This is a genomic window from Mucilaginibacter sp. (genome assembly GCF_041660805.1).
Taxonomy (GTDB): Bacteria; Bacteroidota; Bacteroidia; order Sphingobacteriales; family Sphingobacteriaceae; genus Mucilaginibacter.
Map to the genome: position 1 here is coordinate 1 of NZ_JBAZVP010000030.1, position 56,699 is coordinate 56,699.

Annotated in this window: 41 protein-coding genes and 1 pseudogene; 30 read left to right on the plus strand and 12 right to left on the minus strand. The window is 41.7% G+C overall.

Going from position 1 to position 56,699, the window contains the following annotated elements; genetic code table 11:
- From WC743_RS23420 to WC743_RS23430, 3 genes are all read left to right on the plus strand, one after another.
- A partial coding sequence (locus WC743_RS23420) for an aromatic amino acid hydroxylase (RefSeq protein WP_373015986.1) occupies positions 1-1,629 on the plus strand: 1,629 nt, incomplete at its 5' end.
- A gap of 67 nt (positions 1,630-1,696) precedes the next feature.
- Positions 1,697-2,401: an SDR family NAD(P)-dependent oxidoreductase gene (locus WC743_RS23425; protein ID WP_373015987.1), complete on the plus strand. Its 705-nt coding sequence runs from the start codon at positions 1,697-1,699 to the stop codon at positions 2,399-2,401.
- A 201-nt stretch (positions 2,402-2,602) separates the two neighbouring features.
- On the plus strand, positions 2,603-3,667 hold the full coding sequence (locus WC743_RS23430; RefSeq protein ID WP_373015988.1) for a hypothetical protein: 1,065 nt from the start codon (positions 2,603-2,605) through the stop codon (positions 3,665-3,667).
- An 83-nt stretch (positions 3,668-3,750) separates the two neighbouring features.
- Here the strand turns inward: WC743_RS23430 and WC743_RS23435 are convergent, their stop codons facing one another.
- On the minus strand, positions 3,751-4,944 hold the full coding sequence (locus WC743_RS23435) for a sodium:proton antiporter (RefSeq protein WP_373015989.1): 1,194 nt from the start codon (positions 4,942-4,944) through the stop codon (positions 3,751-3,753).
- A 279-nt stretch (positions 4,945-5,223) separates the two neighbouring features.
- On the opposite strand from WC743_RS23435, the gene WC743_RS23440 reads away from it, so the two are divergent.
- The 5 genes from WC743_RS23440 (at position 5,224) to WC743_RS23460 (ending at position 10,249) form a co-directional block, all read left to right on the plus strand.
- A complete protein-coding gene (locus WC743_RS23440) occupies positions 5,224-6,291 on the plus strand; it encodes an NADH:flavin oxidoreductase/NADH oxidase (protein WP_373015990.1) in 1,068 nt (355 codons plus the stop codon).
- A 68-nt stretch (positions 6,292-6,359) separates the two neighbouring features.
- A complete protein-coding gene (locus WC743_RS23445) occupies positions 6,360-6,779 on the plus strand; it encodes an OsmC family protein (protein WP_373015991.1) in 420 nt (139 codons plus the stop codon).
- 84 nt (positions 6,780-6,863) lie between these two features.
- Positions 6,864-7,454 carry a DUF4230 domain-containing protein gene (locus WC743_RS23450; protein WP_373015992.1) on the plus strand — a complete coding sequence of 197 codons (591 nt, stop codon included), beginning with the start codon at positions 6,864-6,866 and terminating at the stop codon, positions 7,452-7,454.
- 67 nt (positions 7,455-7,521) lie between these two features.
- A complete protein-coding gene (locus WC743_RS23455; protein ID WP_373015993.1) occupies positions 7,522-8,904 on the plus strand; it encodes a M16 family metallopeptidase in 1,383 nt (460 codons plus the stop codon).
- 10 nt (positions 8,905-8,914) lie between these two features.
- Complete coding sequence (locus WC743_RS23460) at positions 8,915-10,249, plus strand: M16 family metallopeptidase (protein WP_373015994.1); 1,335 nt, start codon at positions 8,915-8,917, stop codon at positions 10,247-10,249.
- Positions 10,250-10,786: 537 nt separating this feature from the next.
- Here the strand turns inward: WC743_RS23460 and WC743_RS23465 are convergent.
- Together WC743_RS23465 and WC743_RS23470 are read right to left on the minus strand one after the other, a co-directional pair.
- On the minus strand, positions 10,787-11,902 hold the full coding sequence (locus WC743_RS23465) for an AI-2E family transporter (protein WP_373015995.1): 1,116 nt from the start codon (positions 11,900-11,902) through the stop codon (positions 10,787-10,789).
- Positions 11,903-12,124: 222 nt separating this feature from the next.
- A complete protein-coding gene (locus WC743_RS23470; protein ID WP_373015996.1) occupies positions 12,125-13,720 on the minus strand; it encodes a glycine--tRNA ligase in 1,596 nt (531 codons plus the stop codon).
- Positions 13,721-13,941: 221 nt separating this feature from the next.
- Between WC743_RS23470 and WC743_RS23475 the strand changes: the two genes are divergently transcribed.
- From WC743_RS23475 to WC743_RS23505, 7 genes are all read left to right on the plus strand, one after another.
- Positions 13,942-14,649: an ATP-binding cassette domain-containing protein gene (locus WC743_RS23475; RefSeq protein ID WP_373015997.1), complete on the plus strand. Its 708-nt coding sequence runs from the start codon at positions 13,942-13,944 to the stop codon at positions 14,647-14,649.
- Between the two features lie 84 nt (positions 14,650-14,733).
- The gene (locus tag WC743_RS23480) at positions 14,734-15,237 is read left to right on the plus strand and encodes a hypothetical protein (protein WP_373015998.1); all 504 of its coding nucleotides are present in this window, start codon (positions 14,734-14,736) and stop codon (positions 15,235-15,237) included.
- Positions 15,238-15,506: 269 nt separating this feature from the next.
- A complete protein-coding gene (gldG, locus tag WC743_RS23485; RefSeq protein ID WP_373015999.1) occupies positions 15,507-17,906 on the plus strand; it encodes a gliding motility-associated ABC transporter substrate-binding protein GldG in 2,400 nt (799 codons plus the stop codon).
- Positions 17,907-17,942: 36 nt separating this feature from the next.
- On the plus strand, positions 17,943-19,067 hold the full coding sequence (gene dnaN, locus WC743_RS23490) for a DNA polymerase III subunit beta (RefSeq protein ID WP_373016000.1): 1,125 nt from the start codon (positions 17,943-17,945) through the stop codon (positions 19,065-19,067).
- Positions 19,068-19,236: 169 nt separating this feature from the next.
- A complete protein-coding gene (locus WC743_RS23495) occupies positions 19,237-19,905 on the plus strand; it encodes a DUF4397 domain-containing protein (RefSeq protein ID WP_373016001.1) in 669 nt (222 codons plus the stop codon).
- A gap of 9 nt (positions 19,906-19,914) precedes the next feature.
- Positions 19,915-20,670, plus strand: a complete 756-nt coding sequence (locus WC743_RS23500) for a DUF4397 domain-containing protein (RefSeq protein ID WP_373016002.1) — start codon at positions 19,915-19,917, stop codon at positions 20,668-20,670.
- A gap of 45 nt (positions 20,671-20,715) precedes the next feature.
- A complete protein-coding gene (locus WC743_RS23505) occupies positions 20,716-21,384 on the plus strand; it encodes a DedA family protein (RefSeq protein ID WP_373016003.1) in 669 nt (222 codons plus the stop codon).
- Positions 21,385-21,390: 6 nt separating this feature from the next.
- Here the strand turns inward: WC743_RS23505 and WC743_RS23510 are convergent, their stop codons facing one another.
- On the minus strand, positions 21,391-22,362 hold the full coding sequence (locus WC743_RS23510) for a zinc dependent phospholipase C family protein (protein ID WP_373016004.1): 972 nt from the start codon (positions 22,360-22,362) through the stop codon (positions 21,391-21,393).
- Positions 22,363-22,572: 210 nt separating this feature from the next.
- The gene (locus WC743_RS23515) at positions 22,573-23,334 is read right to left on the minus strand and encodes a class I SAM-dependent methyltransferase (protein WP_373016005.1); all 762 of its coding nucleotides are present in this window, start codon (positions 23,332-23,334) and stop codon (positions 22,573-22,575) included.
- A 290-nt stretch (positions 23,335-23,624) separates the two neighbouring features.
- On the opposite strand from WC743_RS23515, the gene WC743_RS23520 reads away from it, so the two are divergent.
- From WC743_RS23520 to WC743_RS23540, 5 genes and pseudogenes are all read left to right on the plus strand, one after another.
- A complete protein-coding gene (locus WC743_RS23520; protein WP_373016006.1) occupies positions 23,625-24,971 on the plus strand; it encodes a Gfo/Idh/MocA family protein in 1,347 nt (448 codons plus the stop codon).
- A gap of 171 nt (positions 24,972-25,142) precedes the next feature.
- A complete protein-coding gene (gene rpsT / locus WC743_RS23525; RefSeq protein ID WP_373016007.1) occupies positions 25,143-25,397 on the plus strand; it encodes a 30S ribosomal protein S20 in 255 nt (84 codons plus the stop codon).
- 106 nt (positions 25,398-25,503) lie between these two features.
- Complete coding sequence (locus WC743_RS23530; RefSeq protein WP_373016008.1) at positions 25,504-25,815, plus strand: UPF0758 domain-containing protein; 312 nt, start codon at positions 25,504-25,506, stop codon at positions 25,813-25,815.
- A gap of 33 nt (positions 25,816-25,848) precedes the next feature.
- Positions 25,849-26,202: pseudogene (locus WC743_RS23535) on the plus strand (RadC family protein); the annotation flags it as partial.
- A gap of 189 nt (positions 26,203-26,391) precedes the next feature.
- On the plus strand, positions 26,392-26,625 hold the full coding sequence (locus WC743_RS23540) for a hypothetical protein (RefSeq protein ID WP_373016009.1): 234 nt from the start codon (positions 26,392-26,394) through the stop codon (positions 26,623-26,625).
- 156 nt (positions 26,626-26,781) lie between these two features.
- Here the strand turns inward: WC743_RS23540 and WC743_RS23545 are convergent, their stop codons facing one another.
- From WC743_RS23545 to WC743_RS23570, 6 genes are all read right to left on the minus strand, one after another.
- The gene (locus tag WC743_RS23545) at positions 26,782-27,312 is read right to left on the minus strand and encodes a DUF962 domain-containing protein (protein ID WP_373016010.1); all 531 of its coding nucleotides are present in this window, start codon (positions 27,310-27,312) and stop codon (positions 26,782-26,784) included.
- A 45-nt stretch (positions 27,313-27,357) separates the two neighbouring features.
- Entirely contained in the window at positions 27,358-28,923 is a 1,566-nt protein-coding gene (gene rny, locus WC743_RS23550) for a ribonuclease Y (RefSeq protein WP_373016011.1), read from the minus strand.
- A 225-nt stretch (positions 28,924-29,148) separates the two neighbouring features.
- Positions 29,149-29,442 carry a cell division protein ZapA gene (locus WC743_RS23555; RefSeq protein ID WP_121246295.1) on the minus strand — a complete coding sequence of 98 codons (294 nt, stop codon included), beginning with the start codon at positions 29,440-29,442 and terminating at the stop codon, positions 29,149-29,151.
- Positions 29,443-29,463: 21 nt separating this feature from the next.
- Positions 29,464-29,754 carry a hypothetical protein gene (locus WC743_RS23560; RefSeq protein WP_373016012.1) on the minus strand — a complete coding sequence of 97 codons (291 nt, stop codon included), beginning with the start codon at positions 29,752-29,754 and terminating at the stop codon, positions 29,464-29,466.
- A 96-nt stretch (positions 29,755-29,850) separates the two neighbouring features.
- Positions 29,851-32,250, minus strand: coding sequence for a phenylalanine--tRNA ligase subunit beta (gene pheT / locus WC743_RS23565; RefSeq protein WP_373016013.1), 2,400 nt, complete (start codon positions 32,248-32,250; stop codon positions 29,851-29,853).
- A 174-nt stretch (positions 32,251-32,424) separates the two neighbouring features.
- Complete coding sequence (locus WC743_RS23570; RefSeq protein WP_373016014.1) at positions 32,425-34,182, minus strand: lysophospholipid acyltransferase family protein; 1,758 nt, start codon at positions 34,180-34,182, stop codon at positions 32,425-32,427.
- Between the two features lie 63 nt (positions 34,183-34,245).
- On the opposite strand from WC743_RS23570, the gene WC743_RS23575 reads away from it, so the two are divergent.
- The 8 genes from WC743_RS23575 (at position 34,246) to WC743_RS23610 (ending at position 51,972) form a co-directional block, all read left to right on the plus strand.
- Complete coding sequence (locus tag WC743_RS23575) at positions 34,246-35,103, plus strand: ComEA family DNA-binding protein (RefSeq protein WP_373016015.1); 858 nt, start codon at positions 34,246-34,248, stop codon at positions 35,101-35,103.
- Positions 35,104-35,631, plus strand: coding sequence for an adenine phosphoribosyltransferase (locus WC743_RS23580; RefSeq protein WP_373016016.1), 528 nt, complete (start codon positions 35,104-35,106; stop codon positions 35,629-35,631).
- Between the two features lie 252 nt (positions 35,632-35,883).
- Positions 35,884-38,343 carry a glycoside hydrolase family 31 protein gene (locus WC743_RS23585; protein WP_373016017.1) on the plus strand — a complete coding sequence of 820 codons (2,460 nt, stop codon included), beginning with the start codon at positions 35,884-35,886 and terminating at the stop codon, positions 38,341-38,343.
- Between the two features lie 265 nt (positions 38,344-38,608).
- Positions 38,609-40,225, plus strand: coding sequence for a DUF6377 domain-containing protein (locus tag WC743_RS23590; RefSeq protein WP_373016018.1), 1,617 nt, complete (start codon positions 38,609-38,611; stop codon positions 40,223-40,225).
- A gap of 460 nt (positions 40,226-40,685) precedes the next feature.
- Positions 40,686-43,697: a SusC/RagA family TonB-linked outer membrane protein gene (locus WC743_RS23595; RefSeq protein WP_373016019.1), complete on the plus strand. Its 3,012-nt coding sequence runs from the start codon at positions 40,686-40,688 to the stop codon at positions 43,695-43,697.
- Between the two features lie 13 nt (positions 43,698-43,710).
- A complete protein-coding gene (locus WC743_RS23600) occupies positions 43,711-45,249 on the plus strand; it encodes a RagB/SusD family nutrient uptake outer membrane protein (protein WP_373016020.1) in 1,539 nt (512 codons plus the stop codon).
- An 86-nt stretch (positions 45,250-45,335) separates the two neighbouring features.
- Positions 45,336-48,632, plus strand: coding sequence for an FG-GAP-like repeat-containing protein (locus WC743_RS23605; protein WP_373016021.1), 3,297 nt, complete (start codon positions 45,336-45,338; stop codon positions 48,630-48,632).
- Positions 48,598-51,972 carry an FG-GAP repeat domain-containing protein gene (locus WC743_RS23610; protein WP_373016022.1) on the plus strand — a complete coding sequence of 1,125 codons (3,375 nt, stop codon included), beginning with the start codon at positions 48,598-48,600 and terminating at the stop codon, positions 51,970-51,972. The genes WC743_RS23605 and WC743_RS23610 overlap by 35 nt, the downstream gene beginning before the upstream one ends.
- Before the next feature lie 7 nt (positions 51,973-51,979).
- Here the strand turns inward: WC743_RS23610 and WC743_RS23615 are convergent, their stop codons facing one another.
- Positions 51,980-52,918 (minus strand): hypothetical protein, encoded by a 939-nt coding sequence (locus WC743_RS23615; protein WP_373016023.1) that lies wholly within the window; start codon positions 52,916-52,918, stop codon positions 51,980-51,982.
- A gap of 205 nt (positions 52,919-53,123) precedes the next feature.
- On the opposite strand from WC743_RS23615, the gene WC743_RS23620 reads away from it, so the two are divergent.
- On the plus strand, positions 53,124-54,452 hold the full coding sequence (locus WC743_RS23620; RefSeq protein WP_373016024.1) for a vanadium-dependent haloperoxidase: 1,329 nt from the start codon (positions 53,124-53,126) through the stop codon (positions 54,450-54,452).
- Positions 54,453-54,463: 11 nt separating this feature from the next.
- Positions 54,464-56,503 (plus strand): glycoside hydrolase family 65 protein, encoded by a 2,040-nt coding sequence (locus WC743_RS23625; protein ID WP_373016025.1) that lies wholly within the window; start codon positions 54,464-54,466, stop codon positions 56,501-56,503.
- The last annotated feature ends 196 nt before the right edge of the window (positions 56,504-56,699 follow it).

The window sequence follows — 56,699 nt, forward strand, 5'->3', positions numbered from 1 at the left end:
AAAGATATTGCCTACTACCCGTATATCCCCGGACTAAAAAAAGCAGGGCTCACCATTGAGAAGATCCCCGATCTGCAGGACATGAACAATGCACTGGCAAAAATTGGCTGGGGCGCTGTTACAGTTGATGGTTTTATACCACCCGCCGCTTTTATGGAATACCAGGCTTACCGGGTGCTGGTTATTGCAGCGGATATCCGCCAGTTAAAACATATTGAATATACACCCGCACCAGATATTATACATGAATCTGCCGGGCATGCGCCTATTATTGCTGATAAGGATTATCACGAGTACCTGAGTTATTTTGGATCAATAGGGGCTAAAGCAATGTTCAGCGCGCGCGATTTTGAATTGTACGAGGCCATAAGGGCATTGTCGATATTAAAAGAAATGCCCGATGCGGATGAAGCTGAAATAAAAAAAGCCGATGATCTGGTTGCCTGGTATCAGGACAATATGGGCGAACCATCTGAAATGGCCCTGTTAAGCCGCCTGCACTGGTGGACGGTAGAATACGGATTGATAGGTACGCTCGAAGACCCAAAGATCTACGGTGCAGGGCTGCTCTCATCAATTGGTGAAAGCGCCAGCTGCATGCAGGAGCAGGTTAAGAAACTGCCCTATACTATTGACGCGATAAAATACAGTTACGATATCACCAAAACACAGCCGCAGTTATTTGTTACCCCAACTTTTCAAAACCTGATAGATGTGCTGGAGGAATTTGCCAATACTATGTCGTTTCGCCGTGGCGGCGCTTATGGGCTGCAGAAAGGCATCGACAGTAAAAATACCTGTACCGCGGTTTATAGTTCGGGGCTGCAGGTGTCTGGTACGTTTACAGCCTTTACTGCAAATGAGCAAGGCGAACCCGTATTTATCAAAACAACAGGCCCAACCGCTTTAGCCGTTAACAATAAACAATTGAAAGGCCAAGACAAGGATTATCATAAGGATGGTTTCAGCTCCCCGGTAGGGAAACTAAAAGGGCAGGATAAACCGCTGGAAGATCTTTCTGCGGATGAACTGATATTAGCCGCTATTGAAGTTGGTAAAGAAGCTGTGCTGGCATTTGAGATCGGGATAACCGTATCAGGCAAAGTGAAAAATATTCACACGGAAAACAATAAAACACAATTGATCACCTTTACTGATTGTACGGCAAAAGATAAGGACGGCAACATTTTATTCGACCCTGCATGGGGCATATATGATATGGCCGTTGGAGAAAAAATAACCTCTGTTTTTTGCGGCGCGGCCGATAAGGATTCGTTTTTGGAGGTAGTCCATAAGTCAAATACTGGTACCCATCACCCGCAATATGATACTAAAACCATAGAGCTGCATAAATTATATCAGCAGGTAAGGAACCGCCGGCATAACCGGGGCGATTATGGCTTTTTAGGGAATGTTTGGCTGATGCTTCAAAAGTATCACCATGACGATTGGCTGTGCGCGTTAGAAATATTGGAACTGTTGGAACATGAAGAAGCAGAACCGGCATTGGCTGCAGAGATAAAGCAATTTCTTGAGCAAAAAGCAGCGAATGAACCGGAGAACAAAAAACTGATAAATGACGGGTTATATTTGATCAAGCACCCGGTAGAGGAGAAGTTGATTGTTTAGTTTCTAATACTAAATTTGCAACTATTACATTAATAATTCCACCTTTAGGAGGATGGGGGTTTGATCTATGAACATTATTATAACAGGCGCAAGCAGCGGCGTGGGCTTTGAAGCCGTATTAGAACTTGTATTATCTGGTAAGCATAAAGTAATGGCTTTGGCGCGTTCGCAAGACAAGTTGGAACGGTTGCTGGAAATTGCAAAAGGCTTAAACCCCGAATGCGAAATTTTTGCCATAGCATTTGATATTGTACATGATGATTATGCTGGGTTACAGCAATTTATAAACACAAATTTTGATGGGCGGGTTGATGTGCTGGTAAACAACGCCGGTATACTCATAAACAAACCTTTTACCGAACTTTTAGAAACCGACTTTGTAGAAATGCTGCAAAGTAACTACATAGGCCATGTGCGTATAATACAAAGCTTGCTAAAATTTATGCCGGAGGGATCACATATCCTGAATATTGGCAGTATGGGCGCTTTCCAGGGCAGTGCTAAATTTAACGGACTATCGGCCTACTCGGCAAGTAAAGCCGCCCTGCACACACTAACTGAATGCCTGGCGCAGGAGCTGGTTGAGCAGGGTATAAAAGTAAATTGCCTGGCCTTAGGTTCGGCGCAAACAGAAATGCTGGAGCAGGCTTTCCCGGGTTATGAATCGCCGGTAATGGCGTTTGAAATGGGTAAATACATTGCCGATTTCGCGGTAACCGGCCACCGTTTCTTTAATGGCAAAGTGTTGCCTGTAGCGGTGTCAACGCCGTAGATATAGGTGACTAAAGCCAATATAAATTAATATATAAATCTCGCCGGTTTAAGTGTCCATACTTGAACCTTCAAATGACTTGCGGTAGCCAGGGTACTTTATTACAGCTTTTTGTACCATTTTTTGTGTAGCAACCATACAGATTTGGATGATAAATTTGAGTAGTTGGCGATCCCGAGCCAGCATTCAATTATTACAACCATGAAAAAGCTTTACCAGTTACTTCTGTTCAGTCCTTTGTTGTTGACTGTGGCCTGTAAAAAAAATGAACCACAGCCATTAGCGAATGATAACCAATTAGCTTTAGCCTCAACAGCCGACACTAAGCCCCTGCCTTTATCGGTAATTACCATTGCAGGGCAGTACAATACCCAAGGTAATAAGGATGGTACCGGGCTGGAAGCAATGTTTAATTATCCGCACGGTATTGATATTGCCGATGACGGTACCTTGTATGTAGCTGATCTGTTTAACAACTCGGTACGTAAAGTTTCTCCCACAGGCGTAGTTACAACATTAAATTTACCTGCCGCCAAAGACGGGCAGAAATTACTCTATCCTGAACAGGTCTTAATTTCAAATGACGGGACTATTACTACCCTGGCGAATTATGATCTGACACCCGTTCAACAACATAAGTTTTGGATCTTAAAGCCTTCTGGTGAACTAATCACCCCGGCAAGCCAGGTTAATTATTACACATACAGATACTATAGTATAGCAAAAGACCCTTTCAGCAATTACTTGCAAATCTCAGGGGAACGCTTTGTCACCACAGCTGTAAATCACAGGCAGGGATTCATCGAGAGTGCAGAAATTGCAAATGGTATAATAGGTAAACATCCCTATACTCCGCCATTAGATTCATTAAATACGGCGAGTAGGGAATATTCGGCCATAACCCAGATGTTTTGCGGTTATAATGGTGTAAAGTATATAGTTGTTCGTGGCAAGTACATCTATAAACTTACACAAAGCGGTGTGTTTACACGAATCTTCCGTGATATCAATTTTCATGAGATCCGCGATCTTGTTGCCAATAAAGACAGCAGGACGATTTATATGATAGATCAGGGTTCTATCATCAGCATCTCTAATAACAAGTTAACTCACCTTGTTGGCCCGGCCAGTGTATCAACGATATCACATCCTGACGGTGTGGGAGACAAAGCCTATGTTTTTGCTGATTATATGGTGCTATCCAAAGACGAAAACACAATATTTTTTACTGATAACAACACTGTAAGAAAGCTTATTTTAAAGTAAAAGGACATATGCGTTTAAAGATGAACTTTATATTCTCTAATTAAGCCCATTACTTCATTGCCGTTGGCTTCATTCCACCCTCCCTAAACATCCTCAAACTCCTGTGTAGATTGCCTTTTGGTACCCAGCAGGCCAAGGCTCATAATAATGCTGGTGCCCAATATCACTACAAATAAAAGCCCGGTGCCAAGGGCCGGTATTTTTAAATCGGCAGGTATGTTATAAAAAAGCAGCACGCTTATTAATCCGCGGGGAATAATGACCAGCTCGGGCATTAACTCCGTTTTTAATACCAGTTTCAAATACAGGAACCGCACAAGGTATATCAGCAATAATACCAGGCCACCATTAATAATTACCGACCAGTTTTGCAGGTGGTAAACATCCATTGTATAACCAAAGATGATGAAAAAGAAGGTCCGCATTAAAAAAGCGCTTTCTGCCGAGAGCTGAAACAGTTGTTTAATATCATGCCCGAGCGTTGGGTAAATGAAATATTTACGAAACCAGCCCAGCTTTATCTGCCCGGCATTGTTCAGGAACAAGCCAAGCGCCAGCACAATTATCAATGATGATAAATGGTATGACTGGCCTATGCTGTAAACCAATATCAGTATTGAAATTATCAGGAATGATTTAACATGATGGGTTAAACGGCCTATCAGATAAAGCAGCAATAAGCATGAGCAAACTGCAACAAATAATACTAATCCCAGATCTACCCCAAGCTTGGCAAACGAGGATAGGCTGATTTGCTTATTATTGATCATGAAGTTGAACAGGATAACTGTAAGGACATCTGAAAAGGACGATTCATAAATGATAAACTCCTTTTTTTTCTTATCCATACCCGATGCCGAAGGGATGGCAATTGCCGAGCTTACCACACAAAACGGAATGGCATTAACAAAGCACCTGTAAATACTTTCGCCGCTGATGTAGTAAAATGCACCTGTTATTAAAACCGAAGTGATGAGCAAAATAATGAGCGCGGATAGGAATGATCTTTTAATAACCTCATTTTTACTTTTTGTATACTTAAGTTCCAGCGCTCCCTCAAATACTATTAATATTAAACCCAGGGTACCCAATGCAGGCAATATAGTGGCAAAATTGAATTTTAGCAGGCCAAAATAATCTACCATGAACTTTATGCCAATACCCAGAAAAAGGAGCAGGATAACAGATGGGACTTTTGTTTTACCGGCTATCAAATCAAACAGATAAGAAAAAATAACCAGTCCGCTGAGAATAATTAATGTGGTGTATGTAGTCAAATAAGGTTAGTTTAAAGGGTAATTAAATCAGCCTTAATTAAACAAAGCTATTCATTAGGTTAGTAACGTTAAAGCTCCATTCGCGTTCGCTGCAATCAAAGCCTGCCATGCGCAACAGGTAGTATAACGTAACTTTGTGTGTTTTTCATGCCGCAACATAACAAATGCAAGTTTAAAAAGTTCAATAAGGACATTTATTAGAATATTGTCAAAGGGTTTTTTACAAAACCATGAGATAGCAACAATTGTATCTTACCATATTTGTACAAAAAGAATAACATGCCTGATCTGTTTTCACCTCTCAAAATTAAAAGCGTTGAATTAAAGAACCGCATAGTGGTTTCGCCCATGTGCGAATATTCAAGTATTGACGGGTTTGCCAATAACTGGCACCTGGTGCATTTAGGGAGCCGGGCGGTTGGCGGCGCGGCGCTTATTATTACCGAAGCCACAGCCGTATCTCCCGAAGGCCGCATAACATTTGCCGATTTAGGGATCTGGAAGAATGAGCATATAGCCAAGTTAAAAGAGATAACCAATTTTATTGAAGAGCAGGGTGCTGTTGCGGGCGTGCAACTGGCGCATGCCGGCCGAAAAGCAAGCCATAGTGAGCCCTGGAATGGCGGTAAACAATTATTGCCGACAGAAGAGAATGGCTGGGAAGCCGTATCTGCAAGCGCCGTACCTTTTAGCAGCAGTGAAATTGCACCGCTTGAACTGGATAAAGCCGGTATAGATAAAGTTATTGCCGATTTTAAGGCAGCAACCGAACGTGCTTTAGCCGCAGGCTTTAAAGTGATTGAGCTGCATGGTGCGCATGGTTATTTAATTAACCAGTTTTTGTCGCCTTTAAGTAACCAGCGTACGGATGGGTATGGCGGCACATTTGAGAACCGGATAAGATTGCTCCTTGAAATAATTGCCGCTGTAACCCAGGTTTGGCCAGAAGAATATCCGCTGTTTGTACGCATATCTGCCACAGAGTGGGCCGAAGGCGGCTGGACGATCGATGATTCTGTCGCGTTAGCAAAAATATTGAAAGATAAAGGTGTTGACCTCATTGATTGTTCATCGGGCGGCAATGTGGCAGGCGCACAGATCCCGCTAAAACCCGGTTACCAGGTTGAATTTGCCGGGGCTGTTAAAAAACAGGCGGGTATATTAACCGGCGCGGTAGGTTTAATTACCGATGCTGAACAGGCTAATGAGATCATACAAAGCGGCCAGGCCGATGTGGTTTTGCTGGCGCGTGAATTACTGCGCGATCCGCATTTTCCGTTGCGTGCGGCGCATAAGCTGGGCCAGGGAATTAATTGGCCGGTTCAATATGGCCGTGCACAATGGTAACTTTTAATTATTTTTAATATTAAACAGAACGCAGTAAATTAGCAAAAACAACATAACCTATAAACACTATGAAACGTACAGCAAACGCACATTGGAATGGAACCTTGCAAGAAGGCAAAGGTGAAATAACTACACAGAGTACTATTCTTAATAAAACACAATATTCTTTTAAAACCCGCTTTGCCGATGGCGTTGGCACCAACCCCGAAGAATTGATAGCTGCCGCACACGCGGGCTGCTTTACAATGGCTGTTGGCGCTGCTTTATCACAGGCAGGTATAACCCCCGGCGATTTAACAACTGATGCCATCCTTGATCTGGATATGCAGGCTTTAGAAATAAAAGGTATTCATTTAGAGCTTAAAGCCAGCCTGATTGATGGTGTTGACGAAGCTAAGTTTAAAGAAGTTGCCGAAGGTGCTAAAGCAGGTTGCATAGTATCAAAAGCACTTAGCGTGCCTATTACGTTAAATGTAACTTACGCATAAGATATTTTTAATGTTTGTTAAAAGATAGCGGTAGTGCAAACTATCGCTATCTTTATTTTGCAGCAATATGTAAATCTATTCCCCATGTTTGATACATCCCGGTCCCGCATTTCGCTTACCTTATCATTCGCGCTGGTTATTATTGGTTTTTTGATATTCCTGTTTTTTTATATCAAGCATGAATTTAATACCACCCGTACCGAGGTTACCGAAGATGTTATGGTATCGCGCATTGTATCAATGGGTAAACTGGAGCTGGTAAAATACGCGATGAAAGATGTGGTAGAGAAAAAAGAGCTGCACCTGATAATGCCCGATTCGCGGGTGCTATTTGTAGCGGTTGGCGAGGTAACTGCCTGCATTGATCTTACAAAGGTTAAAAAAAATGACATCAGCCAAAGTAAGGATAGTATTATAGTTACGCTGCCCCGGCCGGAGATCTGTTATGTAAAGCTCGACCATCAAAAATCAAAGGTGTATGATGTATCTGGTGTGTGGTTTTCTGACAAAACAAAAACCATGGTGGAAGATGTGTACAAGCTTGCCGAAAAGAAGATGCTGGCCGGTGCTGCCGAAATGAAAATACTGGATAAAGCCCGTGAAAACGCCTCGCTGATATTCAAGCCCTTCCTTGAAAATGTATCAGCCAAAAAAATTGTGCTGAATTTTAAATAATTCCTGTTTGTTTTATATTCTTTAAAATTTTAAGCGATATATTTATAGGTGACAATTAACCATAAATATGACCTCAAAACTTATTAAACAATTAATGTTAAGTGCAGCAGGAGCTTTAGGCTCCCTTAGTGCACTTGCCCAGCAACCCAGGCTACCTGAAGGGTATTTCTGGAAGAAACTTCCAAACGGATTGGAAGTTGTTGTAATTGAAAACTCAAAAGTCCCGCTGGCCACTATAGAAATAGCCGTAAAGAACGGTGCTTATACCGAAGGGCCGGAATACAGCGGTTTATCTCACCTGTTTGAGCATATGTTCTTTAAGGCGAATAAGGACTATCCTAACCAGGAAAAATTCCTGAAACGTACGCAGGAATTGGGCGCTATCTGGAACGGTACCACCAATGTAGAACGTGTAAACTACTATTTTACTTTTGACAGGGACAGCCTTGGCCAGGGTTTAAAGTTTATGAATGCGGCCATCCGGTATCCTATTTATCGCGAGGAGGATATGCAGAAAGAACGCCCGGTTGTTGACGGCGAGTTTCAGCGTGCAGAGAGTGACCCTGGTTTCCAACTGTACTTTGAGGTGCAGAAGAAGCTTTGGGGCGATCTAATCACCCGTAAAAACCCTATAGGGATCCATGAAGTGATCAATACCGCCACGCCTGAAAAGATGATGGTGATTAAAGGCAAATATTACATCCCTAACAACAGTTTGCTAACTATAGTAGGCGATGTTAAGCATGAAGACGCCTTTAAAAAAGCCGAAGATATTTTTGGCAGCTGGGAAGGCACCGGCGAAGACCCGATAAAAAAATACCCTATCCCGCCGTTTAAGCCGCTTACCAAAAGCGAATATTTTGTAAAAGAAATGTCTATAGCGCAAACCCCAAGCATGGAGTTTGCATGGCAGGGGCCGGCATATTTAACAGATTCTGCCGCAACCGTTGCAGCAGATGTATTTTCTACAATTGTTGGGTTAAACTCATCTAAATTGCAGCAAGCCCTGGTTGATAAAGGTTTGGCAAGCGGGGTTTACGTTAGTTACCAAACCAGTAAATACACCGGGCCTATTGATATCAGCATAACACCAAACCCTAACAAATTAAAGGAGTGTTATGACGAATTTATGCACCAGGTAAGTATGTTTGATAACCCCGACTATTATACGGATGAGCAGCTTACCGATGCCAAGGCAATTTTATTACGTGCCAGCGTGCGTCAAAAAGAAAAACCATCAAGCCTGGCCAGTCAGCTTAGTTTTTGGTGGTGCAGTACATCGCTTAATTATGGTACCGATATAGATAAAAACTACCAGAAAGTTACCCGTGCAGATATCAAAAAATACCTTGATACCTATATTACCGGCAAACCGATGGTGGCAGGAATAATTATCAGCCCGGATGCTAATAAAACAGCAAAAGCAGGTTCATATTTTGTATCTAAATAAAAAACATCAGATGAAAAAATATATATATGTTTTACTGATAGCTGCCGCAGCCGGCAGCTTTACCCCCGCCTTTGCACAAAAGCCAGCCTATGATATGATGGTTGATGGCGTAAAAGTAATTGTGCAGCCCAGCGGTAACGATATAGTAGTGATACAAACCGTTATAAAAGGCGGTGTACAAAACTATCCGGCGGCAAAGGCCGGTATCGAATCAATGGCTATGAGTGCACTTACCGAATGCGGTACCTTAAAGCACGATAAAAACAGCTTTAAAAACGCGCTCGAAAAAATAAGCGCGAGCGTGTATGGTTACACCAATAAAAATTACGCTACCATAACGCTAAATTGTATAAAAAGCGATTTTGACACTGCCTGGCCTTTATATGCAGAGGCGATAACAACGCCCGCGTTTGACCCAAAAGAATTTGCCCGTATTAAGCAGGATGCCATTACCCAGCTAAAATCAGAAGAAGGGCAACCGGATGTTGCTATTGATAAATTTGCCAACAAAGTTGCCTTTGCAGGCCGAAGCTATGCTACAGACCCATCGGGCACAGTAGCCAGCCTTACAGCGCTTACACCGGCGGGTACCAAGGCTTATTACCAGTCAATACTAACCAAATCACGTTTAACAATAGTGGTGGTTGCCGATATGGAACGCGCTGATATTGAAGCTAAAGTAAAAGCAATGCTTGCCGGAGTGAAACAAGGTGCGCCATTTGAGTTGAAAAAGGATTTCTTCAGGGTTTATAAGAATGCTTTCTCATCAGAGAGCCGCGAGCTGGCAACCAATTATGTAGAGGGTGTTACCAGTGGCCCATCGCCGGGCACGCCAGATTTTGATGCCTTTAACGTAGCCATGCGCATATTTGCTGATAAGCACTTCCTTGATATCCGTACAAATAACGGCTTGTCTTATGCGCCATCGGCATGGTTTAGCAGTGGTTCTACCAGCGTTGCACGTTTCTCGGTTTCAACAACTCAGCCGGATAAGTATATAGCTGTATTTGATAAACTGGTTGATAAGATCAAAACACAAGGTTTTGCTGCAGATGAAGTAGCGAATATGAAAGTTACTTACCTAACCAGTTTTTATTACAAGAATGAAACGAATAACGCACAGGCATCGTCAATAGCATCTAACGAGGCGCTGCACAATAACTGGAAGCGTTCCTTAACATTAGTAAGCGATGTTAAGAAATTAACTCCTGAGCAAGTGAGCGATGCTTTCCGTAAATATATTGGCAACATTGTTTGGGTTTACCAGGGCGATACCAAAAAGGTTAACCCGCTATTATATACCAACGGAACGCTAAACAAAGGAGAGAACCCCGTAAACCACTAAGTAGGATAAAAGACAAAAGGATATAAGAAATCCAATATATTGAAAAAGAGGCTGTATCATAAATCACGATCAGCCTCTTTTTGTTATTATAAGCTCGGTGGTATGTCAGGAGCCATACTAAGGCAACTCAAATGAAAACCGGCAGTTGGTATTCGGTTTCGTATAGGAACACATTGCATTCCATCCCCGCATTCGTCCCCTTTTGTTTTTAACATACATTCAACATCATCATCTGGGTCCACAAGGCCCCCCATAACGCTTTTCATTTCCGCCCTGGTTAATTGATTGAGTTTCTTCATAAAATAAAAGTTAATAGGTTAAGTATTACTTACAGGTTTATCGTAAGTGTTAAACTAATTTAAGAGGAATATTTGGAATTAAGATAATTATTTGAAAATGAACAAAATAGTTACTTATGGTTATTATATCCAGATGCTGATAGCTATGGGGTTATTGTTACAACAATGTTTGTAACCTACAAAATAGGCCTACGCGGATTACAGATATTTTCGTCTAAAAAGTTCTTCGTTCCCCAAATTACCTTTCCTGCTTGGGTAATACCGCTTTTCGTTGGTTACGGTTCCGCCACATTTCGCCCATGTGGCGGGTAGGTATATTATCGCCCAGCAGCTTGCCCCAGGGTTTAAGGTCATCAATGCGGTCGAAAATTATCTTTAGCACAGCCACGAAAGGGATAGATAAGAACATGCCTGATATGCCCCAAAGCTGGTTACCCAGCAACACCGCAATGATAGACATGAGCGCGTTTATCTGCACTTTTGATGATACTATGCGTGGCACCAAAATGTTGTTATCAATAAACTGAATTACGATATAAGCCAGTATAACCCCAAGTTGGGTAGAATAGCCATCTTTGGTAACGGTAGCCATTAAAACCGGCAGCGATATGGCTATTATGCCGCCTAAATAAGGTATCAGGTTAAGTATGGCGCCTATACAGCCTAATAAAACGGCATATTTTACCCCCAATAATAATAAAGCCGTCGAATTCATAGTGGCTACAATAACCATCTCTATCAACAGGCCCACAATATAGCTTTGTATAGCGCTTTTAGTTTCGCTTAAAACATCGCCTACTTTTTTTGAATTTTCTTCGGCAAAAACCTCATATAAAAAATTTATAATAAGTGTTTTGTATAGCAGTAGCAAAAAAATATAAACCGGCAGCAAAAATATAATGCCTAAAGTACCCAATACACCGCCAAGTGTACGGCCAACTATTGCCTGGCTGTTATTTAACGCGTCTTTTATTACCTGGTCCTGCTTGGTAGTGTCCATACCAAACGTGCTTTCTATCCAGTTCTTTAAGTCAACGGTAATGTCTGCAAACTTCTGTTTCAGCATGGGCAATGAATCGCCAAACTGGATTATCTGGGTAGATAAGAAATAAAATATGGTGGCAACAGTAATTAGCATTACCAGCATGGCAATAGCGATAGAAAGCACTCTGGGTACTCTCCATTTTTGTAAAAGATTGCAAAGCGGATTAAGCAAAATAGCTAAGAATGCTGCAAAGGCTAACGGAACCAGTATATCTGCAAGTTGAATAAGCACATACACCAATAAAATAAGGCCGAACAGCACGGCCGTACTTTGTATATAAAAAGGCTGATCTTTAATTTTAATAGACATGTACTTGTGTTTTCATATAAACACAAAAGGAGTTTGCGGGAAAATTGTTTTGTACAAAAAAGGCGCCATTGTAATGACGTGTGGAAATAAATACGTCTTTGCGAGTTTGCGAGCGATAGCGAAGCAATCCCCTACATGCCAGTCGTCTACTTTTCTATTGGGGATTGCTTCGTACCTCGCAATGACGCGTAAGTATTTTAAGCCCATGCAGGGCTGGTGAGGCTATAACAAATTCTTCCAGCTAACCAGGCCGCCAATTATTTTCTCCAGGTCATCGGCAGCTACACGTTCCTGCGCCATGCTGTCGCGGTGGCGGATGGTTACGGTATTGTCTTCTAAGGTCTGGTGATCTACCGTGATACAAAAAGGTGTACCAATAGCATCCTGGCGGCGGTAACGTTTACCTATGGCATCTTTTTCCTCGTATTGCAGGTTAAAATCAAGCTTAAGCTTGTCCATTATCTCACGCGCCTTTTCGGGCAGGCCATCTTTTTTGGTCAGCGGGAATATGGCTGCTTTAACCGGTGCAAGGCAAGGATGCAGGCGCAACACAGTACGGCTATCCTGTTTTTCTTCGGTGCTCAGATCTTCTTCTTCGTAAGCGTTTATTAGCGTAAGCAGGAACATCCTGTCTAAACCAATTGAAGTTTCAATAACGTAAGGGATGTAGTTACCATAAGGTTTGCCGGTTTCCGGGTCAACCTCCGGATCAAAGTACTGCATCTTTTTACGCGAGAATTTCTCATGCTGACTCAAATCAAAATCGGTACGGCTGTGGATGCCTTCCACCTCTTTAAAGCCAAACGGGAAATTAAACTCAATATCAAAAGCGGCATCAGCATAGTGGGCCAGTTTGGTATGTTCGTGGTAGCGATATTTAGCCGCATCTATACCTAAAGCCAGGTGCCATTTCAGGCGGGTAGTTTTCCATTTTTCAAACCACTCTTTTTGTGTGCCGGGGCGTACAAAGTATTGCATTTCCATCTGCTCAAATTCGCGCATGCGGATAATGAACTGGCGGGCAATTACCTCATTACGGAAAGCCTTACCAATTTGCGCAATGCCAAACGGGATTTTCATCCTGCCAGATTTTTGCACATTAAGGTAATTTACAAAGATCCCCTGAGCAGTCTCCGGGCGAAGGTAAACCACATCGGCATCATCAGCTATGGCGCCCATTTGGGTACTAAACATCAGGTTAAACTGGCGTACTTCGGTCCAGTCTGGGTCTTCTTTAGATAGGGGATCTTTTATTTTATATTTAATAATTAATTCTCTTAAACCTACAAGATTATCCTCATTTAATAGTTGATTTACTTCGTCCATTAACTGACGCCCTAATCGGTAATCCTCGTACTGATTTAGGAAATCTTGAAAAGCTTGTTCTTTAGCTAAACTAATTGGCTCAAGTACCTCGCCGTCTTCATAATTTGTAGCAATCCCTTTTGTTTTGGCATCCTCTATGGCTTTTGACATAAGTTCGGCGACTTTGTCTTCAAGGAGTTGGTCAGCACGGTATCGTTTCTGAGTTTTCTTGTTATCAATCATCGGGTCGCTGAAGCCGTCAACGTGGCCGCTTGCTTTCCAGATGGTTGGGTGCATAAATATGGCCGAATCAATACCAACAATGTTTTCATGCATCTGCACCATTGATTTCCACCAGTAGGTTTTTAAGTTATTCTTTAACTCCGAACCATTTTGGCCGTAATCATAAACAGCGCTCAAGCCATCATATATCTCGCTTGATGGAAAAACAAAGCCATATTCTTTGCAATGTGATATTACATTTTTAAAAAGTTCGTCGGTTGATTTGCTCATAATGAGGGCAAAGATAGTTTTTAGAGGCGAAAGGTTAAAGGCGAAAGGTAAAAGGGTTTGAAGCTTGTTTAATATTTAACCACAGAGTGCACAAAGATTTCCACAAAGAGCACCAAGATATTCTTTGTGGTCTTTGTGTTTTTTACTCTGTGTTCTCTGTGGTTAAATCTATTCTATATTTCTTTTTCTCAAATCTCACATCTAAAATCTATTTTTACCGCATGAGTATCCGGGTAGAGGTATTAACAAAGGTATACGGCGAGCAAATTGCTGTTGATGGAATTAGTTTTAATGCCGAACCGGGTGTGCTGGGCTTTTTGGGCCCAAACGGTGCGGGGAAAAGTACAACCATGAAAATGCTTACCTGCTTTATCCCCCAAACGGATGGCAAGGCTTCTGTTTGTGGGTTTGATATCAGCAAGCAACCGCTGGAGGTTAAACGCAATATTGGCTACCTGCCAGAAAATAACCCGTTGTATACAGATATGTATGTGAAGGAAGCCCTTGCTTTTGTAGCAGGCATCCACAAAATGCACCAGCCCGAAAAACGGATAGCAGAAGTTATTGAACAAACCGGCTTAGGGCCCGAGCAGCATAAACGCATTGGTCAGCTCTCAAAAGGATATCGCCAAAGGGTAGGGCTGGCGCAGGCCATACTGCATAACCCGCAGGTGCTGATATTGGATGAACCTACCTCCGGGTTAGATCCTAACCAGCTGATAGGCATCAGGCAATTGATACTTGATTTGGGTAAAACAAAAACCATTGTATTATCAACCCACATTATGCAGGAGGTTGAAGCCGTTTGTGACAGGGTGATCATCATTAATAAAGGAAGAATTGCTGCGGATGATACACTGCATGGCCTTCGGGGTAAAAACGCAAAGAAAACACTTGAAAATATTTTTATTGAGCTAACTAACGGGTAATATCTTTATGCATTAAGCACAATTATTTTGGTGCATTATGTTGTATTTTCGACCCCCGTATCTATAATACCATACTATATAAAAATGAAAAAACTGCTGCCCTTATTGTTAGTTATATTCGCAATAAACGCATCCGCCCAAACTGCACCTACAAAAACATTTAGTGCGGGACTTGAGCTGGGTGCACCAACCAATAGCATTTATAATATTGGTTTTGGTGGATCGGGCAAGATAGAAATACCTATTGTTACACCACTTACTTTGAGCGTTACAGCAGGTTATACCAGCTTTTATTATAAAAATTCATTAGTGGGCAGCAATACATCGCAACCGGCGGCAGGTTTTGTACCGTTAAAGGCAGGTGCCAAGTTTTATTTTGGCCCTGGGATATATCTTGAAGCCGAAGGTGGTACTGTTATTGAAACCAATTACAGTAAAGACCAGTTATTTGCCTATGCCGTTGGCCCGGGCTTTATAATACCAACCGGTAAACATACAGGCGTTGATCTGGGTTTCAGGTACGAGAACTGGGGCGGAGGGCGCTTACGCCAAACAGGTATAAGAGTGGCATACCGGATCGGATGGTAGGCTTAGTCAAAAAGCCGCGCGTCATTGCGAGGTACGAAGCAATCCCCGATAGAATAGTAGGCGACATGCATGTAGGGAATTGCTTTGTGCCTCGCAATGAAAAATTTAATTATTGGGTCATGCTGAGCTTGTCGAAGCATTGCGGGGTGGGCCTTTGCGCACGTCCTTCGACAAGCTCAGGATGACCCCGACATATGTCATTTATCCTTCAGAGGTTAAACGGATTTTAAAACTCGCAAAGACAATGATTAAATAATTAAGAAATTAGAATGTACCCTATCTTAAAAAAAGAAATTACAACTTACCTCAGCTCATTGGTGGCATATGTTACCATTAGCGTTTTCTTGCTTGTTTTAGGGTTGTTTTTATGGGTATTCCCTGATACCAGCATACTGGCCTATGGCTATGCCGGGCTTGACAGCCTGTTTAGTACCGCGCCATATCTGTTCATGTTTCTGATACCGGCTATTACCATGCGCTCACTGGCAGAGGAGCGCCGCGAAGGTACATTCGAGATCTTACTTACACGCCCGTTAACTAATTTGCAAATAGTTTTGGGCAAATACTTTGCCGGTGTGGTCATTGTACTTTTCGCGCTGGTGCCTACACTGGTTTACTATTTTTCTGTTTATACATTAGGCACACCGCAGGGGAATATTGATACCGGGGCTGTTATAGGCTCATACATTGGTTTGTTTTTATTGGGAGCGGCATTTACGGCGATAGGTTTATTTGCATCGTCGGTTAGCAAAAACCAGGTTATCTCTTTTACTATAGCGGTATTCCTGTGTTTCTTTTTTTATAGCGGGTTCGATTCTCTGAACACCATTTTATCGCTCCAAAACATGGGCCTGTCCGGCTTGGGCATTACGGAGCATTACCAATCGGTAAGCCGGGGCGTGCTAGATACCCGCGACCTGGTATATTTTATAGTGCTGTCAATGTTATTCATCTGGCTTACCTTATTTGTGATCCAAAGTCAGCTGAAAAAGAAATTCAACAAAGCTTTTCTGAGCCTATTGGGATTAATGTTTGTATTGATATTGCTATCGGTTAACTTTTTTACCCGGTTTGATTTTACTAAGGAAAAACGCTTTACCATATCGCCCATCAGCCGTAAAATGGTTGATAGCTTACAGCAAACCATTAACGTTACCGTTTATTTACAAGGCGATAATTTCCCCGGTGGGATGAAAAGGCTGCAAACATCAGTAAAAGATATGCTGATAGATCTGCAGGCTTATAGCCACAATAAGCTGCAGTATACTTTTATAGATCCACTTAAAGGCTTATCAGAAGAGCAGCAAAAACAGGCATTTGAAGAGCTGGATGCAAAAGGTATCCAGGCGCAAAACCTAAGTGTTAAAACTGACGATGGCATTTCGCAAAAAGTGATCTTCCCGTTCGCGCTGGTGAGTTATGGCGAAAAAAGTATCCCCGTAAAGTTGCTGGAGTCGCAAAGCAGCGTGAATGTTACGCCTGATGAGGTGCTGAACAACTCTATCCAAAACCTGGAGTATGCTTTTACATCAGCCATAAAAAAAATAACAAGCGGGGGCAAGCAGCGCGTTGGCTTTACTGAAGGGCATGGCGAACTAAGCGACCTGCAACTGAATGATGCCATGCGTTCCCTGTCTGACGGGTTTTTGGTGGGGCGGATTGATTTAAAGACCATTGCTTTTGATAGTTTAAGAAAAGTAAGCCTGTTGGTAATACCCAAACCCGACAAGCCCTTTACTGAGCTTGAAAAGTTTAAGGTAGACCAATACATTATGCGGGGCGGCCGCGTACTTTGGGCCATTGACCAGGTAACCGCCGAACTGGACAGCATGCATAACCACGGCAACGAACAGTTGGCTTTTAACAAGCAACTCAACCTTGACGACCAGCTATTTGGTTACGGTGTGCGGATCAATTATGACCTGATTGCTGATATTAACGCCATGCAGATCCCCGTTACAACCGGCGATGTTGGCGGCCAGCCGCAGATCCAAATGCTGCCCTGGCTGTTTTATCCTATCTATGTGCCATTGTCCAGGCATCCAATAGTAAAAAACCTTGATGGTATAAGCAGCCAGTTTGCCAGTACCATTGATGTACTTGATGTTAAAAACGTGCAAAAGACGGTGCTTTTAACATCATCGCCATTCAATAAAAAAATAAGTACGCCGCATATGCTTTCGTTACAGGCGTTGGAGCAGGAACCAAACCCAAAGGAATTTCAAAGCCAACCAAAAACTACGGCTGTTTTATTGGAAGGCAAGTTCGTGTCTGATTTCAGGAACCGGCCCGTGCCTGATGGCTTGAATGAGCAGGTTGCCATTATGCCCGAAAGCAAGCCCACAAAAATGATCGTACTAAGCGATGGCGATATGTTAAAGAACCAGATAAGTTCTGATGGTTCGCCGTTCCCATTGGGGTATGACCATTACACCCAGCAAAGTTATGCCAATAAAAACCTGCTGCTCAACATTACAGATTATATGACCGATGATTCGGGACTGATCTCCCTGCGGTCGAAAGAAATAAAAATTCGCCTGCTGAGCCGTGCCCGTATCCGCAATGAGAAACTATTTTGGCAATTAATTAACAATATTGTGCCTATAGGAGCAGTGTTAATATTCGCTATTTTTCAACATTATATGCGCAAGCGAAAGTATGCTCATTAAATTTTATACTTTTGGTAGAATAAACGTTAAACACACATGAGATTTATAGTTTCCACATCAACATTACTTAAGCAATTGCAGTCTGTAAGCGGCGCGTTAAGCAATAGCACAGTATTGCCTATACTGGAAAACTTTTTGTTCGAGATAAAAGACGGAAACCTAACCATTTCTGCCACCGACCTGCAAACCAGCATGACCACCTCTTTACCTGTTGAAGCTAAAGAAAATGGCCGTATAGCAATACCTTCACGTATTTTATTGGATACCTTAAAATCATTACCGGAGCAGCCCGTTGCTTTTTCTGTTGATGATAAAACCTTTGCCATTGAAATAAGCGCCGGCGACGGTAAATACAAGCTTAGCGGCGAGAACGGTGAAGATTTCCCGAAGATACCTGTTGTTGAAAACGCATCGTCAGTTAATTTGCCCGCTTCAGTATTGGGCGAAGCAATAAACAAAACCATATTCGCGGTTAGTAATGATGAGCTGCGCCCTGCCATGACGGGTGTTTACTGCCAGCTAAGCAGCCAGCATTTAACATTTGTAGCTACCGATGCCCACAAGCTGGTACGCTACCGCCGTAAAGATGCCAAGGCCGATAGCACAACATCATTCATTTTGCCTAAAAAGGCTTTAACGTTATTAAAATCTGCTTTACCGGCAGACGATGTGAATGTATCTGTTGAGTATAACAGCACCAGCGCATTCTTTAAATTTGGCAACATTAACTTAGTGTGCCGTTTAATTGATGAGCGTTATCCTGATTATGAAGCGGTTATCCCTAAAGAGAACCCTAATAAATTAGCAATAGACCGCCTGGCGTTCTTAGGTTCATTGAGCCGTGTTGCTATATATGCAAATAAAACCACCCACCAGGTAAGGTTAAAAATAAGTGGCAGCGAATTGAACATATCATCAGAAGATATTGATTTTGCAAATGAGGCCCACGAGCGTTTAAGCTGCCAGTACGAAGGCGAAGACCTGGAAATAGGTTTTAACGCCCGCTTCCTGATAGAAATGCTGAAGAATTTAAGCTGTGAAGAAGTATCATTAGAGATGTCGACACCTAACCGTGCAGGCCTGTTGCTACCACAAGGCGGCGACGAGAACGAAGATGTGCTGATGCTGGTTATGCCGGTAATGCTTAACAGCTATGCATAATTAAAGAGAATAGTGATTGGAGATTGGTGAGTAGTTGAGAAACCTTTGCTTACCCTCTTATCTCTAACCACTACTCACTCACAAAAAAGTCCGGCTATAAACCGGACTTTTTTGTTGGCCGGATAACAAAACCTATAATTGTAGAGTTATATAGCATCTGCTTATTTATATGAATATTAAGTTACCTCTTTTATTGATAACTGTACTGGCATTTGGTTTGGCATCCTGCAAAAAAACAGATGATCCACCGGCAGCTGTGCAAACCACCCCACTTAATGTAGTAAATGCCAGTTCAGATACGCTTAATTATTACCTGAGCGGTACACGCATTAATAACGAATCAAGCATATATCCGTTAGGTTCGTCAGGTTATCTTGGTGTGGCTGCTGGCGAGCAGAATTACTCGTTTAAAAGGCTTCGCAGTCCTGAAGTGTTGATGAGTTTCCCCTTAGCCTTAGATACCGGTAAATCTTATTCGTTATATGTAGCGGGCCGGAGTGCCGATCTAACTTTTTCAACCATTGATACTTTAACGCTTGATACAGGCAACCGTGCAATGATAAGGTTTGTAAATGCATCGCCTGATGCCGGGACACTGGATGTGATGGTTGGCGATACCGTTAATTTTAAAGTTCGTGCATTTAAAACAACAACCGTATTTTTACCTGTGAGTGCAGGCGAAAAGCACATCCGTATTTATCAGTCGGGATCAGCTACTCCAAAAATCGATGAAACCCTCACGCTTATAGGCGGCAGGATGTATACATTATTTACAAAAGGAACATTAAATGGTGCAGGCAGTGCCGCATTAGGTACCGGCCTGGTAGTTAACAGATAGTATTTAAAAATGAGTAATAATAATAAAAGCGGCATACTAATGTACCTGTGCATATTTATAGCGGGGGTAATGTTTATACCGATGATATCATCATGCGGAAAAGATAGTGGCGTTAATAGGAGCACAGCCAACGCCCAGGTTAACCTGATAAACGTAAGCCCGGATGTTCGCCCTTTTAATTTATATTCCCGTTTAAACAGCACCTTTGTTAAAGTTGGTTCAACTAATTATACTTATCCAACCGCATCAGGCTATTTTTTGCTTAATACGATTGATTCCCCTTTCCTGCTAAGGCCATCGGTAATTGACAATGTAAATATTACCAATTTACTGCCTCCTGTAGATACATTTCAACGCAATGTAAGGTACACCTGGTTTGTTACCGGCCTGCTTGGGAATAAGACATTAGAATCATTAATAGTGGCTGATACAGGCAGCCTGCCCGCTATTGGCAGGGGGAAAATAAGGTTCGTTAATACGTCGTCAAATTCGCCTTTGCTAAACCTTACCGCTAATGATACCATAGCCTTTTCAAAAGTTGCTTATAAAGACGTTACTAAATATATTGAGGTTACAGCTGGCAACTACAATATCAACGTAACTGCTTCGTCTAACCCGTCTATAGCATTGGTTAACCTAAAAAATGTGTCTATACTGGATGGTAAGCTGTATACCATTTACACTTACGGACTTACCGGAAGGGCTGATACAGCTGCTTTTAATGCCAATATCATCCTGAATACCATTCCTGATAAATTTAATTAAGGCTTTACGCTTTATCTTTCTATTTTTGGCTAAAATTTAAAAACATTGGAAGTAATACACAGCCTGATTGATTTTATACTGCACATTGATAAGCATCTTGCGCAGATAACCAGCCAGTACCAAAGCTGGACGTACCTGATCCTCTTTGTGATCATTTTTGCAGAGACCGGTTTTGTGGTGACCCCATTCCTGCCCGGCGATTCGCTGTTGTTTGCAGCGGGGGCCTTAATTGCAGGCGGTGCGTCTGGTTTGGATATTAACCTCCTTTGCGTGATTTTGATAATTGCCGCCTTTGCAGGTAACACGGTTAACTATATGCTGGGCAGTTACCTGGGTGCAAGGGTTTTTAAAGAAGAAAATAAGATCTTAAAGCTAAGCTACTACCTGCAAACCAAAGCGTTTTTTGACAAGCATGGCGGTAAAGCGGTTATATTCAGCAGGTTTGTGCCTATTATTCGTACCATTGCGCCTTTTGTTGCAGGGGTAGGGCGTATGCCATTTGCACGTTACAGTCTTTACAATATCATAGGTGGCGTATCATGGATAGTAATATTCCTATACGGCGGATACCTGTTTGGTAACGTTCCTTTCTTTAAAAAGAACTTCTCACTGGTAGCCATCATCATTATATTGGTATCAATATTGCCACCTATATTTGCTATTGCAAAAAACAGGTTTGCCAAAAAGGATACAAAAGTTAAAGTTGAGGGGTAAGATCTATTATTTTACAACAGGGACCGGGATGTAAACCTTTCCTGCATGGTACAAAGCCTCTTGCTGGTTTATCTTTTGTCTTTCATCTTTTGTCATAGGTGTTTTAATTAGCCTGCTCAGATCAGGTTGGCCGGCATCTACCCACGCAGAGAACCAAAAACTGCCCACGCTTAATACGGATGACCGCATCCGACGCTGCACCATGCCATTCATCATTTTATGATAAGCGCGGCTATATGCTACCGAATAAACTTTAACTGTGCGGTTGCCACGCTGTTCCATAGCATACTTTTTATCGGCAGGGAAAGTTTTGTTGAGCAATCTTTCCATTCTTAGCACTGTATCTACACTTTTAAACGAGCTGCGGCATATTTTAAAGGCTTCTGCCAGCGGATTCGGGATGTATCGGGCCTTGCCTGCATTGTAGTTGTAATCATTGCTGAAAAGCTCTGGCAGGCGGCTTTCCCAAAAGGCATGTAACCCGGTTTGGTTAGTAAGTTGCCCATCGTAGTTTTGGCTGAGGTGCAATGGGACATGCGCATCAGAAATATAATGGCCCAAATTGGCAGATAAGGTAAGTATTGCGGTAGTGTCATGCGCCTTAAAAGCCCTTACTAACCAATAATAGTTAGAGGTAATAGCCCAGGGAACGGTGCCATACTTGTTCAGCGTGTCTGACGAGTATTTAGCCGCGGCATCTACCCAATGTTGTGGCATATCCCTAAAAGGCTGCTTGCCGTAATGGTCGGCATCAAAAAAGTGGTGCGGAGCTTCCGTACTATCAACGTAGCGCTTTTTATCGGCGCTAACTGCATGTTCTGTTATAAACTCAATGTTGCTTCTGTAAAAACCCGCCATAGCCTTAGGCAGCGTAAAAACAGCCAGCCTGTGTATGCGGTAATGGGCAAAAAAGCCCCACGAAGAGCAAAGCGTAATTATAATGATGCCTGTGAAAAAGGTTAGGATGGTGCGCTTCATCAAGGGTAAAGATATAAAACATTGTTAGCCTTAGCAGAAGCAAAGAACAGCTATGTTTTACTCCCTCCCCTGGGAGGGCAGGGAGGGGTTACACTCATAATGTAATTTATTTCATCAGGTTTGCGATACCCCTCCCCGCCGCCACCCTTGCCCGTCACACCCCTCCCATGGGAGGGAATTAAAATATCCAGGATCCCATGCCAACATCTTTTACAATCGCCCTACGTAAACTTTTGTATCGTAATTTATGGCGATCACATCATTTTGTTGATAACGGTTAAATAGTTCCCGCAGATCGGTTATCATAGGCTCGTAACCGCTGTCGTCTTTTGTTGGCATGTATGAGGAGGAAAGCAAGCGCCCTGCTAATCCGTCAAAATCAAAAACTTGTTTGTTCTGAAAAACAGCCGATTGGAATGGTTGCGGATGAAAGAAAGCGCCAATATGTTCCGGATCAATGTTTCGGTGGTCAACCTTTACGTAATCTGTTGCATGCTTAATTATCAACTCGTCATAATTTTTTTCAAAAGCCGATGCTATTTTACGTTCGTTCCATATCAGCACAGCAATACCATCCGGTTTTAATATTCTTTTAAACTCAACCCTGCTGGTTTCGGCATTAAACCAATGAAAAGCCTGCCCGGCAATAATAGCATCAATACTGCCGGTATCCAGTCCTGTAGCTTCTGCAGTGCCATCCTGCGCCTTAAACCCCGGCAATGTGCCCAATAATTCAATAGCTTTATTCCGCATTTCAAGGTTAGGTTCAACCGCAATTACCCGGTAACCCGCGTTAAGGAATAAAGCTGTTGATATACCTGTCCCCGCTCCAATATCGGCAATGAGCTTGTCTGTTGTCAGGTTATAATCATGTTGTAAAAAATCAATTATTTCAGTTGGATAACCCGGGCGGTATTTTACGTAATCGTCCACACGGTTACTGAACCTTACGGTGCTGTTGGTAGTAGTCATAACAATTAAAACGCAGGTTTAAGAAGATTGGTTTGAGTGGTTAAAAAACTTTGTTACGGGGACTCACCCGGTCATTGTTTCGCTCGACCACCCTCTCTTCGCTACGCGTAAAGAGGGTTTTAGCTGCGTTTTTCTTTTCCCTCTTTCCGCTTGCGGAGAGAGGGTCGACCAGCATAGCGTAGTTGGGGTGAGTCATCGGCTATATCAAATTTACATCCCGGCATTCCGCATCAATCAAATTATTTACCTTAATTTGAAAATACATAAACAATACGCATAAAGTAAAACATATGGATCGCAGAGAATTTATTACATCGGGTACTTTGCTGGCTGCCGGCATAAGCATCCTTCCGTCGGGAATGGTTTTTGGTAAAAATATGGATAAGGTTCGCCTGGGCTATATAGGTGTAGGGCTGCGTGGCCGCGATCATATTATGGAAGGTTTGCTGCGCGATGATGTAGAGATTGTAGCTATTTGCGATACACAGGAGCAATCACTAAGCGAATGCCGCAAACAGTTCCAAAAGGCTGGCAAAAAGCTGCCTGCAGAGTATACCGGCGGTATTGATGCTTATAAAAAACTCCTTGCCCGTAAAGATGTTGACGCGGTAATAATTGCTACACCCTGGCAGTTTCATAAAGACCAGGCAGTACATGCCATGCAAGCCGGTAAATACGTGGGCTGCGAGGTAATAGCAGGTTTAACAATAGAAGATCATTGGGAAATTGTACGTGCTTCTGAGGCTACCAAAATGCCCTATATGACACTGGAGAACGTTTGCTACCGCCGGGATGTAATGGCCGTACTGAACATGACCCGCCAGGGTATGTTTGGCGAGATGATACACCTTGAAGGCGGTTACCAGCACAACCTGCGCAACGTTCTGTTTAACGATGGCAAGCAATATTATGGCGGCGGTGTGGAGTTTGGCCCTAAGGCCATAAGCGAGGCACAATGGCGCACACAATTTAATATTGATACCAACGGCGATATTTACCCTACCCACGGCGTTGGGCCGCTCATGCATTATGCGGATATTAATTATGGCAACAGGTTTACTAACCTGGTGTCGTTCGCGTCAAAGGCGCGCGGATTGGCGGCTTTTGTTGAAGAAAAATCACCGGGGAACCCCAATGCTAAAATAAACTATAAAAATGGCGATGTGGTAACCACCATGATCAACTGTGCCAATGGCGAAACCGTGCTGCTATCGCATGATACGCACCTGCCAAGGCCTTATTCGCTGGGCTTTAGGGTGCAGGGTACAAAAGGGCTTTGGATGGATGTGAACCATTCGGTATACATTGAAGGGCAATCAAAAAAAGATGATGTTTGGGACCCAGCTAAAGACTGGCTGGATAAATATGACCACCCGTTGTGGCAAAAGTACGCCAAAGTAGCAGAAGGTGCAGGGCATGGCGGTATGGATTGGTTTGTATTTAACGCCTTTATAGAATCAGTTAAGCGCAAAGTGCAAACACCTATTGATGTATATGATTCGGTAACCATGAGCGTGATATTGCCACTTTCATCAAAATCAATAGCCGAAGGCAACATGCCGCAGCAATTCCCTGATTTTACCAAAGGTAAATGGAAGGAAAGGAAGAGCACATTTGCAATGGGAGGGGAATATTAAGGGTTAGTTAGTGGTTAATTATTGAATTATTAAGTAGTTTGGAGCATTAAAACCACTCACTTAATCAGCCCAATCAACTTAATTAACAAAAAATATCAATACTATTGCAAATTAAAATTTATCAACCTATATTTGCACCTCTAAAATAAGAAAGAATAACAAAGCTATACGATGGCAAATCATAAATCATCCATAAAAAGAATCAGGTCAAATGCTGCGAAGCGTCTGCGTAATAGGTATCAGGCAAAAACCACCAGAAACGCTATTAAAAAATTAAGAAGCGTTACAACTAAGGTTGATGCTGCTCCTTTATTGTCTAAAGTGATCTCTATGTTAGATCGTTTGGCTAAAAAGAACGTTATTCACAAAAACAAAGCTTCAAACAACAAATCAAAGCTTAGCAAGTTTGTTAATACATTAAGCTAATAGCTTAATTAACCATATTTAAAAAGGGATAGTGCTTTATTGCATTATCCCTTTTTTGTTGCTTTATATTTTTTATTTTAGGCTGCTCAACCTTTACCCTATTGCAGTGGAAGAATACCAAAACAAGATCAGCATAAAATCATGGGCCGAAGAAGACCGCCCGCGCGAAAAGCTGAGCGGGCAGGGCAGGCGCGCATTGACTGATGCTGAGCTTGTTGCCATCCTGATAGGCAGCGGCAGCCGTACCGAAAGTGCTGTAGAACTAAGCAAGCGTATTCTTCATCATTACGATAACGACCTTAACAAGCTGGGTAAGGCGGGCATCAGCGAGCTATGCAAGTTTAAAGGCATTGGCGAAGCCAAAGCGATATCCATAATAGCAGCCCTTGAAATTGGCCGTCGCCGTGGTGATACGTAAACAAATGTTTCGGATGAAGTAAAAAGCAGCCGCGATGGTTACAACATTATGCGGCGCCACTTAATGGATTTAAACCACGAGGAGTTTTGGATAATGCTGATAGGCCGGTCATCAAAAGTAATTGCCAAGGAGCTGGTGAGCAAAGGCGGCCTGAGCGGTACCGTTGCCGACCCAAAGATCATTTACCATATGGCCCTGCAGCACCAGGCAAGCGCCATCATTATGGTGCATAATCATCCATCAGGTAATTTAAAGCCCAGCAGGGAAGATCTGGTGCTCACCAAGAAGATTGCTGACGCAGGCCGTATGTTGGATATTAATGTGCTCGACCATCTTATAATTACCGATAGCGGATATTTTAGCTTTGGAGATGAAGGGCTTTTGTAATTTCGGAATTCGGATGTTCGATTTGGGATTTCACGCAAAGGCGCAAAGACGCAAAGCAACGCTTAAAAAAACTTTGCGTTTTAGCGAGAGATAAATAATCCGCTTAATCACAAAAATCTGTTTAATCCCGGTTAAAACAACCCGCCATCTATAACGTTCTACTAAAACAAACAAAAAAACTAACACACTATGATAACTCCACCAGAAGACCAGGACGATATGTTACAGCAGGATGATCAGTTAGATCAGGCCGATGAGCAATTTAGTCAACAGGATATACATTCTAACGGCTTTGACGAAACCAATGAACCTATTGGCGAAACTGATGAGACCGCCCAGGCACAACGGGCCTATGATGCCGCAGAATCATCTTACACGCTTAACCTGGATGATGATGACCACAGTACCGATGATGATGAGTAACCTCTTGTTACTAACATGTTATTGAGAAGCATACTGTTGCCTTGCAAGGGAGTATCAAATTGGCTCATTGCCGTTGGCTTTAGCCCACGGATAAGCCCTGTGCGTCATTGCAATGACGCGTTGATAAGCCCAACCGTTCTGTTTACGCGTACACCCCTAATACTTCAAGCCAATCTTCCTGGCTAAAAAGTGCAGCACCCATATGGGGGTAATGAGCACCAGCTGCTTGTCATCTGCAAATGATTCTTTTCTGCCTTCTATCTGTCCGCCAATGAACTGACCCAGCCACGCTATTGCGAAAAAGAAAGTGCCAACCCATATTAAAGGCAAGCCGCCTGCTAATTGCCACTCTGCCAGTTTTGATACGCCATAGCTTAAACCAAACAACACCAGCAACATGGTGTAAGACAGGTTGGGAGACAGCTTTAAAGTATAATACACACTAAACGCGATTAAGAACGATGCCCAGTTAAAGAAACCATTATAGCTGCCTATAAATTTAATGTAAGGGAACGGTATTGCCCATGCAACGCCCAATATGCCAAACAACATTAACGGGATGCAAATAAAATGCAGCAGCCTGTTGGTTGGGTTTTGGTGACTTGCGTTTAACCTGTTAAAATAAACCTCAACAGGGCGAAGGTTTGCCTTTGGGACAGTTTTAATGTTTGAATGTTGTTTTGCCATAAAAAAGCCCTCTCCTTTGGAGAGGGTTTGGGTGAGGCTATTTAATTACTTAGCAAATGCTACCGAACGGGTTTCCCTGATAACAGTAACTTTTATTTGACCCGGATAGGTCATTTCTGTTTGTATCCGGTTTGATATATCTGCCGCCAATATTTCTGACTGTGCATCGCTTATCTTTTCGCTTTCAACCACAACACGCAATTCGCGGCCGGCTTGTATAGCGAATGTTTTTTCAACACCTGGATATGATAAAGCAAGCTCCTCAAGCTCTTTTAAGCGTTTGATGTAACTTTCTACCACTTCGCGGCGTGCGCCCGGCCTTGCGCCTGATATAGCGTCACAAACCTGTATTATCGGCGATAGCATTGAGGTCATCTCTACCTCGTCATGGTGGGCGCCAATGGCATTACATACTTCCGGGTGTTCTTTATATTTTTCGGCAAGCTGCATACCTAAAATCGCGTGAGGCAGTTCCGGGTTATCATCAGGCACTTTACCAATATCATGCAGTAAGCCCGCGCGTTTTGCAAGCTTTACGTTCAGGCCAAGTTCTGCTGCCATAGTAGCGCAAAAGTTAGCAACCTCGCGTGAGTGCTGTAATAGGTTTTGCCCGTATGATGAACGGTAACGCATCCTGCCTACCATTCTTATCAGTTCGGGGTGCAGGCCGTTAATACCTAAATCAATAACGGTACGCTCGCCTATTTCAACAATTTCTTCTTCAATTTGCTTTTTGGTTTTGGCAACTACCTCTTCAATACGTGCCGGGTGTATACGCCCGTCTGTTACCAGGCGGTGCATTGCCAAACGCGCAATCTCGCGCCTTACCGGGTCAAAGCCTGATAAGATGATTGCCTCCGGGGTATCATCAACAATAATTTCAATACCGGTTGCTGCTTCCAGCGCGCGGATGTTACGCCCCTCACGACCAATAATACGACCCTTGATCTCATCATTCTCAATATTAAATATTGATACGGTGTTCTCAATAGCGCTCTCAGTAGCGGTACGCTGTATAGTTTGAATAACTATCTTCTTAGCTTCTTTAGTAGCGGTTAGCTTGGCTTCGTCAACAATATCCTTTATCTGGGCCATAGCCTTGCTGCGTGCTTCATCGCGCAGGTTATCTATCAGCTGGTTTTTAGCATCTTCGGCAGATAGGCCTGCAATTGTTTCCAACTGCTGTACGTGCTGGTTCTTAAGAACATCAACCTCTTCCTGTTTCTTTATAACAATTTCGGTTTGGGTTTCCAGCTTTTTACGGGCATTATCCAGTTCGTTCTCTTTACGGGTTAGGTTTTCAAGCTTTTGGTTAAAAGATTGCTCTTTTTGTTTGATGCCGTTCTCGCGCTGGTTAAGCACATTGTTTTTGGCATTTACTTCCTGTTCGTGCTCGGCCTTTAATTGTAAAAACTTCTCTTTTGCCTCTAACTGGCGGTTCTTTTTCAGGATCTCGGCATTATTCTCCGCATCCTTTAATATCTTTTTTACTTTGTTCTGAGCGTTTACTTCCTGGTCTTTAAACAGCTTACGGAGCAGGAACCGCCCTATGACTATTCCTGTCGGGACGCCCATCAGCAGCCCGATAATAATGTATAATATAGTGTTCATTCTTCTTTAGGTTATATAAAATAAAAAAACCGCAACTAAACTTCTAAGCATCATGTATTTTAAAAACCTCTTCTTTGGATGTAGTGAATCACGGGTTACCGTTAAATACACGATCAACGCATGCCTCTTCTGATCCATGGATATTGAAGCGTTAAGTTTTTAATAGTGAAACTTAAAATTTAACTGCGGTTAAATCTTAACTGGCTCTGTATATGTGTAAGAACGTTATTGTTTCGAAAAAAAATCGTTCAGCAAATGATCTAACTGATAAACTTTTTCTGCCACTTCGGTATCATCCGTAGTAACTTTCTTATCCGCTTTTAATGACGATGTTGCATAATGCAGCACACACATTGAAAGCAAATCCTGTTTATCCCTAACCGCGTAATTCTCCTGATACTCCTTTATGCGGTCGTTGATCAGCTTGGCTGCCCTTCTTATAATCTCTTCTTCTTCCATGTTTACCTTTAAGGGGTAAACTCTGTCAGCAATATTTATTTTTATTGAGATTTCTCCCATTTGAGCTTTTCACTTTCTGTGTTATTTTTTCAGTAACACAATACACTTATCTATTTCCTGCACAAAGTCGTTAATTTTTTGCTTAATGTCAACACTTTTTTCATTTGTTTCTGAAAAAGACTTCGCCAGTTTCAATACACGAAGCTTCTCTTCCAGGTCCTTTGTCTTATTAGTGCTAACTTTTATTGCAACATTTAACGCTTCGCTTTCTAATTTAAGCAGGTCATTTTCTTCCTGCAAAGCAGCACAGAGCTCAATTAACCGCTCTGTTTTTTCTACAACTTTATTTAATTGTTCTGCTAATGAGGCCATTTTTTAATTTGTGATTTATTGAATTAGCGAATTAGTGAATTATAAATTAATGAATATCAAAGAAATCACTAAATCACTAACTCAATCTTTCGCTAATTATTTCCTTATCTCCGCTCCCGCTTCCTTATCTAAATTATAAATTAATTTCTGCATCAAGGCATCAATCGCTTTATCTGTTAAAGTTTTCTCGGTATCCTGCAATATAAAGCTTAATGCGTATGACTTTTTACCGGCAGGTAATTTATCTCCCTGGTAAACATCAAATACGTTCACTTCCTTTAACAGCTTCTTATCTGTACGACCGGCTATTTGTTTTAATTGCCCAAATGAAACACTTTTATCAATCAGCATGCTCAAATCGCGCCTTACTGCCGGGAATTTTGATACTTCCTGATATACGATTACATTTTTGCGTACCAGGTTCAAAATAGCATCAAAGTTAAAGTCGGCATAAAACACCTCTTTATCCACATCGGCCTTTTTTAAAGCCGCTGGCGCTACCGAGCCAAACGTTACCAGCACTTTATTGCCGCGTTGGTATTGCAGGCCGTAGGCGAGGTTATTTGCAGTGGTATCATCAACAGTAAAATCGGTGATGTTTAGTTTTTTAAGAATCCCGTCAACTATCGCTTTTAGGTTATAAAAACTTGCGGCTACCTGTTTCTGGTTCCATTGCTCGCCCTGGTTTGCACCGGTTACCAAAATAGAGAAGCGTTGTGCTTCTACATATTTACCATCAACATGGCTATAGATCTTACCAAACTCGTAAAGTTTCAGATCGGCTACACGGCGGTTTTGGTTATAAGCTACAGCTTCCAGCCCGGAGAATAACATGCTTTGGCGCATTACATCCAGATCGCTGCTTAGCGGGTTCAATATTTTTACCGCGTGTTCAAGGTCGTCAGAATAAGTTGATTTGGTAAGCGAGTTACCCATTATCTCGTTAAAGCCATTAGCGCTCAACAGGTCTGATATCAGGTTTTGAACCGTATCACGTTCTGGCCTTGTTGAAGTATTTAACGATGCCCTGATCTGTACAGGTATTTCAATGTTGTTGTAACCGTATATGCGCAATATCTCTTCAACCACATCTACCTCACGGGTTACATCAACACGGTAAGGGGGGACTTTCAGCGATAAGCCTTCTTCCGTTTCTGTTACTATCTCAATATCCAGCCCTTTGATAATACTGATGATCTCGTTATGCGGGATAGCTTTACCTATCAGCCTATCAATATTTTTGTAGGTTACCTCTATCTCAAAAGGTGCAACAGGTGCCGGATAATGGTCGAAGATCTCTGATGATACCTTACCGCCTGCCACCTGCTGTATAAGCAAGGCTGCGCGTTTAAGGGCAAATACGGTCATATCCGGATCAGTGCCGCGCTCAAATCTGAACGATGCATCTGTTTTTAACCCATGTCTTTTTGCGGTTTTACGTACCGCTACCGAATTAAAATAAGCACTCTCTAAAAAGATGCTTTTGGTTGATGCGTTCACGCCCGATTTTGCACCGCCGAAAACACCGGCTATACACATTGGCTCATCGGCATTGCATATCATCAGGTCATCGGCAGAGAGTTTCCGCTCAACATCATCCAAAGTTTTAAATATAGTGCCTTCGGCAACGTTCTTTACAATTACCTTGTTGCCGGTAATAGCATCGGCATCAAAAGCGTGCAGGGGCTGGCCAAGTTCATGCAGTACATAGTTGGTAACATCAACAATGTTGTTAATGCTGCGCAGGCCTATAACCGCCAAACGCTCTTTTAACCATTGCGGCGATTCCTTAACCTCTAAACCGGAAATAGTTAAACCTGAATAACGCGGACTTGCCTGCTCGTTCTCTACTGTTACCTGTATGGAGCTATCATTGCTATCAACCTTAAATGCCGAAACATCAGGCTTTTTAATGCCTATCTTCAGGAAGGCGGCAATATCACGCGCTGTACCTAAATGCGAAGCCGCATCGGCACGATTTGGCGTAAGGCCTATTTCGTACATGTAATCGTCGTTCAGCTTAAAATAGTCTTTGGCATTGGTGCCAATAACGGCACCCTCATCAAGCACCATAATACCTGCGTGATCTGATCCCAGGCCTATTTCGTCTTCGGCACATATCATGCCTTCGGAAACTTCGCCACGTATTTTTGATTTATTGATCTTGAATGGTTCGCCCACTGTTGGGTAAATAGTAGTACCTACTGTGGCCACCACTACTTTCTGACCGGCAGCAACGTTGTTAGCGCCGCAAACTATCTGCAAAGGCTCCACACCGCCAACATCAACTTTGGTTATATGCAGGTGATCTGAATTTGGATGATCTATGCTTTCCTGTACAAAACCTATCAGCAGGCCTTCCAATCCGCCGGGGACCGCCTGTACTTTTTCGAGGCTTTCTACCTCTAAACCGGTACCTGTAAGTATTTTTGATAATTCCTCCGGGGTTTTATCTGTATCAATAAATTCTTTAAGCCAATTGTAAGATATCTTCATTATACCCGCAAAGATAGGATTTGAAGACGAAAGGTTAAAGCGGGAGGGTGAAACGTTTTATTCGGATGCAAATAAATGCGTCGGCGAGGACGACTCGACATACTTGTAGCCTACTTTTCTATCGGGGATTGCTTCGTACCTCGCAATGACGCGCGGAAATCAGCTTAATTCCGGTTACAGGTTCTTCCCCAACTTTTCTAATATATCCGCCGGGACTTTTTCCAGGTCGAGGACAAGGAAACCATCAAGGCAATCGGCAAATTTAGGGTCGATGTTAAAACTGATGATCTTGGCGTTGAGGGCAATATACTGGCGAAGCAACACCGGTACCTTCATGTTGTGGGTTTCTACTTCAGATATCAGGTTATCCAGCCCTTTAAAAGTATCCTCGCTGGCAGATCGCAGCAGATCGGTATCTATGTTTTCAAAATTAACCTTAAACTTTTTACGTGGCTTAACATATTGGGCCAGTTCATGATCAAAGTGGTTACGGTTAATATAATCTACAATAAGTGATTTAGAGAACTGCGAAAACGAATTGCTGATACTCACCGGGCCTATTAAATACCGGTAACGCGGGTTATCAATTAAAAACTTGAGGATGCCTTTCCAAAGCAAAAACAGGGGCAGGGGTTTGGTTTGATATTCTTTGCGGATAAAAGAGCGGCCAAGTTCCAGGCTTTTCTTTAATACCGGGGTAAATTGTTCTTTTATCTTAAACAGCTCATTGATGTAAAAACCTTTCTTACCAACGCTGTAAAATATCTCGTCGCCCAGGCCAATGCGGTAGGCGCCTACTATCAGTTTGGCTTCCACATCCCAAATAAACAGGTGGTGGTAGTAAATATCATAGCCATCAAGGTCGGTAGCTTTGTTTGTACCCTCACCAACCTCGCGGAAAGTGATCTCCCGTAACCGGCCTATCTCCCGTATCACATTAGGGATAAGTGCTGTTGGGGTAATAAATACCTCGTAATTTTTTTCGGTCCAAACCTTATAACCTTCGCGCAGTGGTTCAATTTCTTTCTCCAGCCTTTCGGTGCTAATAGCATCGGTTATAGCTTCGGGCAGTTTTTTGATCTTAAACAGATCGCGGGCGCTAAAAATCTTTTTCTCTTCTTCTAAACCGGCACCCAGGGCATAGGTTTTAGCCCGTAGGTAATTCAGCAGTTTGGCGCTGTTAGTATTGTCAGGGATATCGGCAACTTTTATAGGCTTACCAATGCGTAATTTAATAGTGTGCCCCTGCTTATTAAATAACTCTGACGGTAACTTAGCCGTGCGCAGAGCAGGGTGTATCATGCTCAGCAGGTTAAATAATAAACCATTGTTCCCGTGGAAGTATATGGGCACTACAGGCACCTTCGCCTTGGCTATTATCTTTCCTACCACAGGGTGCCATAGGCGGTCTGTTACCTCTTTTTTCTCTATTTTAAAGGTAGATACTTCCCCGGCAGGGAAAATGCCTATAGGCGTTCCGTTAGCCAGCAGTTCAAGTGTGGTTTTTAAACCGCTGATGCTTGATGAATGCTCTACATTCTCAAACGGGTTTACCGCTACAAAGTAATTGCTGAGGTTGGGGATCTTTTTTAGCAGGAAGTTGGCCATCAGCTTGGCATCGGGCCTAACGCTGCAAAGTATCTTCAGCAGTATCATCCCTTCAATACCACCATACGGGTGATTGGCAATGGCTATAAAACTGCCATCTTTAGGGATGTTCTTTAGTTCGCGCTCATCAAAATCTATCTCAATACCGCAGCCTTTTAAAATAGCATCAACAAACTCAGGGCCTTCTTTAGGCTGCGCCTGTGCAAACAGGTCGTTCACCTGGTTTATTTTCATTAATTCCATCAGCAGAGACGCCAGCCCTGGCATTTTTAGCGTATCCAGTTTAGTGGCTTTGGCAAACTCTTCGGTGGTTATAATTTTCATTCTGATGTAAACGGAATAAATATGTTGTAAATTATTTTTTTTAACCTTTATTTAGGCTACAATATGAAAGCGCACATTAAAAATTACATGTCCTTTACTAAAAAGGACTGGAACGGTATTATTGTGCTGCTTGTATTGATAGCTTTGGCATTGACTGCGCCATATGTTTATCAATGGTTACACAAAGATAGTACAATTAACGTAAATGAACTTAGCGCCGCTATAGCGCAACTAAACAAAACAGATCATACCAGTACCGGGGACAATACCTTAAATGACGCTGGTAAAATGGCAAACGTTGCACACTCTAAGTTTGATCCTAATAATTTATCAGCAGAAAAATGGCAGGAGCTTGGGCTAACCGGGCAACAGGCTAATATTATTAAAAATTACACGGCCAAAGGCGGTAGGTTCTATAAGTCCGAAGACCTTAAAAAGATCTATGGTATTACCGCGGATGATTATAAAAAGCTTGCACCTTATATAGAGATCCCGACAAAGCCGGGCTATGCAATAAAAACGAATGCCATTATTGAACTAAACACGGCAGACTCGGCGAAGCTAACCACCGTGCAGGGTATAGGCCCTGCCTTTGCCACACGTATTATTTATTACCGTGAAAGATTGGGCGGCTTTATCTCCAAAGAACAATTGAAAGAGATCTATGGGTTTGATGAGATCAGGTTTAAAGAAATTAAAGATCATGTAAAGGTTAACCCGGCCCGCATCCGCAGAATAAATATCAACACCATAACTTTTGATAAGCTGAGGCTAATGCCTTATCTTAATTATAAACAGGTTAACGCACTTGTTGAATACCGCAAACAGCATGGTAATTACAATTCGATAAATGATCTTAAAGATATTGCTATTATAGATGACCAAATTTTGCGTAAAATTGAACCATATATAAATTTTTAGATGATACAGCAGCAAATTAAAGACGCTATCCGCGATATTCACGATTTTCCTAAACCGGGCATAATATTTAAAGATATTACCCCAATATTAAAAGATCCTGTTTTATGCGGAAATATTAACGATGCATTTTTAGAACGGTTAAAGGGCGCACAAATTGATGCTATTGCAGGAGTGGAAAGCCGTGGTTTTTTATTCGGGTTAACACTGGCAACTAAATTGGGTGTGCCATTTATTCCGGTACGCAAGGCGGGTAAGCTGCCTTATTCTATTCGCCAAAAAGTTTATGAGCTGGAGTATGGTACTGCTACTATTGAGATACATACCGATGCCTTTAACCCCGGCGACCGGATATTGATTCATGACGACCTGCTGGCTACCGGCGGCACTGTTACCGCAACCAGCGAACTGATCCAGGAAATGGGCGGCATAGTAGCCGGTTTCAGTTTTGTAGTTGGCCTGAGTTTTTTGAAAGGGATGGAAAAAATAGCACCAATTAGCAACAATATTATAGTACTGGCAGATTATTAAGTGCCGGTTACTTAAAAATCTTATTTTACTAAGCTTATATTTCTATATAAATAAATCCTCAAAAACCCTCTAATTTTTAAAATTAGAGGGTTTTCTGTTATAAAAAATCAATAATATTTTTAAACGGTGCGCTGTAACATAAATCTGTTATAATTTCATGCGGTAATAACGGGGCCTTTAACCAATAAGCCCCTGTTTTAAATGAAACCTTAGTTCATTTAAAAACCATTGATAAACCGTTTCAATAAAAAAATGAAGATCACTAACCGCTGTTTTGTACTTGCTGTGATATTAACAGCCTGCACACAATTATTATCAGCCCAAAGCCCAATAAAACAAGTTGGCAAAGTTACCGGTGTAACCGTGAACAAACAGGAGGTTGATATTACTACTGAGAATGCTTTTATAAAAGTTATAGTTTACAGCCCCAACATTATAAGGGTGCGTATGGATAAGCAAACGCTTGCGCCTGATTTTTCATACGCTGTGATCTCTCAGCCGGTAACTACCAGGGTTAACATCACCCAAAATGATAACGAGATCAACATCAATACCGATTCATTAAAGGTTAATATTCATAAAAACCCTTACAATATCACCTTCAGTACTTTAGCAGGCGAAGTAATTAACCAGGATGAAAGCGGTTTAAGCACCTCATGGGTAAACGAATCAGTCACCACCTACAAAAAAATGCAGGAAGGTGAGCACTTCATTGGCTTAGGAGAAAAAACAGGCGGACTTGACCGCAAAGGCAATGCCTACACCAACTGGAACAGCGATACTTACGCTTATACAACCAATCAGGACCCTATATACAGCACAATTCCTTTTTACATGGGGGTGCACCATAACGTTAACTACGGTATGTTTTTTGACAACACCTGGCAAAGCGATTTCAACTTTGGAGCAAGTAACAACAGGTTCTCGTCTTTTGGCGCCAAGGGTGGCGAAATGAATTATTATTTTATCTCACATAAACAGGTGGCTGATATTATCAGATCATACAGCAGCCTAACCGGTTTAATGAAAATGCCTCCACTCTGGAGCCTGGGGTATCAGCAAAACCGTTATAGCTATTACCCCGAGAAAGAAGTTTTTAGGATAGCTGAAACTTTGCGTGAAAAAAAGATCCCTGCAGATGGCATTACGCTCGATATTCATTACATGGATAAGTATAAAGTGTTTAGCTGGGATAAAGACCGTTTTCCTGACCCTGCCGGCATGATCAAGAAATTAAAGGACATGGCCTTTAAAGTTACACTGATAGTTGACCCGGGTATTAAAGAGGAGAAAGGCTATGGCGTTTACGAGCGCGGGCTTAAAGAAGATATTTTTGCCAAGTATCCTGATGGCAGCAACTATACAGGCCAGGTTTGGCCGGGCTGGTGTAACTTTCCGGATTTTACCAACCCTAAAGGCCGTGCCTGGTGGGGAAGCGAGTTGAAAAAATATGCTGATGAAGGCGTAAGCGGTATCTGGAATGATATGAACGAGTTTTCTACCTGGGGCCAAAAAGCGCCTGATAATATCTTGTTCAATTTTGAAGGTAAGATAGCATCGCATCCGCAAATACATAATGTTTATGGGTTAGAGATGATCCGCGCCAGCTATGAGGGTTATAAGGCGGCCCGTACTAATAAAAGGCCATTCATACTAACCCGTTCCGGTTATGCGGGCTTGCAGCGTTACGCTGCTATGTGGACAGGCGACAATCGTGCCGAAGACAGCCATATGTTGTTAGGGGTAAGGTTAATGAACAGCCTGGGTTTAAGCGGCGTACCATTTACCGGTATGGATGTAGGCGGCTTTACAGGTGGTGCATCGCCATCATTATATGCCCGCTGGATGCAGATAGGGGCGTTTAACCCGTATTTCCGTAACCATACAGGCATCAACTCCAAATCATCAGAGCCATGGGCTTATGGCGAGGAAGTATTAGAAATAACCCGTAACTACATTAACCTGCGTTACCGTTTATTGCCGTACCTGTACTCAACTTTTTATGAGGCTACACAAAACGGGAAACCTGTTATGCGTTCCCTTACTATAGATTACACGCATGATGATAACGTTTATAATGGCTTGTATGAAAACCAGTATATGTTTGGGCATGCTTTTCTGGTTTTTCCGTTTGATGGTGTAACGCCGTTTGGTAAGCTATATTTCCCGGCAGGCAAATGGTATAACCTTTACAACGGCGAAGTACAGCAGGGTAATTCAAAAATAGGCCTGGACCTGGGTATATCCAAGCTGCCGGTATATGTTAAAGAAAGCAGCATTATACCAATGCAAACACAAATCCAAAACACGACCGAAAAGCCGTCTGATACGCTTTACGTGCACGTTTATAAAGGTGATGTAAACAATAAGTTTGTTTATTACGAGGATGATGGTGAAAGCTTCGACTATGAAAAAGGCGATTACTTTAAAAAAGCAATAACTTATGATGCTGCCCGTAAAACCATCACTTTTGCAAAAACCGAGGGTTCAGGCAAATCTAAATTCAGTATGATAAAGTTGATGCTGCATGGCTTTAATGCCACCAGTTTAAAACTAAATGGCAAACAACTGCAAGCTAAGGATGATTTCCAGGCGCTGATGGTGCCTATCTCCAGGTTTGATCCAACGGGGTTATCAAACCCGGTTGAAGGCGAAAAGATAAAGAGCGTACTGGTAAAAAGTATGAACGATCAGTTTAATATTAGCTATTAACAGATCGTAAAAAATGCAATTTAAAAAAGCCTGCTGCGAAAGTCAGCAGGCTTTTTTATGGCGTGAGTGATGATTTGATGCAGGGATGGATCAGGTAATTCATCAAAAAATTATTAAAAATGAAATTTGTAACTAAGGCGATAGTAATTGTCTTTAATAAATAATAACTATTAGCATCATTATAGCAAAAACATTAAAGTGCTTCGTAGTATGATAAGGTTTAATTTTTAGTTATTAACTTTAATGTTGTTTTGTAGCCATTCATATGAGAATTTTTTTGCGGATAGTATTTGCGTTCTTTCTTGCATATCCTTTTATATCGTTTGCAGGTAACGATAGCTTATTGAACACTTTAAAAGCAGAAATAAACCGGAAGGATATTTATGAAAGTGAAAAGCAGGTACGGATACAAAAACTAAAGAAACTTCAGCATAAGCTTTCTAAAACTAATTATGCCGCCCAGTATGATGTGAGCTTAAAATTGTATGATGAGTATAAATCATATCAGTACGATTCGGCATATGTATATGTAAACAAGTTAAAAGACATCAGCGTAGGCATGAATGATATGTCGCGCGCATATTACAGCCAGATAAAGCTTGGTTTTATCCTGCTTTCGTCGGGCATGTTTAAGGAAACGTTTGATTGCATGGACAGGGTTAACCCCAAGCTGCTTAACGATTCCATGAAGGTGGAATATTATTTTATTATGTACCGCTGTAACAGCGACCTTGCAAAATATAACAGCGACAAATATTTCACACCAGATTATATCCGAAAAGGCAATCAGTATATAGATTCGGCCATAAAGCTAAGCAAGCCCGGCTCGGTAGATCACATCTATTATTCAGGATTAAAACATGTAGCAGCAAATGACAATATCAGCGGATCGCAGGAACTGAACAAGCTTATTACGACCGGTGCACCTATATCAATGCACTTACGCGCTATGATAACCTGTTCACTAGGGCAAATATATATTAACTCCAACCGGCAGGATGAGGGGATAAACCTGCTCATACAATCTGCAATAGCCGATATAAAATCATCCACAAAAGAAACCGTAGCCCTTTTTACACTTGCCGAGCAGTTGTACAAGAATGGAAATATTAGAGATGCCTACAATTTTATTCAGTTAGCCAAAGCTGATGCCGATTATTACGGTGCGCGGCAGCGTAAGATCCAGATAGGCGCTATATTACCCCTGGTTGCAGCAGAAGAGTTAAATCACTCCGAAAAGGAAAAACAGACCATTTTAATGTACCTGCTGGCTATAACCGGCCTTGCATCATTAGTAATATTGTTTTTAGTGATGATATATAAGCAGTTGGGTAAGCTTAAGCACAAAGAAAAGATAATTGAAGATAAGAACATCCAGCTAAAAGATATTAACTATAAACTGGTTGAAGACGCACATATTAAAGAAGAATACATAGGGCAGTTCTTTAAGATCATATCCGGATATATCCTTAAGCTGGAAAAGCTGAAAATGTCTGTTGATACCAAGTTATCTATCAAAAAGTATGATGATATCAGGCTCATCATTAATAATATAAATATTAAAAAAGAACGGGAGATCCTTTATTATAGCTTTGACCATATCTTCCTGAAAATATTTCCAAATTTTATACCTGTATTTAATTCGCTGTTTGAGGAGAAGGATCAGATATGGCCTCAGGAGCATGAAGTGCTGAATACCGACCTGCGCATATTCGCTTTAATAAGGATGGGGATAAATGATAACGAAACCATAGCCAAGATCTTAGAATATTCAGTAAATACCATCTACGTTTATAAGATGCGGATAAAAGCAAAATCTATAAATCCGGAGCAATTTGAGCAGCGGATAATGGATATTAAAGCCGTTGATTCAATAGCTTAAATTAAGTTAAGCAAAAACGCGTAAGCGGTACTTTAAAAACTATATTAGCCCTGTTTTAACCCTGATTTGTTTATATAAGTGTAAAAAATGATTATATTTTTTACTATATTTGATTTATCAACTATTTGATAATAAATGTTTTAACTTTTAAATTCTTTATAAATTTTTATAAATTAGGTAAACAAGTAGGGAATAACGTGCAGGACACACATCTTTGTATAGGTAAATAATATTTTAATAAGTTATTTGCCCGCTTTAATTGATATTAAGTGCCCAATAAGGGCTTTGATTATAAACCAAATAATACCGTTCGAGATTTTATTTTTTGTAGCTGATAGTGTTTAACATGCTTGAAGTTTTTTGGGTTGTTTTGCACTTGTGTTTTACAGGCCGGCTATGCAGTAAATGAAAACCATGTACTAAATTTTTATATAACCAATTTTTAATTAAACCACAAACTATGCAATTTAAACACTTACTCACATTATGTTTTTTTGCTTTAACCTGCTTGTTTATTGAGCCCGCGTTGGCGCAAAACAAGGTTATAACAGGTAAAGTGACCGACAAAAAGGACGGGTCGCCTCTAATAGGTGTATCTGTGGGTGCAGGCGCTGGAAGCGGCACATTAACAAGCGTTGATGGTACATTCCGTTTATCTGCACCGGCTAATACTACAAGCCTTACTTTCTCTTATTTGGGTTACAACAAATTAACAGTTAACCTTGATGGCAAAGTATCAGTTGGTGTTAGTATGGAAGCTACCAGTACAGCGCTGAACGAGGTAGTTGTAATAGGTTACGGTACCCAGCGTGTTAAAGACGCAACAGGTTCGGTAGCTTCAATAGGCACCAAAGATTTTAACAAGGGTGTTATTGCAACTCCGGAGCAATTATTACAGGGCCGTATTGCAGGTGTACAGGTTACTCCGGCAAGTGGCGAGCCAGGTGCTGGTGTTACAATCAACATTCGTGGTACCAGTTCATTACGTGCGGGTAACAACCCATTATACGTTGTGGATGGCGTGCCTTTGGATGGTGGCGGTACAGCAAGCGGTTTTGATAGCGGGGCAGGTATGTCAGCTGCCCGTAACCCTTTAGCATTTATTAACCCTGCTGATATCGAAAACATCAGTATATTAAAGGATGCATCATCTGCAGCAATCTACGGTTCACGTGGTGCTAACGGTGTTGTATTAATTACTACCCGTAAGGGCCGTAAAGGACAGGGCATACAGTTTTCTGCAACAACAAGCGTTGCAACTGCAGCTAAAAAATATGACCTGCTTGATCGTGACCAATTCTTAACAGCCGTTGCAGCTGTAGGTGCTGACGCCGCCGCTGTTGATTATGGCGGTAATACCGATTGGCAAAAGCAAATTTTAAGAAGCGCTGTGTCACAAGGCTATAACTTAGGCTTTGGTGGTGCAAATAACACAGGTAGCTACCGTGCTTCTGTTGGTTATGACGATCAGAATGGTATCGTTAAAAACACCAGCTTAAAACGTTTAACTGCACGTGTTAACGCATCTCAATCACTTTTTGGTGAAAGATTAAAATTTGATCTGCAATCATTATACTCTAACGTAAAAGATCAGTTTGCACAGATCACCAATAACGCCGGTTTTAACGGTAGCTTAATTGGTGCAGCAATACAATTAAACCCAACTGCACCTGTATATGATGCACAAGGCAGATTGTTTAACCTTAATGGTTACAATGCCGATGGTATACCAACAGGTAACAGTTTCCGTAACCCGGTTTCGTTGTTAAACCAAATTGATGACAAGGATAACATTAACCGTTACCTGAACAACTTAACAATGACCTTAAGGTTATTTGAAGGTTTATCTTACAAGGGGAGCTTTGGTGCCGATATATCAAGGGGCTTAAGGAAAACATTCTATGATCCTAAAGTAATTGGTTATACCGATGCAACAGGTATCCGTAACTTTAATATCCCTTCTGCAACTGGTAACGGCCGTGCTATTTACCAAAATACTGAACTTACAAACTATACTACAGAGCACACTTTAAATTACGACAAAAAGTGGAGCGATAACAGTTCATTAACTGCTTTGGCCGGTTATTCATACCAAACTTTTAAAAACTATAACCGTAACCAGGTTGGCTGGGGTACATCTACTGCGGGTGTGTTAGTAAAAGATATGAGCGATTTCCAAAACCAATTAGCTTATCCTATTGGTGATAGCAGCAGCTACAAATTGCAATCGTATTTTGCACGTGTTAACTACTCTTATAAAGATCGTTACATCTTAACAGGAACTATACGTAGAGACGGTTCATCACGTTTTGGTGCTAATAACAAATATGGTAACTTCCCTGCGGTAGCGGCTAAATGGCGCGTAAGCAACGAAGGCTTTATGCCTAAAGGCGGCTTATTTGATGATTTAAGCATCAGGTTAAATTATGGTCAAACAGGTAACCAGGAGTTCCCTTCATATGCATCTTTAGCATTAAGGCAGCTTAACTATGACGGTTCTGCAAATCCACCTTTAAATGCTGCGAATCCAGATCTGAAATGGCAAAAAGATGTTGCCTATGGTGCAGGTATCGATTTCACAATTCTTAAAGGCCGTTTAAGCGGTACTGTTGATTATTTTAATAAGAAAACAACAGACCTGTTATTCTTACAGGATATTGCACAACCGGCAGCAGATACAAGGGTTTGGGTTAACTTACCTGGTAACGTTAGAAATACAGGTGTTGAGGTTGGCTTAAATTTTGCAGCTGTACAGGGTACTAAATTTACCTGGGATGTTACTTATAACATGACGTTTACTAAAAACCGTATCGAGAACTTTGGTAACCGTAACGTAATTACCGGTAACATTGATGGCCAGGGCTTATCTGGTGCTTACGCACAGTTATTTGCTAATGGCTATCCACTTTTCACCTTCAACGTACCTAACTACGCTGGTTTAGATGCTAATGGTTTTGGTATATATCCACAAGGTATTGATGCTTCAACTATACAAGGAAGCCCTATCCCTAAGTTTAATGCTGGTTTAACCAACAACTTTACTTACGGTGCCTGGAACTTAAGCTTCTTCCTGAATGGTGCAACTGGTTTCTATATTTATAACAATACTGCAAATGCCTTCTTCTATAAAGGCAACCTTGTGAGCGGTCGTAACGTAACTAAAGAAGTTGCTGCAAGTAATGAAAACCCACTTAACTCTGGCGAGGTATCAACCCGTTTCTTAGAGAAAGGTGATTTCTTAAGATTGAGCAATGCAAACGTAGGTTATACATTCCCGCTTAAAGGCAGCAAAATTAAGTCGCTGCGTGTATCATTAACTGGTCAAAACATATTCCTGATTACAAATTACAGCGGTATTGATCCAGAAGTAAACACAGACAAACAAAGGAATGGTGTGCCATCAAGAGGTATTGATTATACATCTTACCCAAGCGCACGCACATTTACATTAGGTTTAAATGCAAGTTTCTAAAAAAAATATTAGTATGAAAAAAATAGCGACAAGAGCAGTTATTTGCAGTTTAGTTCTCCTTACTGCTGCAAGCTGTACAAAATTGAATGAAACAGTCTATGGATCTAAATCTGTAGACCAGGGAGGAACGGCTACACCTGCAGATTTAAATGGTGTGTACACGCAGTTATATGGTCAGGCAGATCAGGCAAACACTTATGCGTTACAAGAGCACCCAACAGATGAGATGATGGGCCCGACGCGTGGTACTGACTGGGGAGATTTTGGCACATGGCGTAAATTACACACGCACACATGGAATGCCTCACACAACCAGATCAATGATACCTGGGATCAGTTAAATATTGGTGTATTTCGTGCAAGCCAGGTTATTGCAAGGGCAACTGATGCAAAGATCAAAGCCGAAGCAAGTTTTTTACGCGCTTTCTTCATGTTCCAGGTAGTTGATCTATACGGTCAGCAACCATTCCGTGATCCATTGGCGCCAAACTCTGATGTTCCAAAAGTTATGACTCGCAGCGAGGCCACAGATTTTATCATTAAAGATCTTGAACTAGCTGAAGCTGGCTTAACTACATCTGCAAACATTGGTATTGCAAGCAAAGCGTCAGCACAAGCATTGTTAGCTAAAGTTTATTTGAACAGAGCCGTTTATAACGCAACAACAGTTGGCGGCCCGTTTACATTTGCTAAAGCTGATATGGATAAAGTAATTGAGTATGCTAACAAAATTACTGCTGCAGGTTATTCATTAGAGCCGGCTGGTAAGTACTTCCAGGATTTTGCCTGGGATAACACCACACAATCTCACGGTAACATCTTTGGTTTATACAACACAGCTACAAGCGCACCTGCATCGGCTAAAAACCGTTGGAGAATGGGCTTACACTACAACCAGACACCAGATGGCTGGAATGGTTTTACAACCCTTGCTGATTTTTACAAATCATTTGAACCAACAGATGAGCGCCGCGGCGTTGCATACCCGGGCTTAACCGATAAAATTGGTTTAAGAGCAGGTTTTGCAATTGGGCAGCAATTTGGCCCGGGTGGCGTAGCTTTAAAACAACGTGGCGGTAAACCACTTATCTTTACAGAAGACGTTAACTTAAACTTCTCTACAGAAGCACAAGGCATCAGGGTATTTAAATATTTCCCGCAACCATCAGCAAACAACACGGTTAATGATGATAACTCAGATAACGATTACGTATTTCTGCGTTATGCCGATGTTATGTTAGAAAAAGCTGAAGCAATTATGCGTGGCGGTACTGATCCATTGGGTCAATCTGCATTAACAATTGTAAATGCTATACGTACCCCACGTGGTGCAACTCCTGTAGCTTCTGTTACTCCAGTAATATTACTTGCAGAACGCGGACGTGAGTTATATTGGGAAGGTTGGAGAAGGAATGACCTTATTCGTTTTGAGAAGTTCAATGATCCGGTTGATCAGCGCCCTCTTGCAACTGATAAATCACGTACCCTGTATCCAATCCCACAACGTGCGGTTGATACCAACCCGAACTTAAAACAGAACCCTGGTTATTAATTAAAATAAAACCAGTGTTCAATTAGTATATTTGATATTAAACGTAGCGAAGAAATTCGCTACGTTTGTTTTTTCTGCACCTTTCAATGTTTAAAAAAATACCCCTTTTTTCTTTAATTATTTTTTTAGCCGGGATAGTATCCTGTAAAAAAGATAGCGTTAAAAATCCGCTCTTTTCCATACAAGCTAACAATGAGTTAGGCATCAACTTTACCAATAAACTAAATGAGCAAGACAAAACCAATGTATTTACATTTCGTAATTACTACAATGGCGGCGGTGTTGCTATAGGTGATATCAATAACGACGGGTTGAATGATATCTATCTAACATCAAACCAGGTAGGTAACCAGCTCTATCTAAATAAGGGCAACTGGAAATTTGATGATATTACCGATAAAGCAGGAGTAAAAGGTACCAAATATTGGAGCACCGGTGTTACCATGGTTGATATTAATGGAGATGGCTGGCTGGATATTTATGTTTGCCATAGCGGAAACATTATTGATAGAAAAGGCAATGAGCTTTTCATCAACCAAAAAAATGGCACTTTTAAGGAAGAGGCCGAAAAATATGGACTTGTTGACAACGGGCTATCAACACAATCAATATTTTTTGATTATGATAATGATGGCGACCTGGATTGTTTTATACTCAACAACTCCTTCAGGCCAATAGGTTCGTTTGATTTTAGCAAAAACCTGCGCTCGGTAGTTGATGAACTGGGCGGTGCACGTTTATACCGTAATGATGGCGGCCACTTTATAAATGTAACAAAAGAAGCAGGGATATTTTCAAGCGATATTGGCTTTGGCCTGGGCGTATCAGTGGCCGATGTTAATAATGATGGCTATCCTGATATTTATGTATCCAATGATTTTTTTGAGCGCGATTACTTATATATTAACCAAAAGAACGGAACTTTTAAAGAAGATATACAAGAGCAGACAGGGCACCTGAGCCTGGCGTCGATGGGATCAGACATTGCCGACATTAATAACGACGGGAACCTTGATATTTTTACTACTGAAATGCTGCCCGAGGGCGATAAACGTTTAAAGCAAATGACTTCGTTTGAATCATTTGACGTGATAAAGCTAAAACAGCACGATGGTTACTTTAACCAGTACATGCAAAACTGCCTGCAATTAAATAACGGCGATGGCACTTTCTCTGAAATAGCCTTTAATGCAGGTGTTAGCGCAACAGACTGGAGCTGGGGTGCGCTGTTTTTTGATATGGATAACGACGGCTGGAAAGATATTTTTGTATCTAACGGCATATATAAAGACCTTACCGACCAGGATTATATTGAATTTTTAGGCAACCGGGAAAACATGGAAAAGATTGCCGAGAAACGGAAATTCGATTATAAGAACTTTACAGACAAGATGGTTTCAACACCATTGGTAAACTACGCGTTCGCAAACAATCATGATCTTACCTTTACCAATAAAGTAAAAGAATTTGGGTTAGATCAGGCTTCGTTTAGTAACGGCGCAGCCTATGGCGACCTGGACGGTGACGGTGACAACGACCTTATTGTTAATAATGTTAACATGCCCTTATTTATTTATAAGAGTAATGCAGAAAAGCTGAACAATAACTACATCCAGCTGAAATTACAAGGCAACGGCCAAAACAAGTTTGGTGTTGGGGCTACCGTAAAAGCTTTTGCCAAAGGTGCATCATATGTGTACTACCACCAGCCTACACGCGGTTTTGAAAGCAGTACATCGCCAAACCTTATCACTATTGGGTTGGGTAAAGTAAAACAGGTAGATTCATTGCAGATCATTTGGCCGGGCGGTAAATACGAGGTAGCCAAAAAACTACCGGCAAATAAGGTTTACACCTATAAAATTGAGAATGCTAAACAAACATACAATTTTACCAAACTACCGGTTAAGCCTTTGTTTGTTGAAACAGCCAAAACCTTGTTTGACTCGGTACCAAAGCACACCGAAGATGGTTTTATAGATTTTGATAACGAGCGCCTGATGCTGCAAATGCTGTCAACAGATAATCCGTATATGGCTAAAGGCGATATCAATAAAGACGGCCTTACCGATTTTTACTTCGGAAACTCAAAGGATAGTCCGGCTGCTATCTACGTTCAGCAAAAGAACGGCAGGTTTAAACGATATATTCCAAAGGATCTGCAAGCACAAACTTATCTGGAGAACGCGGGTGCCGTATTTGGCGATTTTGACGGCGATGGCGACGAAGATTTGATAATAGGAGTTGGTGGTAATGAGAGTGAGGCTGGTACACCTATATATTTCTCCAGATTTTTTGAAAATGATGGTAAGGGCAACCTGCACCGTAACGCGCAAAAAGTAGTACACGCACCGGTAAATGCATCAGTTATAATTGCAAGCGATTATGATAAAGATGGCCACCTTGATTTGTTTGTTGGCGGGCGCAGTGTACCGGGTACCTATGGTGTTTCGCCAGAATCATATGTGATGCATAACGATGGTAAAGGCAACTTTACTGATGTATCAAAAGAAATTTTGGGTGATAATAAGCTGGGCATGGTAACAGCTGCTCAGTGGGCAGATATTGATAACAATGGCTATCCGGACCTTATTGTTGCAGGTAATTGGATGGGGATAAAAATATTTAAGAATAATAAAGGCAAGTTTATACAGGATAAGCAGCTGGATAACTACAAAGGGTGGTGGGGCAGCCTGCAAGTTGCAGATATAAATGGCGATGGTAAACTGGATATACTTGCGGGCAACATTGGCCTTAATTCAAAATTCAGGGCTACTGCTAATGAACCGATGAAGATCTACATTAAAGATTTTGACAACAATGGCACTAAAGAATGTGTTACATCAATGTACAAAACAGATCACATTCCCTATGTATTTCATATGAAGCCTGATCTGGTGGGCCAAATGCCGCTGCTTAAAAAGAGATATTTAAAATATACCGACTATGCAGGCAAACAATTTAGCGAGATCTTTAATGACGAGGCCTTGAAAGGTGCAGAAATGCATGAGATGAATTACCTGGCATCTGCCGTATTTATTAATGATGGCAGCAAGTTTACAATAAAGCCATTTCCTTACAATGCGCAGCTATCAAACGTAGGCACTATTTTGGTTGATGATATTGATAACAGTGGTGTGCCGGCAATAATGCTGGGTGGTAACTTTTATGGCCTTAAACCCGAAGTTGGCCGTTTAGATGCAAGTTACGGGCAAATTTATAAGTACACTAAAAATGGTTTTACGTATATTTCGCCTTCGAAAAGTGGAATAAAACTAACCGGGCAGGTCCGCTCTTCATTGATGATAAAAAACGGCCAGGGAGCAAAATATTATTTATTCGGTATTAATGATGACAAGCTTAAAGCTTACAAATTACGTTAGGCCAGGCATGCTGAAAGCTAATTTATACAAGTCATACACATTTGGTTGCCTGGTTGTTATAGCAGGGCTGTTTCTTTTAAGTTCATGCAAAACAAAAAATACGGGCGACGGTATTTTTAAATTGCTATCTGCTGAGAAAAGTCATGTTGATTTTGTAAATAAAAACCCCGAGTCTGACTCGGTGAATATATTGGACTACCTGTACTTTTACAATGGAGCAGGTTTGGCATCGGCAGATTTTAATAACGACGGGTTGGAAGATCTTTACTTTTCATCAAACCAGGGCTCTAATAAATTATACCTTAACAAAGGCGGCCTTAAGTTTGAAGATGTTACCGCCAAGGCTGGCTTAGCCGGTACCGGCAGCTGGAAAACCGGGGTAACCGTAGTAGATATTAACGGCGACGGATTAAAAGACATATATGTTTGCGTGGTTGCAAACTTCAAGAACTTCAAAGGCAAAAACCAGCTCTATATCAACAACGGCAACATGACCTTTACAGAGTCGGCTGCTAAGTATGGGTTAGATTTTTCGGGTTTCTCTACACAGGCATCTTTTTTTGATTATGATAAAGATGGCGATCTGGATATGTTCCTGCTTACCTCATCTGTTCACAGTAATGATACCTATGGCGATTCTACCCAGCGTTTTAAAGTTAGCCATGATGCAGGCGATCACCTGTATAGAAATGACGGTGGTAAATTTACCGATGTAACAGCAGGCTCGGGGATTTACTCGGCGCCAATAGGTTACGGTTTGGGTGTAAGCGTAGGCGATTTAAACAATGATGGCTGGGATGATATTTACGTTAGTAACGACTTTTTTGAGCAGGATTACTATTACATTAACCAGCAGAACGGCACTTTTAAAGAGGAATTAAAAAGCGCATTCGGGCATACCAGTTTATTCTCTATGGGTAATACCCTTAGCGATGTAAATAAAGATGGCCTTTTGGATGTGATAAGTACCGATATGCTGCCCGAAGAAATAAAGGCGCTAAAATCAACCATTAATGATGAGCCGCTTGATATTTATAACCAGGAAGTAAATGCCGGATACTATTATCAATACTCCAAAAATTCTCTGCAACTAAATGTAGCGAACGGTAAAAAGTTTGTTGATATCAGCCTCCACTCGGGGATGTCTGCAACAGATTGGACATGGTCGCCACTGGTGCAAGATTTTGATATGGACGGCCGCAAGGATATGTTTTTCTCCAACGGGATAAAAAAACGCCTGAATGATATGGATTATCTGAAGTATCTGGGTGACCCAAATACCATCAAAGACTTTAAAACAAGTCGTTTCTTTGATCGTGAAAAGATCAATTTAATGCCTAACGGCGATGTGCACAACTATCTTTACCGTGGTGGCGATGATTTAAAATTTAATGACATATCTGCCGGTAATGATATGGAGAAAGGATCTATTTCTGCTGGCGCGGTAGCTGTAGACCTGGATAATGATGGAGACTTAGAGCTGATCACCAATAACATGGATGAGCCGGCCTACATCTATCAAAACATGACGATGGAAAAAAGCAAGGATAAAAAGCCCGCTTTCCTGAGTTTGAGTGTAAAATATACCAAAGGGAATACGGAAGGTATCGGCACAAAATTGTTCATGCGGTCGCAAAAACAGGTAGATCATCAGGAGATACAAACCAGCACAGCATATGAAAGCACACAGGGTAATAACTTGCTGTTCACTTTTTTACCGGGCGATAAACCGGTTGAACTAATGGTGCTCTGGCCCGATAATTCATACCAGGTAATTAAAAACTTTAGTTTGAATAAAAAGTCGGTTATTGTTTACAACAAAGCGCAAACACAAACCACTGCAGATGTTACCGGCTTAATAAAAAGCTACATAAGTGCCGAAAAGCAGTTTAACAGCGTCCCTGTAAAAGCCAATATACTGGCTACTTTGCAAACCTTTGAAACCCCCGACTTTAATTATTATAACTTATTGCCGCATACCTATTTGCCGCATACCTCGGCTATAGCTGTTGCCGACGCTAATAAGGACGGCATGGATGACATTTATGTAGGCGGCATTGCAGGCGAAGAAAAGTATATTTTAACCGGATCAAAAAGTGGTGCATTCAATAAGGTAGCCGTAAAAGGCTTTGAAGCATTTAAAGAATACGGCGATACCGAAGCCCAATGGACTGATGTAAACAACGATGGCTTGCCAGACCTCGTGGTGCTAAGCGCCAACCATCCTTTTATAGAAGTTGGCAAGCGCATACCGCCGCGTTTATACATCAACAAAGGTAATTTTCAGTTTGAGTATAAGGCCTTGCCAATGGTTGCAGACCTGGTAAATAAAATATTTGTTTATGACTTTGACGGTGATGGATTAAAAGATATTTTCCTGAACAGCAGCATATCGTTTACCAACTATACCGCACCTGCAGCATCTGTAGTGCTGCTGAATAAAAAGGATGGCAACTTTATTATTGCCCCTAAAAGTCAATTTGCCCAATTAACCGGCATACAGTTCATGACAAGTATAACGGCAAGTGATATTGACCATAATGGCACCGATGATATTATCGTATCTGCCGAATGGCAGCCGGTACAGATCTTCCTGAATAAGAATAAAAAACTTGTAAAATTCTCATCGCCATTGTTAGATAACGCAAAGGGTTGGTGGCAGTCGGCAATAGTTACCGATATAAACAATGATGGTAAAGCCGATCTTATTGCAGGTAACTGGGGCGAGAACAATAAATATAATGTAACCGGCACACAACCATTATACGCGTATAACAGTGATATGGATAATGATGGCAAGAATGATTTAGTGCTATCTTATTTCTACAAAGGGAAATACTACCCGTTCCGCCCTAAAAATGACCTGGAGCAGGAGTTGCCCTACCTTAAAAAGGAGTGGTTAAGTTTCCAGAAAATGGCCGACAAAACCACCGAAGAAATATTTAAAGACAAGTTGAGCGACAGTGGCCGTTTAGTTGCCAACCAGTTTAGGAGTGTTTTTATAAGTGATGTATTGCATGCAACAGCTGTTACAGAACTGCCTTATTTATACCAACAGGCACCAATACGATCAATAACCCCGCTAAATAATAAAGAGGGTGATATTTTGTTGAATGGCAACTTTTGGGGCGTTGTGCCTTACGAAGGTAAATATGATGCACTGGGCTTGGTAACCACCCATTATGATAACCGCACAAGGCAAATGGCTATGCCCGAATATTGGATAAATCCGCTACTGAACTTTCAGGAGGTAAACGGTATCCATCAAATTAAAACGGCTAAGGGCACGGGCTTTATAACAACAACGCATGAGGGTAAACTGGTGCTGATAACCAAATAGACCAGCCTTAAAAAACTGGCCAATAAATTCTGGTAACCCATTTGGCCGTATCTTTTTCTGCAAGCCGGTTGGTGATTATCTGTTCATAAGGCATTGCCGGAGATATTAACCCATGATCTTTTTGATAATTCTTTAGCTGAATAAAGGCACCACTAATAGTATTTGGGCCGCCTTTTACATCTGCCTCCAGTACATTACCACCTTTAACCATTTCATTTAACTTAGTACCAGCACCTGGTATAATAGCTTTATTTATAGGTAAAGCAACCCTTACCTCATACTCATTATCATCGGTTTGGTTAACATTAAGCATTGGGCTACCAAGTTCTTTGGCCCCCTGTGATGCTATTTGTTTGTGTAAATTTTCTATCAAGCCATAAACCGTTTCCATAGCCGGATAAGTTTTGGTGGTAGTAGAGGTAGTTATCAGCAAAGGGTTGGTTATCTTCTTAATTTTGAAAGAAAGGCCATAAACATTTACATCCTTTTGTATAAACTGTTTAAAGTAACCCAGAATGGTGTTCATGTCTTTTTGTGTATTTTTTATCCCTATAAAGTCAGCTATCCGTTCAAAGGGATTGGTGCTGCTTTGTTTTGAGGCATACCAGGTTACATCGGTAGCACCGTCATCGGTTGCCAGGTAAGTAATATGGCTATCTAATACATCGTCGCCCTTTTTAACCTGTACCTGTATATCGCTGTTTGTGCTTTTTTGCAGGGTATAAGTGGTACCATTATGCGTATATACTGTACTATCGGTACCGGTATGTTCACCTGGCCACCATTTTTTCCATGATCCGGGTTTAATAATAAATTTAAACACATTAACATCGGTAACATCAACATGAGCAACGCTTTTAGCGGTGATGTGCTGAGGGATAATAAAGTAGATACTTATAAAGGCCAGTAACAGTAACCCCAATACAAAGAGAGCCGGTTTTTTCATAAAAAATCAATCAGAAACAAAGCAAAATTTAAAAAGTATAATTGCTTTTTTGCATTGCAAAAGTAATTAAATAAGGCAGTTAAAATCAAACAGTTTTTATACCTGTCAATTTGCATAAAAACCTTATATTAGCCTGCAAACAAAGAAAAGAGCCAATATAATCCTTATCCAATTGTAAGGGATTTTCTTAAACCAATTAATTGCTATGAACCGTTTCCTGTTTTTAATTGCAGGTGTAATATTAATATTTGCATCCTGTAAAAAAGCCGACTATCAGAAAGTTACCCACGACCCTGAATTATACCGTACTACCGTAAAAAAGTTGAATGATATTGTGTTAGAAAATAACTTTCCACCGGTTATAGCTTCGCGTAACTACGTTTATGCCAACATTGCCGCTTATGAAGTTATTGCCGCCGGCGATCCTAAACATTACCGCTCATTAGCCGGGCAAATAAAACATCTTACCGCTATACCAAAACCTGCAAAGGATAAGGAAATAGATTTTCAATTTGCCTCATTATTGTCTTTCTGTTTTGTAGGTAACGCGGTTACTTTCCCCGAGGGGAGTATGGCAATTTATGTAGATGAATTAAAGCAGAAAGCAAAAGATGCCGGTATGCCGTCTGATGTTTTTAAAAACTCTGTTGCTTATTCAGATTCTGTTGCCAAACACATTATGGCATGGAGCAAGAAAGACAATTACGCGCAAACCCGCAGCGCAAGTAAATATACCGTAAACCGTAAGGATGGCCGCTGGATACCAACCCCGCCTATGTATGCACAGGCGCTTGAGCCACACTGGGGCGAGATAAGGCCTATGGTTTTAGATTCAGCATCGCAGGTGCCGGCACCCGAACCGCCGCCTTATAACATGACGGATAAGAATAGCACCTTTTACAAAGCTGTAATAGAGGTTAAAAACATAGGCGACAGCCTGAATAAGGAACAGCGCCACATGGCCGACTTTTGGGATGATAATGCCTTTAAGCTGAATGTGATAGGCCACGCTTCATTTGCTACCAAAAAATTTGGGCCCGCAGGCCACTGGATGAATATTGCCGGTATTGGGTCAAAAATCAAAAACTCTGATTTTAATACTACTGTAGCCGCGTATACCCAGTCGTCAATTGCTTTGTTTGATGCTTTTATAAATTGCTGGTACGTAAAATATAAAGCCAACAGCGTTCGCCCGGAAACAGTAATTACCAAACTGCTTAACCCTGATTGGAGGCCATATATTCAAACACCTCCGTTCCCCGAATACATTAGCGGGCACGCCGTTATATCGGCCGCCGCCGCCGAGGTGCTTACCCATAATTTTGGCGATAATTTGGGCTATACCGATTCATCAGAATCTGAATTTGGTATTGCGCCGCGTACTTTCCAGTCATTCAGGGCCGCTGCACAAGAAGCCTCCTTATCGCGTGTTTATGGTGGCATCCATTATAAACATGCCTGTGTAGTAGGTAATATGATGGGGCGTAAAATAGGCCGGCTGGTAAACGAAAAATTGCAATTAAAGATCAAATAAAGACGTTTTACATGAGAAGAATTCTATCTGCTGTAACAATAATTATTCTGTTTGCTACTATGCAACTTTCAGCGCAAAATATTAGTCCGTGGGTAATAAAGGCTGATAAAATAGACCCTAACAACTACTATGGCATTACCGTGGCCAACGGAATGATAGGGATTGTATCATCGCCGGAGCCTTTTAAAGTGAAGAATGTGGTACTTGCCGGTGCTTATGACTTGTATGGCCGCGGCCGTGTGAGCAATTTTTTGAACAGCTTTAACCTGCTTAACATGTACCTTGAGGTTGATGGTAAACGCCTTGATGCCAAAATGGTAAGCAACTTTAAACAAGAGCTGGATATGCATCACGCCGCTTTTACCACCACGTTTGATTATGGCGATAAAGCCAGCATTAGCTACACTTATTACTCGCTGCGCCAACTGCCTTTTACTGTGCTGATGGATGTGGCAATAACCGCAAAAAAGGCCATCAATATTACTGCTGCCAGCGTGATGGAAGCACCGGATGCTTTAAAGCAGGTAGAGAATTATTATAACGAAATTGACAGGCCGCATGTAACCATCAGCCTGTTAACATCAACAGCAAAAAGCCCTACAGGTAAATTGCAGCTTTGCGCCTCCACTTCGTTTTTGTTTAATGAGGAGCACGGCAAAGAGCCGCGTGTTATTCACGAAATGTGGGATAACAATATGCACCTGATGAAATTTAGCCGTACCATTAATGCCGGGCAAACTTACAAATATGGCGTAACGGGTTCGTCAATTACATCCGCGCACCACGCCGACCCGCTGAATGAGGCCGAGCGCTTAACCATTTTTGCCAAGCTGGAAGGCCGCGAACGCCTGATACAGTTTCATAACAAAGCATGGGATGATCTTTGGAAAAGCGATATCCAGATTGAAGGCGACGAACAGGCACAGCAGGATGTACATAGCATGCTGTATCACTTGTATTCGTTCTCACGCGAGGGAACGGCATTATCGCCATCACCAATGGGGCTATCAGGCTTAGGCTACAACGGGCACGTGTTTTGGGATACCGATGTTTGGATGTACCCTGCCATGCTGGTGCTGCATCCCGAGATTGCCAAATCAATGGTTGAATACCGTTTTGAACGATTGGAAAACGCCCGTAAAAACGCATTCTCGCACGGCTACAAAGGGGCAATGTTTCCCTGGGAAAGTGCAGACAGCGGGGTAGAAGAAACACCTGTTTGGGCATTAAGTGGCCCGTTTGAGCACCATATTAGCGCTTGTGTGGCCCTGGCTGCATGGAACTATTACTGTGTAACACAGGATAAGGAATGGCTGCGCGAAAAAGGCTGGCCGTTGCTATCTGCCACTGCCGATTTTTGGGCAAGCCGGGTAGAACGTAACGGTGTTGGTCATTATGATATCAAGAACGTAGTAGCCGCTGATGAGTGGGCCGAGAACATTGATAACAACGCGTTCACTAACGCTGCTGCACAGGCCAATTTGCTAAACGCTACTGCCGCGGCCAAAATATTAGGTATAAAAGCCGACCCGGATTGGGCACATGTTGCAAAAAATATTCCTATCCTTAAAATGGCCGATGGTGTAACCAGCGAGTTTGCTACCTACAAAGGCGAAGGCATTAAACAAGCCGATGTTAACTTGTTAGCCTATCCGCTAAAAACCATAACCGACCCGGCCCAGATCAAAAAAGACCTGGAATATTATGAAACCCGTGTACCAAATGAAGGTACCCCAGCCATGACGCAGGGTGTATTTGCTTTATTATACGCCCGTTTAGGCAATGGTGAAAAAGCTTATCACTGGTTTAAAGATGCCTACGAGCCCAACCTTAACCCGCCGTTCCGTGTAATTGCGGAAACCAAGGGAGGGACTAACCCATATTTTGCAACAGGCGCAGGCGGTATTATTCAGGCTATGCTAATGGGCTTTGGTGGTTTGGATATTACCCCAGCGGGCATAGTCCAGATCAAAAGTAAGCTGCCATCCAACTGGAAATCACTTAAAATTACAGGGGTAGGAGTTAATAAGGTTACTTATACAGTGAAGTAGGTTCTTTATCCATATTGATATATACATGTAGAGACGCAATATTTTGCGTCTCTTTTTATTTGTGCATGGCGCGTTAGGGATTTCTATGGCATAATCAAGAAAAAGTGAAAAGATATTCTTTGATAAAAGGGCTGTTTCTTTTGACCACAGATAAAGCTAAAGCAAGTAATTTGTTCCTGACAGCGTTAATGACAGA

Bases quoted from the DNA above. Each gene is read 5' to 3' on its own strand.
- WC743_RS23425 (WP_373015987.1), top strand. From the start codon at position 1,697: ATGAACATTATTATAACAGGCGCAAGCAGCGGCGTGGGCTTTGAAGCC.
- WC743_RS23430 (WP_373015988.1), top strand. From the start codon at position 2,603: ATGAAAAAGCTTTACCAGTTACTTCTGTTCAGTCCTTTGTTGTTGACT.
- WC743_RS23440 (WP_373015990.1), top strand. From the start codon at position 5,224: ATGCCTGATCTGTTTTCACCTCTCAAAATTAAAAGCGTTGAATTAAAG.
- WC743_RS23445 (WP_373015991.1), top strand. From the start codon at position 6,360: ATGAAACGTACAGCAAACGCACATTGGAATGGAACCTTGCAAGAAGGC.
- WC743_RS23450 (WP_373015992.1), top strand. From the start codon at position 6,864: ATGTTTGATACATCCCGGTCCCGCATTTCGCTTACCTTATCATTCGCG.
- WC743_RS23455 (WP_373015993.1), top strand. From the start codon at position 7,522: ATGACCTCAAAACTTATTAAACAATTAATGTTAAGTGCAGCAGGAGCT.
- WC743_RS23460 (WP_373015994.1), top strand. From the start codon at position 8,915: ATGAAAAAATATATATATGTTTTACTGATAGCTGCCGCAGCCGGCAGC.
- WC743_RS23465 (WP_373015995.1), bottom strand. From the start codon at position 11,902: ATGTCTATTAAAATTAAAGATCAGCCTTTTTATATACAAAGTACGGCC.
- WC743_RS23470 (WP_373015996.1), bottom strand. From the start codon at position 13,720: ATGAGCAAATCAACCGACGAACTTTTTAAAAATGTAATATCACATTGC.
- WC743_RS23475 (WP_373015997.1), top strand. From the start codon at position 13,942: ATGAGTATCCGGGTAGAGGTATTAACAAAGGTATACGGCGAGCAAATT.
- WC743_RS23480 (WP_373015998.1), top strand. From the start codon at position 14,734: ATGAAAAAACTGCTGCCCTTATTGTTAGTTATATTCGCAATAAACGCA.
- gldG (WP_373015999.1), top strand. From the start codon at position 15,507: ATGTACCCTATCTTAAAAAAAGAAATTACAACTTACCTCAGCTCATTG.
- dnaN (WP_373016000.1), top strand. From the start codon at position 17,943: ATGAGATTTATAGTTTCCACATCAACATTACTTAAGCAATTGCAGTCT.
- WC743_RS23495 (WP_373016001.1), top strand. From the start codon at position 19,237: ATGAATATTAAGTTACCTCTTTTATTGATAACTGTACTGGCATTTGGT.
- WC743_RS23500 (WP_373016002.1), top strand. From the start codon at position 19,915: ATGAGTAATAATAATAAAAGCGGCATACTAATGTACCTGTGCATATTT.
- WC743_RS23510 (WP_373016004.1), bottom strand. From the start codon at position 22,362: ATGAAGCGCACCATCCTAACCTTTTTCACAGGCATCATTATAATTACG.
- WC743_RS23515 (WP_373016005.1), bottom strand. From the start codon at position 23,334: ATGACTACTACCAACAGCACCGTAAGGTTCAGTAACCGTGTGGACGAT.
- WC743_RS23520 (WP_373016006.1), top strand. From the start codon at position 23,625: ATGGATCGCAGAGAATTTATTACATCGGGTACTTTGCTGGCTGCCGGC.
- rpsT (WP_373016007.1), top strand. From the start codon at position 25,143: ATGGCAAATCATAAATCATCCATAAAAAGAATCAGGTCAAATGCTGCG.
- WC743_RS23540 (WP_373016009.1), top strand. From the start codon at position 26,392: ATGATAACTCCACCAGAAGACCAGGACGATATGTTACAGCAGGATGAT.
- WC743_RS23545 (WP_373016010.1), bottom strand. From the start codon at position 27,312: ATGGCAAAACAACATTCAAACATTAAAACTGTCCCAAAGGCAAACCTT.
- rny (WP_373016011.1), bottom strand. From the start codon at position 28,923: ATGAACACTATATTATACATTATTATCGGGCTGCTGATGGGCGTCCCG.
- WC743_RS23555 (WP_121246295.1), bottom strand. From the start codon at position 29,442: ATGGGAGAAATCTCAATAAAAATAAATATTGCTGACAGAGTTTACCCC.
- WC743_RS23560 (WP_373016012.1), bottom strand. From the start codon at position 29,754: ATGGCCTCATTAGCAGAACAATTAAATAAAGTTGTAGAAAAAACAGAG.
- pheT (WP_373016013.1), bottom strand. From the start codon at position 32,250: ATGAAGATATCTTACAATTGGCTTAAAGAATTTATTGATACAGATAAA.
- WC743_RS23570 (WP_373016014.1), bottom strand. From the start codon at position 34,182: ATGAAAATTATAACCACCGAAGAGTTTGCCAAAGCCACTAAACTGGAT.
- WC743_RS23575 (WP_373016015.1), top strand. From the start codon at position 34,246: ATGAAAGCGCACATTAAAAATTACATGTCCTTTACTAAAAAGGACTGG.
- WC743_RS23580 (WP_373016016.1), top strand. From the start codon at position 35,104: ATGATACAGCAGCAAATTAAAGACGCTATCCGCGATATTCACGATTTT.
- WC743_RS23585 (WP_373016017.1), top strand. From the start codon at position 35,884: ATGAAGATCACTAACCGCTGTTTTGTACTTGCTGTGATATTAACAGCC.
- WC743_RS23590 (WP_373016018.1), top strand. From the start codon at position 38,609: ATGAGAATTTTTTTGCGGATAGTATTTGCGTTCTTTCTTGCATATCCT.
- WC743_RS23595 (WP_373016019.1), top strand. From the start codon at position 40,686: ATGCAATTTAAACACTTACTCACATTATGTTTTTTTGCTTTAACCTGC.
- WC743_RS23600 (WP_373016020.1), top strand. From the start codon at position 43,711: ATGAAAAAAATAGCGACAAGAGCAGTTATTTGCAGTTTAGTTCTCCTT.
- WC743_RS23605 (WP_373016021.1), top strand. From the start codon at position 45,336: ATGTTTAAAAAAATACCCCTTTTTTCTTTAATTATTTTTTTAGCCGGG.
- WC743_RS23610 (WP_373016022.1), top strand. From the start codon at position 48,598: ATGATGACAAGCTTAAAGCTTACAAATTACGTTAGGCCAGGCATGCTG.
- WC743_RS23615 (WP_373016023.1), bottom strand. From the start codon at position 52,918: ATGAAAAAACCGGCTCTCTTTGTATTGGGGTTACTGTTACTGGCCTTT.
- WC743_RS23620 (WP_373016024.1), top strand. From the start codon at position 53,124: ATGAACCGTTTCCTGTTTTTAATTGCAGGTGTAATATTAATATTTGCA.
- WC743_RS23625 (WP_373016025.1), top strand. From the start codon at position 54,464: ATGAGAAGAATTCTATCTGCTGTAACAATAATTATTCTGTTTGCTACT.